The 55,702-nt window shown below is 67.8% G+C and carries 59 protein-coding genes (1 of these 59 cut by a window edge); 42 read left to right on the top strand and 17 right to left on the bottom strand.

What is annotated here, in order from left to right:
• Positions 1-251 precede the first annotated feature (251 nt).
• On the top strand, positions 252-923 hold the full coding sequence (locus ACT9TC_RS01635; protein ID WP_458042981.1) for an NUDIX hydrolase: 672 nt from the start codon (positions 252-254) through the stop codon (positions 921-923).
• 325 nt (positions 924-1,248) lie between these two features.
• Here ACT9TC_RS01635 and ACT9TC_RS01630 read toward each other — a convergent pair whose 3' ends face one another.
• Positions 1,249-1,647: a DUF3054 domain-containing protein gene (locus tag ACT9TC_RS01630; protein ID WP_458041722.1), complete on the bottom strand. Its 399-nt coding sequence runs from the start codon at positions 1,645-1,647 to the stop codon at positions 1,249-1,251.
• Between the two features lie 93 nt (positions 1,648-1,740).
• Here ACT9TC_RS01630 and ACT9TC_RS01625 point away from each other — a divergent pair, with 93 nt between their 5' ends.
• The 6 genes from ACT9TC_RS01625 to ACT9TC_RS01600 all read left to right on the top strand — a co-directional run bounded on the left by ACT9TC_RS01625 (position 1,741) and on the right by ACT9TC_RS01600 (position 6,000).
• Positions 1,741-2,700 (top strand): NAD-dependent epimerase/dehydratase family protein, encoded by a 960-nt coding sequence (locus ACT9TC_RS01625; RefSeq protein WP_458041721.1) that lies wholly within the window; start codon positions 1,741-1,743, stop codon positions 2,698-2,700.
• A 157-nt stretch (positions 2,701-2,857) separates the two neighbouring features.
• Positions 2,858-3,754, top strand: coding sequence for an SDR family oxidoreductase (locus ACT9TC_RS01620; RefSeq protein ID WP_458041720.1), 897 nt, complete (start codon positions 2,858-2,860; stop codon positions 3,752-3,754).
• Positions 3,755-3,942: 188 nt separating this feature from the next.
• Positions 3,943-4,506, top strand: coding sequence for an NYN domain-containing protein (locus ACT9TC_RS01615; protein ID WP_458041719.1), 564 nt, complete (start codon positions 3,943-3,945; stop codon positions 4,504-4,506).
• Positions 4,507-4,580: 74 nt separating this feature from the next.
• A complete protein-coding gene (locus tag ACT9TC_RS01610; RefSeq protein WP_458041718.1) occupies positions 4,581-4,799 on the top strand; it encodes a DUF6325 family protein in 219 nt (72 codons plus the stop codon).
• 22 nt (positions 4,800-4,821) lie between these two features.
• Positions 4,822-5,211 carry an SHOCT domain-containing protein gene (locus tag ACT9TC_RS01605; protein ID WP_458041717.1) on the top strand — a complete coding sequence of 130 codons (390 nt, stop codon included), beginning with the start codon at positions 4,822-4,824 and terminating at the stop codon, positions 5,209-5,211.
• Positions 5,212-5,298: 87 nt separating this feature from the next.
• The gene (locus ACT9TC_RS01600; protein WP_458041716.1) at positions 5,299-6,000 is read left to right on the top strand and encodes a DUF2510 domain-containing protein; all 702 of its coding nucleotides are present in this window, start codon (positions 5,299-5,301) and stop codon (positions 5,998-6,000) included.
• 49 nt (positions 6,001-6,049) lie between these two features.
• On the opposite strand, the gene ACT9TC_RS01595 is transcribed toward ACT9TC_RS01600, so the two are convergent.
• A complete protein-coding gene (locus ACT9TC_RS01595) occupies positions 6,050-7,216 on the bottom strand; it encodes a DUF4349 domain-containing protein (RefSeq protein WP_458041715.1) in 1,167 nt (388 codons plus the stop codon).
• Complete coding sequence (locus ACT9TC_RS01590) at positions 7,213-7,761, bottom strand: RNA polymerase sigma factor (protein WP_458041714.1); 549 nt, start codon at positions 7,759-7,761, stop codon at positions 7,213-7,215. Before ACT9TC_RS01590 ends, ACT9TC_RS01595 begins: the two co-directional genes overlap by 4 nt.
• Positions 7,762-8,051: 290 nt before the next feature.
• Between ACT9TC_RS01590 and ACT9TC_RS01585 the strand changes: the two genes are divergently transcribed.
• The 7 genes from ACT9TC_RS01585 (at position 8,052) to ACT9TC_RS01555 (ending at position 15,871) form a co-directional block, all read left to right on the top strand.
• Entirely contained in the window at positions 8,052-9,179 is a 1,128-nt protein-coding gene (locus ACT9TC_RS01585; protein ID WP_458041713.1) for a TerC family protein, read from the top strand.
• A 317-nt stretch (positions 9,180-9,496) separates the two neighbouring features.
• Entirely contained in the window at positions 9,497-10,984 is a 1,488-nt protein-coding gene (gene leuC / locus ACT9TC_RS01580) for a 3-isopropylmalate dehydratase large subunit (RefSeq protein WP_458042980.1), read from the top strand.
• A 1-nt stretch (position 10,985) separates the two neighbouring features.
• Positions 10,986-11,597: a 3-isopropylmalate dehydratase small subunit gene (gene leuD / locus ACT9TC_RS01575; RefSeq protein ID WP_458041712.1), complete on the top strand. Its 612-nt coding sequence runs from the start codon at positions 10,986-10,988 to the stop codon at positions 11,595-11,597.
• 11 nt (positions 11,598-11,608) lie between these two features.
• Positions 11,609-12,991, top strand: a complete 1,383-nt coding sequence (gene murA, locus ACT9TC_RS01570) for a UDP-N-acetylglucosamine 1-carboxyvinyltransferase (RefSeq protein WP_458041711.1) — start codon at positions 11,609-11,611, stop codon at positions 12,989-12,991.
• Positions 12,992-12,995: 4 nt separating this feature from the next.
• Positions 12,996-13,760 carry a lysophospholipid acyltransferase family protein gene (locus tag ACT9TC_RS01565; protein ID WP_458041710.1) on the top strand — a complete coding sequence of 255 codons (765 nt, stop codon included), beginning with the start codon at positions 12,996-12,998 and terminating at the stop codon, positions 13,758-13,760.
• A 19-nt stretch (positions 13,761-13,779) separates the two neighbouring features.
• Entirely contained in the window at positions 13,780-14,877 is a 1,098-nt protein-coding gene (locus ACT9TC_RS01560; RefSeq protein ID WP_458041709.1) for an NAD(P)H-dependent glycerol-3-phosphate dehydrogenase, read from the top strand.
• Positions 14,783-15,871 (top strand): D-alanine--D-alanine ligase family protein, encoded by a 1,089-nt coding sequence (locus tag ACT9TC_RS01555; RefSeq protein WP_458041708.1) that lies wholly within the window; start codon positions 14,783-14,785, stop codon positions 15,869-15,871. The genes ACT9TC_RS01560 and ACT9TC_RS01555 overlap by 95 nt, the downstream gene beginning before the upstream one ends.
• A gap of 30 nt (positions 15,872-15,901) precedes the next feature.
• Here the strand turns inward: ACT9TC_RS01555 and ACT9TC_RS01550 are convergent, their stop codons facing one another.
• Positions 15,902-16,378, bottom strand: a complete 477-nt coding sequence (locus tag ACT9TC_RS01550) for a DUF3515 family protein (RefSeq protein ID WP_458041707.1) — start codon at positions 16,376-16,378, stop codon at positions 15,902-15,904.
• A 22-nt stretch (positions 16,379-16,400) separates the two neighbouring features.
• Between ACT9TC_RS01550 and thiL the strand changes: the two genes are divergently transcribed.
• Positions 16,401-17,390 (top strand): thiamine-phosphate kinase, encoded by a 990-nt coding sequence (gene thiL / locus ACT9TC_RS01545; RefSeq protein ID WP_458041706.1) that lies wholly within the window; start codon positions 16,401-16,403, stop codon positions 17,388-17,390.
• A 137-nt stretch (positions 17,391-17,527) separates the two neighbouring features.
• Here thiL and rsmD read toward each other — a convergent pair whose 3' ends face one another.
• On the bottom strand, positions 17,528-18,082 hold the full coding sequence (rsmD, locus tag ACT9TC_RS01540) for a 16S rRNA (guanine(966)-N(2))-methyltransferase RsmD (RefSeq protein ID WP_458041705.1): 555 nt from the start codon (positions 18,080-18,082) through the stop codon (positions 17,528-17,530).
• A 60-nt stretch (positions 18,083-18,142) separates the two neighbouring features.
• Between rsmD and ACT9TC_RS01535 the strand changes: the two genes are divergently transcribed.
• The 6 genes from ACT9TC_RS01535 (at position 18,143) to mutM (ending at position 23,413) form a co-directional block, all read left to right on the top strand.
• Complete coding sequence (locus tag ACT9TC_RS01535; protein WP_458041704.1) at positions 18,143-20,314, top strand: ATP-dependent DNA helicase RecG; 2,172 nt, start codon at positions 18,143-18,145, stop codon at positions 20,312-20,314.
• A 76-nt stretch (positions 20,315-20,390) separates the two neighbouring features.
• Complete coding sequence (gene coaD / locus ACT9TC_RS01530; protein WP_458041703.1) at positions 20,391-20,888, top strand: pantetheine-phosphate adenylyltransferase; 498 nt, start codon at positions 20,391-20,393, stop codon at positions 20,886-20,888.
• A 150-nt stretch (positions 20,889-21,038) separates the two neighbouring features.
• Positions 21,039-21,530 (top strand): YceD family protein, encoded by a 492-nt coding sequence (locus ACT9TC_RS01525; RefSeq protein ID WP_458042979.1) that lies wholly within the window; start codon positions 21,039-21,041, stop codon positions 21,528-21,530.
• Between the two features lie 24 nt (positions 21,531-21,554).
• On the top strand, positions 21,555-21,764 hold the full coding sequence (rpmF, locus tag ACT9TC_RS01520; RefSeq protein ID WP_458041702.1) for a 50S ribosomal protein L32: 210 nt from the start codon (positions 21,555-21,557) through the stop codon (positions 21,762-21,764).
• A gap of 16 nt (positions 21,765-21,780) precedes the next feature.
• Positions 21,781-22,503, top strand: coding sequence for a ribonuclease III (gene rnc / locus ACT9TC_RS01515; RefSeq protein WP_458041701.1), 723 nt, complete (start codon positions 21,781-21,783; stop codon positions 22,501-22,503).
• Positions 22,496-23,413: a bifunctional DNA-formamidopyrimidine glycosylase/DNA-(apurinic or apyrimidinic site) lyase gene (gene mutM, locus ACT9TC_RS01510; protein WP_458041700.1), complete on the top strand. Its 918-nt coding sequence runs from the start codon at positions 22,496-22,498 to the stop codon at positions 23,411-23,413. Before rnc ends, mutM begins: the two co-directional genes overlap by 8 nt.
• 102 nt (positions 23,414-23,515) lie before the next feature.
• Here the strand turns inward: mutM and ACT9TC_RS01505 are convergent, their stop codons facing one another.
• Entirely contained in the window at positions 23,516-24,589 is a 1,074-nt protein-coding gene (locus ACT9TC_RS01505; protein WP_458041699.1) for a GNAT family N-acetyltransferase, read from the bottom strand.
• A gap of 76 nt (positions 24,590-24,665) precedes the next feature.
• A complete protein-coding gene (locus ACT9TC_RS01500) occupies positions 24,666-24,935 on the bottom strand; it encodes a hypothetical protein (protein ID WP_458041698.1) in 270 nt (89 codons plus the stop codon).
• Between the two features lie 497 nt (positions 24,936-25,432).
• Here ACT9TC_RS01500 and smc point away from each other — a divergent pair, with 497 nt between their 5' ends.
• The 3 genes from smc (at position 25,433) to ACT9TC_RS01485 (ending at position 30,455) form a co-directional block, all read left to right on the top strand.
• Positions 25,433-28,963 (top strand): chromosome segregation protein SMC, encoded by a 3,531-nt coding sequence (gene smc, locus ACT9TC_RS01495; protein ID WP_458041697.1) that lies wholly within the window; start codon positions 25,433-25,435, stop codon positions 28,961-28,963.
• Between the two features lie 9 nt (positions 28,964-28,972).
• Positions 28,973-29,845: a signal recognition particle-docking protein FtsY gene (ftsY, locus tag ACT9TC_RS01490; RefSeq protein WP_458041696.1), complete on the top strand. Its 873-nt coding sequence runs from the start codon at positions 28,973-28,975 to the stop codon at positions 29,843-29,845.
• A 109-nt stretch (positions 29,846-29,954) separates the two neighbouring features.
• Positions 29,955-30,455, top strand: a complete 501-nt coding sequence (locus ACT9TC_RS01485; protein WP_036296915.1) for a DUF2004 domain-containing protein — start codon at positions 29,955-29,957, stop codon at positions 30,453-30,455.
• 5 nt (positions 30,456-30,460) lie between these two features.
• Here ACT9TC_RS01485 and lipA read toward each other — a convergent pair whose 3' ends face one another.
• Together lipA and lipB are read right to left on the bottom strand one after the other, a co-directional pair.
• Entirely contained in the window at positions 30,461-31,423 is a 963-nt protein-coding gene (gene lipA / locus ACT9TC_RS01480) for a lipoyl synthase (protein WP_458041695.1), read from the bottom strand.
• An 83-nt stretch (positions 31,424-31,506) separates the two neighbouring features.
• Positions 31,507-32,289, bottom strand: coding sequence for a lipoyl(octanoyl) transferase LipB (lipB, locus tag ACT9TC_RS01475; protein ID WP_458041694.1), 783 nt, complete (start codon positions 32,287-32,289; stop codon positions 31,507-31,509).
• Between the two features lie 45 nt (positions 32,290-32,334).
• Between lipB and ACT9TC_RS01470 the strand changes: the two genes are divergently transcribed.
• The 4 genes from ACT9TC_RS01470 (at position 32,335) to ffh (ending at position 35,879) form a co-directional block, all read left to right on the top strand.
• A complete protein-coding gene (locus ACT9TC_RS01470; RefSeq protein WP_458041693.1) occupies positions 32,335-32,916 on the top strand; it encodes a TetR/AcrR family transcriptional regulator in 582 nt (193 codons plus the stop codon).
• A 72-nt stretch (positions 32,917-32,988) separates the two neighbouring features.
• Positions 32,989-33,669: a hypothetical protein gene (locus ACT9TC_RS01465; RefSeq protein WP_458041692.1), complete on the top strand. Its 681-nt coding sequence runs from the start codon at positions 32,989-32,991 to the stop codon at positions 33,667-33,669.
• Positions 33,666-34,163, top strand: coding sequence for an RNA polymerase sigma factor (locus ACT9TC_RS01460; protein ID WP_458041691.1), 498 nt, complete (start codon positions 33,666-33,668; stop codon positions 34,161-34,163). Before ACT9TC_RS01465 ends, ACT9TC_RS01460 begins: the two co-directional genes overlap by 4 nt.
• 159 nt (positions 34,164-34,322) lie before the next feature.
• Positions 34,323-35,879, top strand: a complete 1,557-nt coding sequence (gene ffh, locus ACT9TC_RS01455; protein ID WP_458041690.1) for a signal recognition particle protein — start codon at positions 34,323-34,325, stop codon at positions 35,877-35,879.
• Positions 35,880-35,938: 59 nt separating this feature from the next.
• On the opposite strand, the gene ACT9TC_RS01450 is transcribed toward ffh, so the two are convergent.
• Positions 35,939-37,114, bottom strand: coding sequence for a glutamate--cysteine ligase (locus tag ACT9TC_RS01450; protein ID WP_458041689.1), 1,176 nt, complete (start codon positions 37,112-37,114; stop codon positions 35,939-35,941).
• A gap of 206 nt (positions 37,115-37,320) precedes the next feature.
• Here ACT9TC_RS01450 and rpsP point away from each other — a divergent pair, with 206 nt between their 5' ends.
• The 5 genes from rpsP (at position 37,321) to trmD (ending at position 40,801) form a co-directional block, all read left to right on the top strand.
• Positions 37,321-37,746: a 30S ribosomal protein S16 gene (gene rpsP / locus ACT9TC_RS01445; RefSeq protein WP_458041688.1), complete on the top strand. Its 426-nt coding sequence runs from the start codon at positions 37,321-37,323 to the stop codon at positions 37,744-37,746.
• Between the two features lie 4 nt (positions 37,747-37,750).
• Positions 37,751-37,981: an RNA-binding protein gene (locus ACT9TC_RS01440; protein WP_036296939.1), complete on the top strand. Its 231-nt coding sequence runs from the start codon at positions 37,751-37,753 to the stop codon at positions 37,979-37,981.
• Entirely contained in the window at positions 37,965-38,615 is a 651-nt protein-coding gene (gene rimM / locus ACT9TC_RS01435) for a ribosome maturation factor RimM (RefSeq protein WP_370651837.1), read from the top strand. Before ACT9TC_RS01440 ends, rimM begins: the two co-directional genes overlap by 17 nt.
• A 172-nt stretch (positions 38,616-38,787) precedes the next feature.
• Entirely contained in the window at positions 38,788-39,987 is a 1,200-nt protein-coding gene (locus tag ACT9TC_RS01430) for an NADH:flavin oxidoreductase/NADH oxidase (RefSeq protein ID WP_304689010.1), read from the top strand.
• A gap of 124 nt (positions 39,988-40,111) precedes the next feature.
• Positions 40,112-40,801 carry a tRNA (guanosine(37)-N1)-methyltransferase TrmD gene (gene trmD, locus ACT9TC_RS01425; RefSeq protein WP_304689011.1) on the top strand — a complete coding sequence of 230 codons (690 nt, stop codon included), beginning with the start codon at positions 40,112-40,114 and terminating at the stop codon, positions 40,799-40,801.
• Positions 40,802-40,850: 49 nt separating this feature from the next.
• Here the strand turns inward: trmD and ACT9TC_RS01420 are convergent, their stop codons facing one another.
• From ACT9TC_RS01420 to ACT9TC_RS01395, 6 genes are all read right to left on the bottom strand, one after another.
• On the bottom strand, positions 40,851-41,588 hold the full coding sequence (locus tag ACT9TC_RS01420; protein ID WP_304689012.1) for a sirohydrochlorin chelatase: 738 nt from the start codon (positions 41,586-41,588) through the stop codon (positions 40,851-40,853).
• Entirely contained in the window at positions 41,585-42,727 is a 1,143-nt protein-coding gene (locus ACT9TC_RS01415; RefSeq protein WP_396641246.1) for a uroporphyrinogen-III synthase, read from the bottom strand. Before ACT9TC_RS01415 ends, ACT9TC_RS01420 begins: the two co-directional genes overlap by 4 nt.
• Complete coding sequence (gene cobA, locus ACT9TC_RS01410; protein ID WP_304689014.1) at positions 42,724-43,956, bottom strand: uroporphyrinogen-III C-methyltransferase; 1,233 nt, start codon at positions 43,954-43,956, stop codon at positions 42,724-42,726. The genes ACT9TC_RS01415 and cobA overlap by 4 nt, the downstream gene beginning before the upstream one ends.
• The gene (gene nirD / locus ACT9TC_RS01405) at positions 43,953-44,384 is read right to left on the bottom strand and encodes a nitrite reductase small subunit NirD (protein WP_304689015.1); all 432 of its coding nucleotides are present in this window, start codon (positions 44,382-44,384) and stop codon (positions 43,953-43,955) included. The genes cobA and nirD overlap by 4 nt, the downstream gene beginning before the upstream one ends.
• Entirely contained in the window at positions 44,381-46,957 is a 2,577-nt protein-coding gene (gene nirB, locus ACT9TC_RS01400; protein ID WP_304689017.1) for a nitrite reductase large subunit NirB, read from the bottom strand. The genes nirD and nirB overlap by 4 nt, the downstream gene beginning before the upstream one ends.
• Before the next feature lie 292 nt (positions 46,958-47,249).
• Positions 47,250-47,915, bottom strand: a complete 666-nt coding sequence (locus tag ACT9TC_RS01395) for a GAP family protein (protein ID WP_304689018.1) — start codon at positions 47,913-47,915, stop codon at positions 47,250-47,252.
• A 135-nt stretch (positions 47,916-48,050) separates the two neighbouring features.
• Between ACT9TC_RS01395 and pyk the strand changes: the two genes are divergently transcribed.
• On the top strand, positions 48,051-49,514 hold the full coding sequence (gene pyk, locus ACT9TC_RS01390; protein ID WP_458042978.1) for a pyruvate kinase: 1,464 nt from the start codon (positions 48,051-48,053) through the stop codon (positions 49,512-49,514).
• A gap of 28 nt (positions 49,515-49,542) precedes the next feature.
• Here pyk and map read toward each other — a convergent pair whose 3' ends face one another.
• Positions 49,543-50,325: a type I methionyl aminopeptidase gene (gene map, locus ACT9TC_RS01385; protein WP_458041687.1), complete on the bottom strand. Its 783-nt coding sequence runs from the start codon at positions 50,323-50,325 to the stop codon at positions 49,543-49,545.
• A gap of 131 nt (positions 50,326-50,456) precedes the next feature.
• On the opposite strand from map, the gene ACT9TC_RS01380 reads away from it, so the two are divergent.
• The 8 genes from ACT9TC_RS01380 to dprA form a co-directional block, all read left to right on the top strand.
• Complete coding sequence (locus ACT9TC_RS01380) at positions 50,457-51,008, top strand: MFS transporter permease (protein ID WP_232711612.1); 552 nt, start codon at positions 50,457-50,459, stop codon at positions 51,006-51,008.
• A 165-nt stretch (positions 51,009-51,173) separates the two neighbouring features.
• On the top strand, positions 51,174-51,521 hold the full coding sequence (gene rplS, locus ACT9TC_RS01375) for a 50S ribosomal protein L19 (protein ID WP_036296357.1): 348 nt from the start codon (positions 51,174-51,176) through the stop codon (positions 51,519-51,521).
• A gap of 166 nt (positions 51,522-51,687) precedes the next feature.
• A complete protein-coding gene (gene lepB, locus ACT9TC_RS01370; RefSeq protein WP_051513090.1) occupies positions 51,688-52,452 on the top strand; it encodes a signal peptidase I in 765 nt (254 codons plus the stop codon).
• Positions 52,449-53,105, top strand: a complete 657-nt coding sequence (locus ACT9TC_RS01365; protein WP_036296355.1) for a ribonuclease HII — start codon at positions 52,449-52,451, stop codon at positions 53,103-53,105. The genes lepB and ACT9TC_RS01365 overlap by 4 nt, the downstream gene beginning before the upstream one ends.
• A 76-nt stretch (positions 53,106-53,181) precedes the next feature.
• Positions 53,182-53,508: a DUF2469 family protein gene (locus tag ACT9TC_RS01360; protein ID WP_036296353.1), complete on the top strand. Its 327-nt coding sequence runs from the start codon at positions 53,182-53,184 to the stop codon at positions 53,506-53,508.
• 127 nt (positions 53,509-53,635) lie between these two features.
• On the top strand, positions 53,636-53,998 hold the full coding sequence (locus tag ACT9TC_RS01355; protein WP_458041686.1) for a YraN family protein: 363 nt from the start codon (positions 53,636-53,638) through the stop codon (positions 53,996-53,998).
• Entirely contained in the window at positions 53,995-55,521 is a 1,527-nt protein-coding gene (locus ACT9TC_RS01350; protein WP_458041685.1) for a YifB family Mg chelatase-like AAA ATPase, read from the top strand. Before ACT9TC_RS01355 ends, ACT9TC_RS01350 begins: the two co-directional genes overlap by 4 nt.
• Positions 55,518-55,702: the 5' portion of a DNA-processing protein DprA gene (gene dprA / locus ACT9TC_RS01345; protein ID WP_458041684.1), read on the top strand. Its footprint extends 1,102 nt past the window's final position; the window shows 185 of its 1,287 coding nt (coding positions 1-185); it begins with the start codon at positions 55,518-55,520; its stop codon lies beyond the right edge, outside the window. Before ACT9TC_RS01350 ends, dprA begins: the two co-directional genes overlap by 4 nt.

The following is a 55,702-nucleotide window of genomic DNA, read 5'->3' as shown; positions in this document are numbered from 1 at the left end:
CCTCGGGAGCCGGCGCTGGGCACTCGGTCCGGTCGTCGGGCGGAGAAAGCCCTGACTAGCGGATGCGATCGGGGAACGACTCCCGAATTCGACGCCCCGCCCGCTGCCACAATCGGCGCATGCACGGACCTCGAATCAAACGAAGTGACCGTGCCAGACATTCGCGGCCTCGGCGGGGGAGCGCGACGTACGCTGGGCGGGTGTCTGCACCATCCACGCCGTCCACACCGCAGAACGCGCGATCGCAGCTGATGGCGTTGACCGAGGTCATCGCGGCCGGCCGGTTCGATCCGCACATCGCCGCCCGCTTCGGGCCTCCCGTCGATGACGCTCGGGCCGCGGCCGTCCTTATCTTGTTCGGTGTTCTCGATTCGCTGCCCAGCGATCACCGGGCTCACGCGACAGCGGTCTCGCGCGACCTCGACGTTCTGCTCCTCGCCCGCGCGCTCACGCTGCGGGCGCATCCGGGCCAGGTCGCTTTTCCGGGCGGGAGGGTCGATCCGGGCGACGACGGACCCGTCGCGGCGGCCCTGCGCGAGGCTCAAGAAGAGACAGGACTGGACCCGGCGGGGGTCGAGGTGCTCGGATCGCTCGGCACCATCCCGCTCGCCTTCTCGCGGCACGCGGTGACTCCCGTGCTGGCTTGGTGGAAACATCCGTCGCCCGTGCGGGCCGTCGATCAGGCCGAGTCCGCGGACGTCTTCCGAGCTCCCGTGGCGGACCTCCTGAACCCCGCGAATCGGGGCACGACGGTGATCCGCCGCGATGGGCAGGAGTGGCGCGGACCCGGATTCCTCGTGCAGCACGCAACCGGAAACCACCTGGTCTGGGGCTTCACCGGGATGTTGCTCGACGGGCTGTTCGACCTTCTCGGCTGGACCGAACCGTGGGATGACTCCCACGAACTGCGGCTGGTCCTCTGACGAGGAAGGGGCTGGTGGTGTCGGCGCGACAGCCGCGACGAGGTGCGCGTTCCGATGCCGGATGAGTCGTCGCAGGTACGGCACCAGAATCAGCCTCTCGACGAGTGTCCCGAAGGCGGGAACCCCGAAGGTGGGGGAACCGACCGTGAGCGTGTCGAGCATCACCGTGCGGGAACCTCCGAGCGAAAAACATGCTCGTGACGAAACGACCGAAACGGGCCACGTGTCTGCTCGTCCATGAAGCGGTCCGGGTCGCCACGGTGAAGCTGCTGGGCACGGTTCGATCCTCGCAGAGGCCGGAACATCGGACGTCGAACGACGGTGGTCAGTCGACGAGCCGCCGGGTTTGCGCCCGGGCCAGGACCCACGCGACCACCCACCCCATCATGCGCCAGCCGACGAGCAGCACCAGCAGAGTGACCGCCGCGACGATGATGAACGCGAGCGCAGTGCCCTGCCCGCTGACGGCGCGGAGCACCATCCCGCCGATGACCGTGATGATCCACATGCCCAGCCCTGTCCGGACGGGCGCGAACGGCCGGCGCCATGCCAGCGTGATGAGCCAGCCCGCCACCAGGGCAACGAGGAACGGCCACGACGTCTCGAGCAGGCCGCCTCCTCCCGGACCGAACACCCCCTCATCGTGACTCGCCCGACCGATGGCGGCGAACACGACGACGAGAAGAACATCGGCGATGAACGCCAGTACGACGTGACGATTCATGTGGCACTCCTGTGACTGCTGAGAAAGTTCCACACCCAGCATCCCACTCGAAGACGCTGGCCTTGATGGCGCGACGCATGCCAGGATGGGCATGTGGCCGCTGAGCTGCATGTCGTCATTGGAGCCGGCCCCGTCGGTGTAGCCGTCGCGCACAGACTCGCCCGTGACGGCCGCCGCGTTCGTCTCATCACGCGCTCCGGCTCCGGGCCCGAGCATCCGCTCATTCAGCGGATCGCGGCAGACGCTTCCGACGCGGTCGCCCTGGCGATCGTCGCGAAACGGGCAACCGTCATCTACAACTGCGCGAACCCCGACTTGTGTCCGCAGTGGAAGCGTGTCTGGCCGCCCCTGGCCGCATCCATCCTGCGCGCCGCGGAATCGTCCGGTGCCGTGCTGGTCATCCTTGGAAACCTCTACGGCTACGGCCCCGTGACCGTGCCGATGACCCGCGACATGCCGCTCAGACCCACTGACCCCAAAGGAACTCTGCGGGCGCGCATGTGGGAAGAGGTGCTCGCGTCCCACGAAGCCGGTCGGGTGAGGGCGACCGAGGCCCGCGCGTCGGATTACATCGGCCCGACCGCCCGGGCCCGTAGCTCGGTGCTCGCCTTCTATGCGAACGCGGCCCTCGCCGACCGCATGGCCTGGGTCTTCGCAGACCCTGATCAGCCGCACGCCTGGACGGCCGTCGACGACATCGCAGCGACTCTCATCACGCTCGGCGCAGACCGTCGCGCGTGGGGCTCACCGTGGCTCGTGCCATCGAGCGTCCCGCTTTCGACGCGGGAGGTCTTGAGTCAACTCGCCCGAGTCGCCGGTGCCGACGAACCGCGATTGCGACGCGTCCCGCGCGGCCTCCTGCATACCGCGGGCGTTGTCTCGCCGACCTTGCGAGAACTCGCGGGCGTCCTTTACCAATTCGATGCACCCTTCGCCGTGGACGCGAGCGCGACGACCGAGACCCTCGGCCTGACCGCGTCCCCGTGGCGGAAGGTCCTGGCCCGTACCGCGCCCATCTGGCGCGAGCGGGCGCTCGTCTCCCGCACCGCCTGACGCGCAGCCCGCTCTACTAGCGGGGCGAGTCGTGTTCCGCAACCCCGGAACAGATGCGGCTAGGCGTCCGTACCGTGGCTGACGCCGGACACAACCGGTCGTGGCGGACGTCCTGTTCCGCCGACCGCATCGCCGCAATCGAGACGACGGAGAACCCATGTCACGAGACCAGTACACCCTGACCGATCCCGCGAAGCTGTACGCGGGCATCGAGCCCGAAAAGCAGAAGATGTCGGAGCCCGGATTGGATGCCGAGCTCACCGACAAAGCCGACCTTGGCGAAGAGACCTACCGTGGCACCGGGCGACTGGCCGGTCGTAAGGCTCTCATCACGGGCGCGGACTCGGGAATCGGGGCCGCCACCGCGATCGCGTTCGCGCGCGAGGGAGCGGATGTCGCCATGTCGTACCTGCCCGAAGAGAATCAGGATGCCGACCGCATCGCCGCAATCCTCACCGAGGCCGGCGCGAATGTCGTGCAGTTGCCCGGCGACCTCCGTGACCCGGCTTACTGCCGTGATCTTGTCGCGCAGTCGGTCGAGAAGCTCGGAGGCCTCGACATCCTCGTGAACAACGGCGGCAAGCAAGTCGCCGTCGAAGACCTCGCGGACGTCACCGACGAGCAGTTCGACGACACCTTCAAGACGAACGTCTACGCAATGTTCTGGATCACGAAGGCCGCGCTGCAGCACCTGAAGCCGGGCGCGACCATCATCAACACGACGTCGATCCAGGCGTACTCTCCGTCCGAGAAGCTCGTCGACTATGCCTCGACGAAGGCGACGATCAACAACTTCACCAAGGGCCTGTCGCAGCAGCTTGCACCGAAGGGCATCCGCGTGAACGCGGTCGCACCAGGCCCGATCTGGACGCCGCTGCAGCCGAGCGGCGGCCAGCCGCAGGAGGCGCTCCCGACGTTCGGCGAGCAGACGCCGCTCGGACGCATGGGCCAGCCGGCCGAGCTGGCACCCGCGTACGTATTCCTGGCGTCGGCCGAATCGAGCTACGTCATCGGCGAGACCCTCAACGTCAACGGTGGCATGCCGACGCCGTAAGGTCCGCCCCGCGCTGAACGGACGCGACACGCCGCACCCTCTCCGGGTGACGCGGCGTGTCGCGTCCGTTCGTGTGAGGGGGCGAGCGCCGTCGCTCCGGGAGCGTGCCTCTAGGATCGGGACGAGGCGCTCCGGCGCCTGCGCCCAGTCCCGATCACTTCGGGTGGGCCGTCGCACTGAGGAGCCACGTGAACGACACCGACGCCCGCACGACCTGGGTGCTCGTCGATGGCGAGAACATCGACGCGACGCTCGGCGGGTCCATCCTCGGACGCCGCCCACAGCCGGACGAGCGCCCTCGCTGGGACCGCCTCCTCGACTTCGCCGAGCGCCAGTGGGCACAGTCGGCCCGCGGGGTGTTCTTCCTGAACGCCTCGATGGGCATCCCGATGCCTTTCGTCCAGGCGCTGAAAGCCATGGACTACATCGTCGTGCCGTTGTCGGGTTCGCCCGACGAGAAGGTCGTCGACATCGCCATCCAACGCACCTTGCAGGCGCTGCTCGCTCGCCCGGAAGACGTGATGCTCGTCAGCCACGACGGCGACTTCTTGCACGACCTCGGAGCTCTGCTCGCGGCCGATCGCCGCGTCGGTGTCGCCGCGTTCTCGGAGTTCCGCAACGCCGGCTTCGGCACCCTCGCGAGTCTCGAGAAGTTCGATCTCGAATACGACGCACACGTCTTCGACGCGCCGCTCCCGCGCATCCGGGTCATCCCGATCGACGAATTCGACCCCACCGACTTCCTGCGCTGAGCCCGCGACGACAGCGGGTGGCGGCGAGCCTCGACGCAGTGTCAGGATGAGCAGCACACCCATACCCGGAAGGCGTGCCATGGTTGCGTTCGCATACGGTCGTCGAGCTGTATCTCGTCGGCCTGGAGAATGAACGTCCCTCACCGGGCGTTGTCGACGCGCTCGCGGAGGTCCTCGACGCGGGGCTCGTTCGCTTGCTCGATCTGGTGCTGATCTCGCGTGACGAGCACGGCACTCTCACGGTTGTCGAGATCGTGGACGAGGCGGACGACTACGGGTTCGAGGGAGTCTAGCTCGCCGTGGTCGGCATCGTCGGTGAAGAAGACATCGCCGAGCTCTCGGAACTCGTCGAACCCGGAACGTCCGCGGTTCTGCTTGCGCTCGAGGTTGCTCGGGCTCGCCGCCCGCACCTCGGTCGCCGCCGGCACTGCCTCGGCCGTCAGCGGTGCGATGTCCGGCCGCCAGCAGCACCGCGCGCAAGACCAATACGAGCAGGAGCAGCACCGCGCCGCGCAGCAGCAGGCCCACATTGACACGGCCGCGCAGGCCGCCGCCGCGCAAGCTGCAACTCAAGCGCCCGCCGCGCCGGCGCCCGCTCCCGCCTTCGATCTCGTCGGCGAGGTGCAGAAGCTCGCCGCGCTGAAGGATGCCGGAGTCCTGAGCGACGACGAGTTCCGGGCCGCGAAGGCGAAACTCCTCGCGTGAGCCCTGGGTAAACTCTTCGGTTCCCACTGTCGATGCGCTCGGCGCATCCGAGGACCACGAACTCGAGAAGAACGACGAGAGGCGACGATGTCGGACACCACACCAACGAACGTTCCCGCAGGCTGGTACCCCGACCCGACGGATGCGTCGTGGCAGCGGTGGTGGGACGGCACCGGGTGGACGGAGCACGCGGCACCCGCGGCATCCGCATCTGTTCCGCAGACCGCGGGCGCCCCGTACACCGCTGCGTACCCGCAGGCTCCCGCCGTACCGACCGCGCCGCTTCGCACCGACATCCAGACCAACACCGTCTGGATCTGGCTCGTCGTGCTCCTCCCGCTCGTGACGCTGCCGACGATCTTCCTGATCGACTGGCGCGGATATCTCGAGTCGAGCATGGATATGTCGTCGCTCGACACCGCCAACCCGATGCTGCCGTCCATCGGCATGACTCTCGCGTCGCTCGCCCTCAGCGTCGTCGGCTACGTCGTGGTCGGTATCGGCATCCTGTGCGCCTGGCTCGACTGGCGCGAACTGAAGCGTCGCGGCATCCAGAAGCCGTTCCACTGGGCGTGGGCGTTCCTGGCACTGGTCATCACGAACGGTGTGTACGTGATCGGACGGGGCGTGATCCTGCGCCGTCAGACCGGCAAAGGATTGGTGCCGGTCTGGGTTTGGATCGCGGTCACGCTTCTGAGCCTGATCGTCGGGGTCGTCTACGCCAGCATGATCATGGGCGAGGTATTCGACCTGATCTTCGAGCAGGCAGGGGAGATGCAGTTCTCGTAACGCCGGTCACTCGACCCGCGCGTGCGCGACGATCAGTCGCGCCGCGGGGTCAGCCTTCGCCGTCGCGACCCGTTGACGACGCGACGGTCTCGCGTGCGCGCACCTCCGCCCGTCGAGTCCGCCCGCGCCGGATCGCCCGGCCAATGGCCCAGACGATCGTGCCCGCAACCGCGATGACGACGATCCAGGGGAGGAGGAAGCCGAGTCCGATCACGATGCCGTTGAGGGTCGCGATCAGCCCGTTCCATCCCGCGACCAGACCGTCGCCGAAACCGGCGGGGTCCGCCTCGACGTTTTCTTGCGCGAGCGTCAGATCGACGCTCAAGCTCGACATCTCGACCTGGCTCTCGAGCATCTCGAGCTGCTGCTGCAGGGACTCCAAGGTCGCCTGCCGCTCGGCGAGCGCCGACTCGGCGGCGATCAGGTCGGCCACAGACGCGCTTTGCGACATCAGCTCGGTCAGACGGGCGACGGATGTCTCGGCTGACGTGATTCGGGCGCGCAGGTCCACCGCCTGCTCGGTCACGTCCTGCCGGGAGATGTTCGACGCCGTCACCTCACCGAGGGATGAGAGTTCGTCCATCATCTCGGTCAGCTGATCGGCGGGCACGCGCACCAGAACCCACGCTCCGTTGGGAGCCGCGGGCATCGTCGTCATGCCGTCGATATCCATCACCATGCCGTTGGTGCCGACGTTCAGGCTCTCGACATATCCGCCGCGTGCCTCCGCAGCATCCGCAACTGCCGCCGCGGAGGTGCCGATGTCGTCTACGCGCATGCTGAGCGACCCCGACGCGATCAGTTCACGAACACCGGATGCATCGGACTCGGCCGGTGCGCCGCCGCCCTCGATCGTGGCGCCGTCCACGGCGCTGCCGGCGATCATGCTGCCGTCTGCTCGCGCGCCGTCCACGTACTCGGGTACGAGGGCCATATCGCCGTCCTGAACCTGGCCGATGGCGGGCTGGCCGGCTTCGTCCGCCGCGCCAGAGAATCCGCCCGATCCGCCGCCAAGTGAGGGGCCGACGATCGCGGCGGCGGCGACGACGACGGTAGCGGCCGCTCCGACACCGGCCCACACCCGTCCGCGCCGGGCGCGGCGTCGTTGCCGGTCTGCGGCGATGTCTGCGAATACCGCAGTCTCGATCCGCTTGAGCGTCTCGTTGCTGATCTCGGGCAGCGCGTCGGCGCCCGAAGCATCCTGCGTGGTGTTCATGTCGTCTCTCCGATGGCCGTCCGCATGCGCGTGCGGATTCGCGAGAGACGATTGCGGACCACACCGTGTGCAACACCGAGCTCGTCGGCGGCGGCCTGGTAGGCGTATCCACCCGATGCGCACAGAACGAAGATCTCGCGATCGAGCGGTGACAACCCTTCGACCTCACGCATGATGCGCTCGGCCACCTCGGCGTCGATGATCTGCTGCTCGACATCGATCGTGTCGGGCAGGTTCTCATCGGCCACGGCGCCCGAGTGCTCACGCTCGCGCCTGCGGGCACGCATCCGATTCGCCGCCTGGAAGCGGCAGATCGTGCTGAGCCACGGCAGTAGCGAATCACTCGCCAGCTCGAGCGAGGGCAGCTTCCGCCATGCCACCACGAACGTCTCCTGGGTTACGTCCTCGGCGTCGGAAGCATCCTGCAGCAGCCGATGCGCGATCCAGTACACGGGCTTCGCGTACGCCGCGTAGAGGGCGCGAAAAGCGTGCTCGCTGCCCGCGGCGGCCTGTGCCACCAGCATCCTGTCGCTCACGTCCACCATCCCGCCACTCGGCCCGCGCTGTACGGTGTCTTCGGCGCACCGCCCCACCCCAGGGTGGTGCGGTTGCCGCTCATTGTCTCTCACCCTGCAGGTGTCGACATCGGACCGATCGTCTCAGACCAGTTTGGCGCGCAGTAGGCTTGCCGATGCGAGAGGGAGTATCCCGACAGCGCACATCCGTCATCACGGGTCCCGACGACGCGGCCCCGGGTGTGTGCCGCCCGGCACGATCCGGACGAGGGAGAGACTTTCGTCTTCGACTGACCTTCCCTCCCTTTTGAAAGGCCCTCATGGACCTGGAACTTCCCCTGTGGTTCGAGATCGGCTCGCTCGTCGTGCTGACGCTGATCTTGGCCGCTGACCTGCTGCTGATTCTCAAGCGCCCGCACATCCCCTCGACACGCGAATCGACGCTCTGGGTCGTCTTCTACGTCACTCTCGCGCTGATCTTCGCGGGGTTGATGTGGATCTTCGCGGGGGGCGAGTTCGCGGGGCAGTTCGTGGCCGGATGGCTGACCGAATACAGCCTGTCGATCGATAACCTGTTCGTGTTCGTGCTGATCATGAGCCAATTCTCGGTGCCACGCCGCTACCAGCAGGAAGTGCTGATGGTGGGCATCATCATCGCGCTCGTGCTGCGCGGCGCGTTCATCCTGGTCGGCGCCGCCGTGATCGAGAACTTCAGCCCGATCTTCTACATCTTCGGCGCGTTCCTCGTCTGGACCGCGATTCGCCAGGCATTCCCGGGCGACCATGGCGAAGAGGTCAAGCGTGAGAACTTCATCGTGCGGATGCTCCGCCGCACGATCGACATCAGCGACGAGTACGACGGCAAGAAGGTCCGCACCGTGATCAACGGTAAGAAGATGTGGACGCCGATGATCATCGTGTTCGCAGCGATTGGCGTGACTGATCTGCTGTTCGCGATCGACTCGATCCCCGCGATTTTTGGTATCACGACGAGTCCGTTCATCGTGTTCACCGCGAACATTTTCGCGCTGATGGGCCTTCGCCAGCTCTACTTCCTGCTCGGCGACCTGCTCGACCGCCTGCGCTACCTGCACTACGGCATCGCGTTCATCCTCGCGTTCATCGGCGTGAAGCTTGTTCTGCAAGCGATGCACGTCAACGAACTGCCCTTCATCAACGGAGGCGAGCCCATCGAGTGGGCGCCGGAAATCTCGACGTGGACGTCGCTCGGAGTGATCGTGGCATCCATGGTTGTCGCGACCGTGGCGAGCCTCATCGCCTCCGCACGCAACCGCAACGCGGCCGGTGCAGGGGAATCGCCGGATGCCGCGGAAACCGCTGTCGCCGACGCCCCCGCCGGTACGCCGACCGCGGCGGCCGCCGTCGTCGCGGACGAAAAGGGCACACCGCCGACCGTCGAGCAGCCACCGGCGCCCGACGCGCGCTGATCCTCGAACCGGCACATTCGTCGCTAACCGGCACAGGATCCGTAGCGGTTGGCGACGGATGTGCCGGTTCGGAGGTGCACGGGCATCACGCGCGCGACGCCGAGCGTCGGCCGCGCGGTGGTAGCCTGGCCGGATGCTGATCGCTCGCCTTCTCCTTAGCGGCCGCGACGAGTCCTAGTTCCAGGCCTCACTCGTCGCGGAGTCTGTCGCGGGCTTGATCACCCTCACAGGAGAGAACGACTGATATGAGCACCCCCGAATCCACGTTCACCGCGTCCAGCACGGCGGAACCATCCGCAGCGCAGATCGCCGCACGCATGCCCGATGCCCCGCGCACCCTGGCCGAGAAGGTCTGGGACGACCATCTCGTCGTCAAGGGCGACAACGGCGAACCCGACCTGATCTACATCGACCTGCACCTGGTGCACGAGGTCACGAGCCCCCAGGCCTTCGACGGCCTGCGCGCGGAGGGCCGCCCGCTGCGCCGCCTCGATCTGACGATCGCGACCGAGGATCACAACACGCCGACGCTGGACATCGACAAACCGATCGCGGACCTCACCAGCCGCACGCAGATCGAGACCCTGCGCCGCAACGCCGAGGAGTTCGGCGTGCGTCTGCACTCGCTCGGCGACAAGGAACAGGGCATCGTGCACGTCGTCGGTCCGCAGCTGGGCCTGACGATGCCGGGCATCACGGTCGTCTGCGGTGACTCGCACACGAGCACCCACGGCGCGTTCGGTGCGATGGCCTTCGGTATCGGCACGAGCGAGGTCGAGCACGTCATGGCGACCCAGACGCTGCCGCTGAAGCCCTTCAAGACGATGGCGATCACGGTCGAGGGTGACCTGAAGCCCGGTGTGACCGCGAAGGACATCATCCTCGCGATCATCGCGAAGATCGGTGCCAACGGAGGCCAGGGCTATGTGCTCGAGTACCGGGGCAGCGCCATCCGTTCCCTCTCCATGGAGGGCCGGATGACGATCTGCAACATGTCGATCGAAGCCGGCGCGCGCGCGGGCATGGTCGCGCCCGACGAGACGACCTTCGCGTACGTCCAGGGTCGCGACCACGCGCCGCAGGGTCAGGACTGGGAGGATGCCGTCGCTTACTGGCGCACGCTTCCGTCCGACGAGGGCGCCGTCTACGACGCAGAGGTCTTCCTCGACGCGAACGAACTCGAACCCTTCGTGACGTGGGGCACCAACCCCGGTCAGGGCGTCTCGCTGAGCGACGTCGTGCCCACGCCCGCAGACATCGCTGACCCCAACGAGCGTGCCGCCGCCGAGCGGGCGCTGGAGTACATGGATCTGAAGGCCGGAACGCGGATGAAGGATGTCCCGGTCGACGCCGTCTTCATGGGCTCCTGCACGAACAGCCGCATCGAGGACCTGCGCGCCTTCGCATCCATCATCGAGGGACGCAAGAAGGCCGAAGGCGTCCGCGTCATGGTCGTGCCCGGCTCCGCGCGCGTGCGGCTCGAGGCCGAGGCCGAGGGCCTCGACAAGATCATCACGGACTTCGGCGCCGAGTGGCGGTTCGCCGGGTGCTCGATGTGCCTCGGCATGAACCCCGACCAGCTCGCGCCGGGGGAGCGGTGCGCCTCGACGAGCAACCGCAACTTCGAGGGACGTCAGGGCAAGGGCGGACGCACGCACCTCGTTTCGCCCCTCGTCGCGGCGGCCACCGCCATTCGCGGCACGCTGTCGAGCCCGAGCGATCTTGTTGACGAAGTGCGCGAAGCCGACGTGATCGCCGACGAAGACACACCGATTTACGCGCGCGTCGAGGCGGGGGAGATCTGACATGGACAAGTTCGCAACCCACACGGGCATCGCCGCGCCGCTGCGCCGTTCCGCCGTCGACACCGACCAGATCATCCCGGCCGTGTATCTGAAGCGCGTCACCAAGACCGGCTTCGAGGACGCACTGTTCGCGTCCTGGCGCCAGGACCCCGAGTTCGTGCTCAACCAGCCCGCGTATCTGGGAGCATCCGTCCTCGTCACAGGACCCGACTTCGGTACCGGATCGAGCCGCGAGCACGCCGTCTGGGCGCTCCGCGACTTCGGCTTCACGGTTGTTCTGAGCCCCCGTTTCGCCGACATCTTCCGCGGCAACGCCGGAAAACAAGGCCTCCTCACAGGTGTGGTCTCCGAGGCCGACGTCGAGCGGATCTGGGCGGTTATCGAAGCCAATCCCGGTGTGCAGATGACGGTGGATCTCGAGGCGCGCGAGGTCGTGATCGCCGATATCCGGGTTCCGTTCGAGATCGATGATTACACTAGGTGGCGTCTCATGGAGGGGCTCGATGACATCGGGCTGACCCTTCGGAACGAAGACAAGATCGCCGCCTACGAAGCGCGACGCGAATCCTGGAGGCCACGCACTTTACCGGTGCCGCCGCTTCCCGCACAGTAAGGCTGCACCGCATGACGACACTCCTGAACGACACGGCGGGCAACAAGAAGTCGGGGCCAGGACGGAGCGCGAAAGTGAGTGCAGAGGTCCTGGCGATCCGCGGTGGTCGTCCACTACGGGGAACGATCGAGGTCAAGGGCGCGAAGAACCTCGTCACCAAGGCGATGGTGGCGGCGCTTCTCGGCGAGACCCCCAGCATCCTGCGGGACGTTCCCGAACTGAGCGACGTCGCGGTGGTCCGCTCGCTTCTCGAGGTGCACGGCGTCACGGTGACGGATGGCGAAGAGCCCGGCAGCCTCGTTTTCGACCCCAGCGGCGCGGCATCGGCTCACTTCGAAGAGATCGACGCGCACGCCGGTGCCTCACGCATCCCGATCCTGTTCTGTGGGCCGCTGCTGCACCTGCTCGGCGAGGCGCTGATTCCGGACCTCGGCGGATGCCGCATCGGTGACCGACCGATCAACTTCCACATGGATGCACTTCGCGCGTTCGGGGCGATCGTCGACAAGAGCTACGAGGGCATCCGCATCACGGCGCCGAACGGGCTGCACGGTGCGAACATCGAGCTCCCGTACCCGAGCGTCGGCGCGACGGAGCAGGTGCTGCTCACCGCTGTCAAGGCCAAGGGCATCACCGAGCTCAAGAACGCTGCCATCGAGCCCGAGATCATGGATCTGATCGCGGTGCTGCAGAAGATGGGCGCGATCATCTCGTACGAACCCAACCGCGTGATCCTGATCGAGGGTGTCGAGTCGCTGCGCGGCTACGACCACCGCTCGATCTTCGACCGCAACGAGGCCGTCTCGTGGGCCTGTGCCGCTCTCGCAACAGATGGCGAGATCTTCGTCGCGGGCGCGAAGCAGCAGGACCTGCTCACGTTCCTCAACGTCTTCCGCAAGGCCGGCGGATGGTTCGACATCCGCGAAGACGGCATCCTGTTCCGCCGTGACGGATCGATCAAGCCGGTCATCGTCGAGACGGACGTGCACCCCGGATACATGACCGACTGGCAGCAGCCTCTGATCGTGGCGCTGACCCAGGCCGAGGGAGAGTCGACGGTGCACGAGACGGTGTATGAGAACCGTCTCGGCTTCACGCAGGCGCTGGTCAAGATGGGCGCCGACATCGTCGTGCACCCCCACGGTCTTGAAGGCGGCGCGCGTCGCGTGCCCCGTCGTGAGCTCGAGCAGGCCGCCGTGATCAACGGTCCCACGCCGCTGACCGGCGCCGAGATCGAAGTGCCCGACCTGCGCGGAGGGTTCTCATACGTTGTCGCTGCGCTGGCAGCCCAGGGCGAATCCCGCGTGTCGGGCGTCGGCATCATCAGTCGGGGTTACGAGAAGTTCTTCGACAAGCTCACCGCGCTCGGCGCCGACTTCGACATCGTCGGGTGACCCGGTGAGCCGGACCCGCCGCATCTCTCCCGAGAAGTCCCGACCGAGCGTCTTCTGGCTGCTCGGCGGAATACTCGTGCCGGTGACCAAGTACTTCGCGCGCATCCGGATCCGCGGCGCGGAGAAGATCCCCACCGAGGGGTCGTTCGTCCTCGCCCCCAACCACTACAGCGAGTTCGATCCGGTTATCGTGTCCGTCTCTGTCTGGATGATCGGCCGTGCGCCCCGGTTCCTGGTCAAAGAGAGTCTGTTCCGCGTTCCCGTCCTCGGCTGGGCGCTGACCGCTACCGGCATGGTTCCCGTGCAGCGCCAGTCCACGTCCACCTCGGCCCGTGACACGCTCTCGGGTGCGGAGCGGCTCGCGACGACGGGCAGCAGCGTGGTCGTCTATCCCGAGGGCACACTCACGCGCGATCCCGACCTCTGGCCGATGCGCGGCAAGACGGGTGCGGTGCGTCTGGCGCTCGATTCCGGCGCCCCGCTCATCCCGATGGCGCACTGGGGAGCGCAGGAGATCATGCCGCGTTACGGCAAGAAGCTGAGCTTTTGGCCGCCGCGTAAGCCCGTGGACGTGCTCGTCGGCGATCCGATCGATCTCTCCGACTTCGCGGGCCGCGAGCACCATCCGGCGGCTCTCGTGGAAGCGACCGATCGCCTGATGAACGCGATCGCGTCGCTGCTGGAAGAGTTGCGCGACGAGAAAGCGCCGCCCGTTCGCTGGAACCCGGCCACGCACGCGCAGAAAGAGACGGGTCGCTTTGAGTCGTAAAGCTCCGGATGGTCCCCAGGTGGCTGTCATCGGCGCGGGCAGCTGGGGCACGACCTTCGGCAAGATCCTGGCCGACGGTGGCGCCTCGGTCACGATGTGGGCGCGTCGCCCCGAGCTCGCGCACGAGATCGCCGAGGGTAAGCGCAACAGCGAGTACCTGCCCGGCGTCAATCTGCCGCGATCTATGACCGCCACGCCGCATCTCTCCGAGGCCCTCGACGGTGCGACGCAGATCTACCTCTCGGTGCCGAGCCAGGCGCTCCGTGAGAGCCTCAAGGCCGTCCGTCCCCTCGTCGCCGACAACGACGCCCTGCTCATCAGCCTGATGAAAGGCGTCGAGCGGCGTTCGGGTATGCGGATGAGTCAGGTCATCGAGCAAGAGCTCGCCTGCAACCCCGATCGCATCGCCGTGGCATCCGGACCGAATCTGGCCCTCGAGATCGCCCGCGAGCAGCCCACGGCCGCTGTCATCTCGTCGACGAGCCAAGAAACCGCCGACGCCGTGGCGCGTCGGGCCCGCAATACCTACTTCCGCTCGTTCGTGAACACGGATGTCATCGGCACCGAGTTCGGCGGCGTGCTGAAGAACCTCATCGCCGTCGCGATCGGCATCGTCGACGGCGTCGGCTACGGCGAGAACACAAAGGCATCGATCATCACGCGCGGGCTGGTCGAGATGACCGACTTCGCCGTCGCGTACGGCGCGCAACCCGAGACGCTCCAGGGCCTAGCGGGCCTCGGCGACCTGATCGCCACGTGCCAGTCTCCGCTGTCGCGGAACAACACGGCGGGCCGACTGCTCGGTCAGGGATACTCGTTCCAGGACGTCGTGAAGCAGATGCAGCAGACGGCCGAGGGACTCGCATCCGTTGCTCCCGTGCTCCAGCTCGCGAAAGAGGTCGGCGTCGAGATGCCGATCGTCGAGCAGGTCAAGCGCGTGCTCGATGGAACGATGAAGCCGCAACAGATCGCGCCACACCTGACCACCGACGATGACACCCCCCGGGGCGAGAGGACGCAGAATGCACAAACCGGCGGTGGCGGTGCTCTTTGGCGGTCGCTCCAGCGAGCACTCGATCAGCTCCGCAACGGCGGGCGGGGTACTGCGGGCGATTGATCGCGAGCGGTATCGCGTGATCCCGATCGGCATCACCCGCGATGGTGTGTTCGTTCTCGAAGACGACGATCCCGACAAGTTCGCCCTCGACGCCGAGAAGCTGCCGGAGGTCGTCGACAACGGCACCCGCATCGTCTGGCCCGAGGGCGGTTCGGCTCGCGAGCTGCGGGTGCGCCGCGCCGACGGTGCGGTCGAGGATCTCGGTGCGATCGACGTCGTCCTGCCGATCCTGCACGGGCTGCACGGCGAAGACGGCACGATCCAGGGGTTCCTGGATACCCTTCAGCTGCCCTATGCCGGTGGCGGGGTGCTCGATTCTGCGCTGTGCATGGACAAGCACTTCATGAAGATCGCGCTGCAGGCCGAGGGCGTGCCGGTGGCTCCCTGGGTGACCGTGCGGCGCGCCCGCTGGGACAGCGACCCCGAAGCGGTACGGACGGATGCCGCGGCGCTCGGAGACGTTCTGTTCGTCAAGCCCGCGCGTGCCGGGTCGAGTGTCGGTGTGTCGAAGGTCCATCATCCGGGGGAATTCGATGACGCCCTCGCCCTGGCCTTTGCCGAGGACGACAAAGTGCTGATCGAGTCGGCTCTCGTCGGGCGTGAGATCGAGGTCGCGGTGCTGGAGGGACGTCGAGGAGCGCCCGCTCGGTCGTCGCTGCCTGGTGAGGTCGTGCTGACGACCCGCGAGTTCTACGACTTCGAGGGCAAGTACCTCGGCGGCGACGGGGTCGACGTGCGCTGCCCGGCCGAGCTCGACGCATCCGAGATCGAGGTGATCCAGGCGCTCGGCGCACGGGCTTTCGAGGCTGTCGATGGGCGAGGCCTTGCCCGCGTGGACTTCTTCCTGACGTCAGACGGACTCGTCGTGAACGAACTGAACACGATGCCGGGGTTCACGCCGATCTCGATGTTCCCGAAGTGCTGGATCGCGTCGGGCATGTCGTACGCGGAGCTCATCACAGAACTCGTCGACACGGCTCTCGAGCGCGCCTGACCGGCGTTCTGTGGGCTCGCGGCACGGCGGTTACGGAACGGGTGCGTCGGTGCAGGCCCCATCGGTGGGCAGCCGCCCGACGGCCGAGGCGAGCGACTCGAGCACGACGGCGCTCGAAACGCCCGTGTCGACGTTCGTGTCGAGATAGAGCTCGACCGCTGGCGTACGCCCGAACGTGGTGACACGGAATCGGAAGTCGCCGAGGTCCTCGATGATCCAGTCGACGCCATCGACCGTGCTGCAGGGGAGGGTCGTCGGACCCGGCGGCTCGAGCCCGCACGTCAGCAGCACGGCGGCCGGGTCGCCCCACGCGCCCGTGGCCTGGGCATCCGTCTGACGCCGCTCCTTGCCGTCGAGAGTGTCCGGCAGTCGCACCGACACCTCGGCGCAGAGCGGATCGTTCGCGCTCGGCGCGGGCTGCATCGCGACGGGTGAGGTGCACCCGCTGAGCAGTCCCGCCGACACGACCACCGCGGTCGAGAGGACGAGCAGGCGACGCAGAGACACCCCTCCAGGCTAGCGTGGAGGGATGACCGAGCCCGACGATCCGCGCGTGGGCGACCTCGCCGAATCCGCCATCCTGCACACGATCCTCGCGAGCATCGGCACGGCTGAGGGATCCGAGGTGGGGCCCGGCGACGACGCTGCGGTCCTGCGGGCGCCGGACGGTCGGGTCGTCGCGACGACCGACACGCTCGTCCACGGCCCGGACTTTAGGCTGGCGTGGTCGTCGGGCACGGATCTGGGGTGGAAGGCGGCCGCGGTGAATCTCGCCGACATCGCCGCGATGGGGGCACGCCCGACCGGCCTACTCGTCGCGCTGGCGATGCCCGCCGATACTCGGCTGTCGTTCGTCCGCGGTCTCGCGGAGGGACTCGCGGCGTGTTGCGCGTCGCTTGCGCCCGGTTGCGCCGTGATCGGCGGCGACCTGACCATCTCGTCCACCCTCACGATCGCCGTGACGGCCCTCGGGTCGCTCGAGGGCCGCGCGCCGGTGCTGCGCTCGGGCGCGCGCCCGGGCGACATCGTGGCACTCGCGGGCGAGGCCGGCGTGGCGGCACGCGGGATCGATCTGCTGTTCTCCCGATTCACGGATGCCTCGGGCCCGATCGCGGTCGACCGGACGACGCTGAACGCGCTCGAGCTCGAGGCGCTCGACGCTCAGCTGCGCCCGTCACCGCCGATCGAACAGGGGGTCGCGGCGGCGGGTGCCGGGGCCACCGCCATGATGGACGTGTCGGACGGTCTCGCCCTGGACGCGACGCGCCTGGCGGAGGCATCCGGGGTGACGCTCGCGCTTCGCACCACCGAGGTCGGCGGCGATTCGCGCTGGGCCATCGATGGCGGCGAGGACCATGCGTTGCTGGCGACCTTCCCCCGCGGCTCGGACGTGCCGGAGGGATTCCGCGTGATCGGCGGTGTCACCGCGGCTGGGGCGTATCCGTTGCTGCTCGACGGCGAGCCCCGGGCGCCCCAGGGGTGGGATCCCTACCGGGACTGGGACGCCGGAATCGGCTGAGCCGGGGCACGAGCGGCCTCGGGACAGTTCGCCCGCCGGAACTCCGCGCGCCTGCTCGCGCTCAGTGCGCCGATGAGAACTCAGTGCACCGATGAGAACTCAGTGCGCCGATGAGAACTCAGTGCGCCCGCAAACGTTCAGTGCGCCTGCCAGATGACCGTGTCGCCGTAGGCGCGCTCGCGCGCGAGTTCGAGGCCGGGCGGCCATCCCGGCTCGGGGGAGTGTCGCGAACGTTCGACGATGACCGCACCGTCTTCCGCCATGCGCGGCGCGAGGAGGGAGAGCGTCGTGGTCAGCTCGGATTCGCCCAGCTCGTATGGCGGGTCGAGGAAGGCCAGATCGAACGGGCCGACAGGACCGCGCAGGTACGTATCCGCGGCGGCCGTGTGCACGCGTCCACGTCCCGTGCGGCCGAGGGATCGCTCGACCCGGCCGATGTTGTCGCGCGCGATCGCCGCGGCCGGGCGCGACAACTCCACGAGATCGACGGATGCCGCACCGCGGGAAAGCGCCTCGAGGCCCAGTGCGCCCGACCCCGCGTACAGGTCGAGGATGCGCGCGTCATCCAACGCGCCCGCTGCCTCGATGGCAGCGAAGAGCGACTCGCGCACACGATCACTCGTCGGGCGTGTGCCGCGGGCGGGGACGGCGAGCCGGATACCGCGGGCTCCGCCTGCGATGATCCGGGTCATCCTCACACCCTACAAACTGTCGGGCACGGCGATGTCGCACCCGCGAACTAGAGTCGGGGGATGTCGTCGGTGCTTCTCGAAACTCGGCTCGAGGGCGTCGTGGGAGGCAAGACCGCCACAGCGCTCGCGCGCGCATTCGGCATGCGCACGGTCGGTGACCTGCTGGCGCACTACCCCCGCCGATACGCCCATCGCGGTGAGCTGACGCCCATCCGTGATCTACCGGTGGGGGAGCAGGTCACGATCGTCGCCGAGGTCGTCAGCGCGGGCGAGCGCCGAATGCAGGCTCGCAAGGGTTCGATACTCGAGGTCGTCATCAGTGATGGACCGGGGCGTCTCACGCTGACGTTCTTCAACCAAACGTGGCGATTGAAAGACCTTCACGCGGGTCGCCGTGGAATCTTCGCGGGCAAGGTCGGCGAGTATCGCAATACCAAACAGCTGGCGCATCCGGATTACGAGCTCTTCGACGACGAAGAGACCGCACGGCGCAGCGCGCAGGAGTACGCAAAGCTCCCGATTCCGATTTATCCCGCGACGTCAACGACCACGAGCTGGCAGCTCGGCAAGATCATCGAGCTCGTCCTGAGCGCCCTCGGCGAGGTGGACGACCCGATTCCCGATCCGCTCCGTGTCCGAAAGGGTTTGGTCCCCGCCCGAGAAGCACTCACGAAGATCCACCGCCCGGCATCCGACTCCGACGTTCACATCGCCCACGAAACGCTCCGGATGCACGAGGCGCTGGTCCTGCAGACGGCGCTTCTCCAGCAGCGTGCCGCGGTCCGTGCCCTGTCGGCGCGGCCGCGCCCCGCACAGGGCGGCGGCTACCTCGAACGCTTCGACGCGGCGCTGCCGTTCACGCGGACGCCCGACCAGGACGACGTCGGCGAGCAGATCGCGGGGGACCTGGTCGGTGCGTGGCCGATGAACCGGCTCGTTCAGGGTGAGGTGGGGTCGGGTAAGACACTCGTCGCTTTGCGGGCGATGCTCCAGGTCGCCGAGTCCGGTGGACAGTCCGCCCTCATCGCCCCGACCGAAGTCCTCGCCGGGCAGCATCTGCGATCGATCGCACGGATGCTCGGGCCCGATCTCGCGCCCGAGCTCATGCCGACGCTGCTCACCGGTCAGCAGGGGGCGGCGGATCGTCGCCGCGCAGCGCTCCGCGTTGCCTCGGGGCAGGCGCTGATCGTGATCGGTACGCACGCCCTCTTGAGCGACACGACGACCTTCGCCGACCTCGGCCTCGTGGTGGTGGATGAGCAGCACCGCTTCGGCGTGGAGCAGCGGGAGACGTTGCGGGCAAAGGGTTCGAGCCCCCACGCGCTGGTGCTGACCGCGACGCCCATCCCGCGCACGGTCGCGATGACGGTGTTCGGCGATCTCGATGTGTCGACGATCCGCACCATGCCCGTCGGTCGCGCCGGCATCGAAACGTTCGTGGCCCCGGTGGACGAGAAGCCAGCGTGGTTCGAGCGCGTGTGGCAGCGCGCGGCGGAAGAGGTCGGCAAGGGACACCAGGTCTTCGTCGTCTGCCCCGCGATCGATGTCGAGGCCACAGGCAAGGCGGCGACCGACGAAACGGTCGAAGCGCCACCCGTCAAGGGCGAGACAGCGCGCGTGCGCTGGGGAGTCGTGCAGGTCGAACGCATGCTCGCGACCCGGGCCGACTTCGCCGACCTGCGCGTTTCTATCCTGCACGGGCGCATGCCGGGGGACGAGAAGGATACGACGATGCGGGCCTTTGCTGACGGCCAGATCGACGTGCTCGTCGCGACGACCGTAATCGAGGTGGGTGTCGATGTGCCCAACGCCTCGACCATGGTCATTCTCGAGGCCGATCGCTTCGGCGTGTCGCAGCTGCATCAGCTGCGGGGACGCGTGGGCCGAGGCGGCGTCCCCGGCCTGTGCCTGCTCGTGACCGAGGCGCCGGGAGGAACGCCCGCCCGCGCGCGCGTCGAGGCGGTGGCGCGTACGCTCGACGGCTTCGAACTCGCCGAGGTCGACCTCGAACTGCGGGGCGAAGGCGATGTGCTGGGGGACATCCAATCGGGTGCTCGCTCGTCGCTGCGGTTGCTGCGCGTTGTGACGGATGCTCCGCTCATCGCCGAGGCACGCGCTGAGGCCGAGGGGATTCTTCGCGACGATCCGGACCTCAGCGCTCATACGGGGCTCGCTCGTGCCATCGATCGTCGTCTGGACGTCGAGGACCGCGCGGCGATGGCGCGTAACTGACCGAAAAGTGCGCCGAGAAGGCCGTCCGACGTAACGCTGCTCGGTCACGTGCGGTGAGCGCGGATAGGCTGGCCGAGTGAACAACAGGATCGCGGTCGTTCCGGGTTCGTTCGACCCGCCGACCCTCGGCCATCTCGATGTCATCCGTCGCGCCGCGTCGCTGTACGACTCGCTGCACGTCCTCGTCGTGCACAACCCCGACAAAGAGGCGATGCTCCCCATCGCCCACCGTCTGGAGCTGCTCGAGCAGTCGATCGCAGAGAGCGGGATCGAGGGTGAGATCATCGTCGCATCGTGGAGCATGGGGCTTCTGGTCGACTACGCCACCGATGTGGGGGCGGGAGTGCTCGTAAAAGGCATCCGCTCGCAGATCGACGTCGTCTACGAAACGCCCATGGCGATCGTGAATCGCCACCTCGCGCACGTCGAAACCGTCTTTCTCCTGCCTGACCCGTCACACGCTCTCGTCTCGAGTTCGCTCGTTCGTCAGGTAGCGGGGCTGGGCGGAGATGTCTCGCCGTACGTTCCGGGGCCCGTCGCGAGGTTCCTCGCCACGGGAACCAGCGCACGCTAGAGCACACTCGCGACCTGACGAATCGAGCGCGCGTCGCGAGCCGCCTGACCCCGACGCAGCGCACCGCGGGTAGCATGGTCCCCCGTGAGAAACCGCAGGCCAGGACCATTCGCCATCAACGTCCGCGACATCGAGCGCCGTCCGGGCGAGATGCGCGAGCACGACTTCGAGGTGTCCCTCGCCGAGCGATGGGGCGAAGGCCTCGTTCACCTCGACCAGGGCGGCACCGTTGATGTCGACGTGAGGCTCGAGTCGGTTCACGAGGGCATTATGGCCAGCGGAGAGGCGCACGGAGAGTACGTCGGGATCTGCGGACGCTGCCTGATCGATATCGCCGCACCCCTCGAAGTCGAATTCCAGGAGCTTTTCGCGTATCCTGGACAGGAAACATCTGACTTCGAGGTTCAAGACGATCACGTGGATCTTGAAACTCTTGTCAGGGATGCGGTTATCCTGTCGCTTCCGTTTCAGCCGGTATGCCAGCCGGATTGCCCCGGGTTGGACCCGGTAACGGGCGAGCGACTGGCCGATATGGATAGTAATTCTCTGAGTTCCGACCTCGATCCACGCTGGTCGGCGCTCAGGCAACTGGCCCAGGACGACGCTTCAGCGAGCGCCCGCGAGCCGGACCAGAACCCCTAAGACTCGAACGAAAGAGATAGAGCCATGGCAGGTAACCCCCCGAAGCGCAAGGTTTCGCGCTCCAACACCCGTTCGCGCCGCGCGCAGTGGAAGGCCGATCCCATCGCGCTCGTCAAGACCGTCGAGAACGGCAAGGTCGTCTACAGCCGTCCCCACCAGGCCAAGGTGGTCACCGACTCGCAGGGAACCGAACTGTTCCTCGAGTACAAGGGCCGCAAAGTCGCCGACGTCTGACCGGCTCGCTGTAGCCGTGGCAGTGCTTCCGGGGGGGAGACGCGCTCTCGTACAGCGCCTCGGGGTCGTCATTGACCCCGGTTTGCTGACGCTTGCGCTCACCCACCGCTCGTATGCGTACGAGAACGGTGGCACGCCACACAACGAGCGTCTCGAGTTCCTCGGGGACTCGATCCTCGGCCAAGCCGTGACGGTCATGCTGTTCACCAGGCATCCGGAACTGGATGAGGGGTCGTTGGCCAAGCGCCGGGCGAGCCTTGTTTCGACGGTGGCTCTCGCCGAGGCGGCGCGCCACATCGACTTGGGACGTCATGTTCTTCTCGGTCGCGGCGAAGAGCAGACCGGTGGCCGTGACAAGGACTCGATCCTTGCCGACACGACCGAGGCGATCCTCGGGGCGACGTACCTGTCGGCCGGCGCGGAGGCCGCGACAGATCTCGTGCTGCGGTTGATCGAGCCGCTCTTGGGTGACCCCGAGCGCTACGGCGCCGCGATGGACCCGAAGACGAGCCTGCAGGAACTGGCTGCCCGCCGTCAGGAGTCTCCGCCGGCGTATTCGGTTCAGGCCGCGGGTCCCGATCACAACCGCATCTTCACCGCCACCGTGCGTGTTGGTGCCACGGCCGCGCAGGGCGTCGGCTCGAGCAAGAAGTCCGCCGAGATGGCCGCCGCACTCGCGGCCTGGCGGGACATCACGACGCGAGACGTCGAGAGCGACGACATCTCCGCGAGTGCCTGAGCTTCCCGAGGTCGAGGTCGTTCGCGCCGGCCTTTCTCCCGCCGTAACGGGCGCGCGCATCGTCGCTGTCGACGCACGCGACCGCCGTGCCCTGACGCGGCACACGGGAGGGCCGCTCGATTTCGAGGCCCGGCTGCGCGGGCGTCGCATCACCGGCGCGGCGCGACGCGGCAAGTTTCTGTGGTTGCCTCTCGAGGCCGACGGTACCGACGCGGCCGAGGCGATCCTCGTCCACCTCGGGATGAGCGGGCAGATGCTGTTGCGGCCGGGCGGCGCATCGATCGAACGTCATGAACGCATCCGTCTGTCGATCGAACACGCCGAGCACGGCCCCCTCGATATTGTCTTTGCCGATCAGCGCACTTTCGGGTCGCTCGCTATCGACCCGCTCGTGCCGACCGCGGATGGAGAGGCGGCCGGATGGGGCACGCCGGATCCGTTCCTACCGGGTCAGGTCTCGCACATCGGGCGAGACCCGCTCGACGCCGCATTCCGTGACCGAGCGTTCGTGCACGCGCTTGCCCGGAAGGACTCGGCGATCAAGCGCGTGCTGCTCGATCAGACCCTGGCGAGCGGCATCGGTAACATCTACGCCGACGAAGCGCTCTGGGCGGCACGCATCCATCCCGAGACCCCGGCTCGTACACTCGCGTCGCGCGCAGCTGGGCGATTGTTGACAGAGGTGCGGGCGGTGCTGAACCGAGCGCTGGCCGAGGGCGGTACGAGTTTCGACGCGCAGTACGTCAACGTCAACGGCCAGGCCGGCTACTTTGCTCACAGCCTGCGGGCTTACGGCCGCACGGGCCAGCCGTGTGAGAGGTGCGGGCGCCCGATCGTGCGTGCATCCTTCATGAATCGTTCGAGTCACTTCTGCCCGCGCTGCCAGCGCGTCCCGCCGCCGCGCGCCTGACTTCCGGGCCGAAACACCCTTTGTGTGGCGAAACACCACGTGACGTGGGGTGTCTCGTCGCACGCGGGGTGTCTCGGTGATGTGGCGGACGGATTCCGGGGGTCACACGTCGAGCACCTTCTTCCATGCCCCCTCGTATGCGATCGGGACGAAGCCGATCGCCTCGTTGATGTCGAGCATCGGCCGATTCTCTTCGGCGTTGTACGTGATCACGCGCGGCGACTCCGGCGCGAGGTCCCGCCACGCCCGAAGGCCCGCACACTTCACGAGCATCCCGAGGCGATGGTCGCGGTGCTCGCTCAGCACGAGCGTGTCCTCCTGATGGGATGCGGCGGTGCGGTCGGGACCGATCGCCAGCTCGTTGAACGCGCACAGCTCACCTGTCTCGATATGCTGCGCCGCCGTGACGTGGAGGAGTCGCCCGGCATCGATTGCTCGCGCGTCGTTCAGCGCGACGCGGGCCGCGTCCCACGTCTCTTCGTCGAACTCGATCGCGGCGGACGGGGCATCCGTGACCATCCGCGACTTCATCCAGGCGTAGCCGTCGGCGAACTCCGGGGGAGTGGGGGCGTTCCACGACACGATTCGATATCCCTCGGCCGCCACCGTGGCCTCCGCGAGAAGACGGTCCACATTGTCGCGCGTGTCCCGCAGATCGAGTGCACTGTTGCGCTCGATCTGCTCGAGCGTGAATCCGTGGCGAACGAAGAATCGTGCTCCGGGGTCCACGGCGGGGATGCTGCCGAAGCCGGTCGGAGGCTCGAGCCTCGGACCGGGGCGGTCGGGGTGCTCCACCCACGACTGCAGGACCGTGCGTCGGTTCTCGCGAGCGACTCGTTCGATCAGCTCGAGCGCGCCGGTACCGATGCCGCGGCCCCAGACATCCGGAAGCAGCTCGATGAACATGTACGCGACGCGCGAGTCGGTCTCGATGGGCAGGTCGAGACCGACCCGGCCGACCGGTCGCCCGTCGTCGAGAACCAACCACATCATGCGGATCTCGTAGGGCTCGGGGCGGTAGCTGGGCAGCAGTGCCTGGTCATCGTGTCCCGAGATGTGACGGTAGACGGCATTCCGGACCGCGGTCATCGCGTGAAAGTCCGTGGCGTCAGCCGCATCGATGGATTCGGGGATGACGAGAGGCCGGTATTCGACGCCGGCAGGGGTGGTGCTCATCAGATTCTCTTTCGTGGGTCGGTGCGTCCGGTCACCGAACTGTTCCGGATGGTTGAGGTGGATGCACTGCGCCGGATCAGGCGCCGTGCATCCACAGGCGTGTCGCATAGGCGGCGTCCGCCTCGTACTTCTCGCGCTGCTGGGCATGGAAGACGCGACGGCGGTGACGCTCGAGCGCGTCGGTGGGGCTCACGGGGCGAGAGCCCCACAGAACAAGCCAGAGCCCGACGCGCATTGCCGCTCGGTCGAGCAATGAGGTTCGGGCGACGCGGTCCGGGGCGGGGGCGAGAAGCGCGAGCGGTTCGGGCGGATGGGACAGGTGCGGCTGAGTCAGCTGCGTGTTCATGGTGGTTCCTCGAGAGATGTGTTGCAAAAGGGGTAAAGGGGATGCCGAAGGTGGGGCATCCGGGAGCCGTGATCCGACGGGCCGCGAGAGTGCGCCCGAGATGCCGGTCTTGCGGAGGGGATGCGGGTGAGCCGCGGGCGGCCGCCGCACGCGTGAGGTCATCAGCCCGAATACGGGCAGAGTTCTCCTACGGGCGGGTCAGCTGCCGGTGTGGGCGTGGTGTCCCGAGAAGGCGCCGCGGGAAACGGTCACCAGGGGGAACGCAACGACCCCGCCGAGAGCGGAGCGAGTGGCGGAAATGCGGGTGCGTGTGCGGTTCATCAACATGGTGACCTCCTTTCAAACCTCTGACGCGAGACGCGACGCTAGCGCGCACCGGACGGTGACGTCAAGCTGATTCACAGAATTCGTGGCCGCGCGGGCGTTGCCTGACGGGCGGCGCACCTCGGCTCGGGTAGCCTGAACCGCACTGTAATGCTGGGTCGGAGGCTGAATTCATGCACCTGAAGAGCGTGACGCTCAAGGGGTTCAAGTCGTTCGCCCAACCCACGACGTTCGCGTTCGAAACGGGTGTGACGGCGATCGTCGGGCCCAATGGATCCGGAAAATCGAACGTCGTCGACGCCCTGGCATGGGTGATGGGCGAGCAGGGCGCCAAGACTCTCCGCGGCGGCAAGATGGACGACGTCATTTTCGCCGGCACCTCGACGCGCGGCCCGCTCGGTCGCGCCGAGGTTCAGCTCACGATCGACAACGCGGATGGTGCGCTACCGATCGAGTACTCCGAGGTCACGATCAGCCGCACGCTGTTCCGCAACGGCGCGAGCGAGTACGCGATCAACGGCGACACCTGCCGACTGCTCGACGTCCAAGAGCTTCTGAGCGATTCCGGCCTGGGCCGCGAGATGCACGTGATCGTCGGACAGGGACGCCTCGACACGGTTCTGCAGGCGAGTCCCGAAGACAGGCGTGGCTTCATCGAGGAGGCCGCCGGCATTCTGAAGCATCGCCGCCGCAAAGAGAAGACCCTGCGCAAACTCGAGGCGATGGAGGCGAATCTCACGCGTCTGAGCGATCTCGCGGGAGAGATCCGTCGGCAGCTCAAGCCGCTCGGTCGCCAGGCCGAGATCGCGCGCGAGGCTCAGACCATCGCCGCTGTCGTGCGCGACGCCAAGGCCCGCCTGGTCGCCGATGAGCTCGTCGGATTGCGCAATGAACTCGCGGCACACGTGCGCAGCGAGCATGAACGCCACTCGGAGCGTCTCGTTTTGCAGGAGCGCGCGGACGATATCCGCAAGCGGGTCGAGGTGCTCGAGTCCGAACGTCGCGGGTCGGATGCGGTCGACACGGCCCGCAGCGTGCTGTTCGAGCTGGAGCGAGTGCGTGAGAGGCTGCGTGGGCTCTTCACGCTCGCGAATCAGCGCATCGCGCTGCTCGGCTCGGCGGACGAGCAGACCGAGATCGGATCGAGCGTCTCGCAATCCGACATCGACGAGGCGCGAGCCGAGATCATCGAGCTGCGCGACGCGGTCGACGCGGCGGCCGAGATCGCGACGGACGCCGGGCGCGCGGTGGTGCATGCGCGGGCCGAGCTGGACGCGCTCGACACCGACATCGCCGCGCAGAGTGCCCTCGTCTCCGAGCACGAGATGCGCATCACGGCACTTCGCGGGTCGGCCGATGCCGCAGCATCCGCTCTGGCGGCGGTCCGGGGTGCCGTCCTCCGCCAGCAGAACGCACTCGATGCGGCGCTCGCCCGGCGCGCGGCCGCTGCCGAGGCGCTGGACGGACTGGAACCCTTGCCGCAGCCTGCCGGAGACGTGGACCATCCCGCGGCCTACGACCGCGCCCAGCGTGCCGTCGCCGACGCGGATGCCGAGCTCACGGGCATCCGCGACCGCCTGCACGAGGCCGAACGCGAGGCAGGTGCCCTGACGGCGCAGACGGTCGCGCTCACCCGTGCGCTCGACGTGCGCAATGGTGCTTCGGCCCTCATCGAACGGGGCCTAGCGGGTGTCCGAGGGCTTGTGGCTGACGGCATGCAGGTGCGCCCCGGATACGAGCCCGCGGTCGCCGCGATTCTCGGTTCGGTGGCTGAGGGGCTGCTCGTGGATTCGCGCGACGCGGCGTTCGACGCCCTGGCCGAGGCTGAGCGCGCTCAGCTCGGGTCTGTGGAGGTCGTCGTGGGTGACGCGGATGCATCGGGATCCACGACGTTCCCGAGCCTCGAGGGCATCGTTCCCGCGCTCGACGTTGTGACCGCACCGAGCGGAGTCCAGGGCCTGCTCGCTCATGTCGCCATTGCCGATGACCTCGAGGCTGCGCGCGCAGCCTGGCCGCAGCTGCAGGGCGCCGCAGGCTCCATACCCGTCACGGTCGTCACGCTCGCGGGGGAGGTCGCAACCGCGTACCTTCTGCGCGGAGGAAGTGGCGGGTCGCCGTCGCGCCTCGCGTTGGTAGCCGAAAGGGATGCGGCGGCCGACCGTTTGAGCGAGCTGACCGTTATCGTCGATTCGCTCCGTGAGACGTCGGCCGACGCCAAGGCCGTCCTGGCCGAAGCGCGGCAGAAGGCCGCGGCGGCGCTTCACGATATGCGCGCCTACGATGCCGCCCTCGCTGCCCGCGCCGAGCATGTCAACCGCGTGACCGTCCAGCATGAGGCGGCGGTCGCCGAGTGTGAGCGTCTGGAAGCGGGACTAGCGCAGGCTGAGTCCGCCGTCAGCGATGCGGAGGCCGCGGCTCGTCGCACCGCGAATGAGCGCGACACAGCGCTCGAGGCACCTCGGCCGATTCTCGACGCGTCGGCGCGAGAGGGCGTACTCGCCGGGGTCGAAGCGGCGCGCGAGTCCGAGATGCGCGCGCGGCTCGAGGTAGAGACACTCCGTGAACGCGTCCGCGCACAAGAGGCTCGGGTCGTCTCGCTCGAGCGCCGGCGTGAGAGCGAGCGTGCGGCTGCCGAAGAAGCAGCGCGTCGGGCAGTCATCCGTCGCGCTCAGCGCCAGGCCGCGGCGGGCGTGCTCGCCCGCGTGCCGCAGGTGCTCGATGCGGTCGATCGGTCAGTCGCGCAGGCGGGGGTGGATCTGGCGAACGCCGAGCGAGAGCGCACGGAGCAGAACGTCGAGCTCGCGACCCTTCGAGAGCAGGACATCGGGCTGCGCGAGCGTCTCGCGGCGTTGACCGAGGGGGTTCATTCGCTGGAATTGAGAATCCACGAGAAGCGTCTGCACGTGTCCGGCCTCTTGGACCGGGCTCGCTCGGAGCTCGGCCTCGAGGAAGATATTCTTGTCGAGGAATATGGTCCGGACCGCGAGGTTCCGACGCCCGAGGCGGGCGAAGACACATCCGAGCCGTTCGATCGCGCACGCCAGCAGCGTCGTCTGCAGCAGGCCGAACGCACGCTTGCTCAGCTCGGCCGGGTGAACCCGCTCGCTCTCGAGGAGTTCGCCGCGCTCGAACAGCGGCACGCGTTCCTGGTCGAGCAACTAGGCGATCTGACGCAGACGCGCAAGGACCTGATGACGATCATCGGCGACCTGGACGAGCGGATGCAGACGATCTTCGCCGCGGCCTTCGACGATACGAAGGCGGCTTTCGCCGAGGTCTTCCCCGTGTTGTTCCCGGGCGGAACGGGAAGCATCTCGCTGACGGATCCCGACAACATGCTCACCACGGGCATCGAGGTGTCGGTGCGCCCGGCAGGCAAGAAGATCGAGCGCCTCTCCCTGCTGTCCGGCGGCGAGCGCTCACTCGCGGCCGTCGCACTGCTGGTCGCGATCTTCACGGCCCGCCCGAGCCCGTTCTACATCCTCGACGAGGTCGAGGCGGCGCTCGACGACGCCAACCTCGGTCGTCTGTTGAGCGTTTTCGAGCAACTGCGCGAGAGCAGCCAGCTGATCGTGATCACGCACCAGAAGCGGACGATGGAGATCGCGGACGCCCTCTACGGCGTGTCGATGCGCCAGGACGGGGTCTCGGCCGTCGTCGGTCAGCGCGTGGGTGATCGAACGACCGAGCGCGCCTCCGCGTAGGCTATTCGGATGGCAGAAAGTTCCTGGTCACTCGGTCGTGCCCTGCGCGGCATGTTCGTCAAACCCACGATCGACGAGACCACGTGGGATGACCTCGAGACGGCGTTGATCCAGGCCGACTTCGGCCCCGACATCACCGAACGCATCGTCGACGAACTGCGCGATAAGGTCGAGCGATACCGCACGACCGACCCGAAAGACCTGCAGCGGATGCTGCGCGAAACGCTCGAGGAGCACTTCGCCAAGTTCGACACGACCCTGAAGCTGACCGAGCGTCCCGCTGTCGTCCTCGTCGTGGGGGTCAACGGAGTGGGCAAGACGACCACGATCGGCAAGTTCGCGAAGTTCCTGCAGCGCTATGGCCGCTCGGTCGTCGTCGGTGCGGCCGACACCTTTCGTGCGGCGGCCGTCGACCAGCTGGCGACGTGGGCCGAGCGCGGGGGAGCCGCCATCGTGCGTCCGCAGCAAGAGGGTCAGGATCCCGCATCCGTCGCGTATCAGACGGTCGAATACGCGCAGCGAACCGGCACCGAGATCGTCCTGATCGATACCGCGGGTCGCCTGCACACCAAGGGCGGGCTCATGGACGAGCTTGGCAAGATCAAGCGCGTCATCGAGAAGCAGGCCCCCATCAGCGAGGTGCTGCTCGTCCTCGACGCGACGACCGGCCAGAACGGCGTCATGCAGGCGCAGGCGTTCCTGGAGCACGCGGGGGTCACCGGACTCGTTCTCACCAAACTCGACGGTTCTGCGCGCGGAGGCTTCGTGCTCGCCGTGCAGGAGCGCACGGGTATCCCCGTCAAGTTGCTCGGTCAGGGCGAGAGCATCGGTGACCTGACGGGGTTCACCCCGCACGTCTTCGCGTCCGCGCTCGTCGACTGAGCGCCGTAACGCGCGTCGGCAGCTGCCGCACAGCTCTCGGTTCGCCTCGTAAACGGCGCCGCGCCGCGTCGGGCTACCGTGTGCGCCATCCTGCTGGTTACATGGAGGAATGGCGATCGAGCACGACTTCTTCGGGGTACTCGAGTCCGGACCGGACGGATCCATTTTCTGGTCCGAGAACATCGAACTGGGTGACCAGTCTGTGACGGTCGATCTCACCGCGCCCGATCAGGACGATGTCTCGTCCGCGGCGCTCGACATGGCCGCGACGCTGGTGTCGTCGATCGAAGAAGTCGACCGTCGGGCCCGCGATGCGATGCTGTCGCTCTTCGATGACCGCACGAGCGAGGTGACCGAGTACATCATTCAGCAGCAGGAGACCCTCGGTGACGACATCGAGGGGATGCTGACCGACATCTCGGGCGACATCGCCGTGGACGTCATCCGGTCCCTTCAGCTGATGAGCATGACGATCCTCGCCGACGAGATGGGCAGCGGCGATCCGTTCGCCGTTCTCGAATACGCGCTCGACCCGGATGCGACCGACGACGTGCTGCTCGTCAACATGAGCAGCGACGGTGACGTCCAGTCGGTCACCAGCGCGGAGTAGATCTCTTAGACGGCCTGGGCGAACCCGAGGTCGGCGGCCTCGGCGATATGCGACAGGTGCGCCGGGATCTCGCGCCCCTTCGACCGCATCGACTGAGCCCAGAGTCGCCCGGCCCGGTACGACGAGCGCACGAGGGGTCCCGCCAGCACGCCGAGGAATCCGATCCGCTCCGCCTCTTCCTTGAACGCCACGAACTCGTCCGGCTTGACCCAGCGGGCCACCGGGAGGTGACGCGGTGTGGGCCGCAGGTACTGCGTGATCGTGATGATGTCGGTTCCGGCGTCGTGCAGATCCTGGAGCGCCTGGACGACCTCTTCGGGCTCTTCGCCCATCCCGAGGATCAGGTTCGACTTGGTGATGAGGCCGGCATCGTGTGCCTGCGTCAGCACATCGAGCGAGCGCTCGTACCGGAACGCCGGCCGGATGCGCTTGAAGATGCGTGGCACGGTCTCGACGTTGTGGGCGAACACCTCGGGGCGCGCGTCGAAGACGACCTTCAACAGGTCCGAGCGACCCGAGAAGTCCACCGCGAGAATCTCGACCCCCGTGTTGGGGTTGGTGGCATGGATGCGCCGCACCGTCTCGGCGTGCAGCCAGGCGCCTTCGTCGGGTAGGTCGTCGCGAGCGACTGCCGTGACGGTCGCGTAGCGGAGCTGCATCTGCGTGACGCTCTCGGCGACGCGCCGAGGCTCGTCCATGTCGTAGTCGGCGGGCTTGCCCGTGTCGATCTGACAGAAGTCGCAGCGCCGCGTGCACTGCGAACCGCCGATCAGGAAGGTGGCCTCGCGGTCTTCCCAACATTCGAAGATGTTGGGGCAGCCCGCCTCCTGGCAGACCGTATGCAGGCCCTCGTCTTTCACGAGCGAGTGCAGTGCCGTGTATTCGGGGCCCATTCTCGCCTTGGTCTTGATCCATTCCGGCTTGCGCTCGATGGGAGTCTCGGCGTTGCGGATCTCGAGGCGCAGCATCTTGCGCCCGTTGGGCGCGGTCGCGGGCGTCGAGGTCCCGCCGTGCGAGTGGGAGCCCGATCCGCACGCCGGTCCGCAGCCGCTCACGCGGGGAGTCCGATCGCGGTCGCCGCGTGCGCGCTGACTCCTGTGTACTCGTGTTGGAACGCTCTGCTGACGGTGTCGAGGATGTCGCGGGGCGAGACATCCGCTCCCACTACCTCGCTGACCGTCGTGACTCCCGCATCCGTGATCCCGCACGGGACGATCGCGCGGAACGCCGCGAGGGAGTTGTTGCAGTTGATCGCGAAGCCGTGCATGGTGACACCGCGCTGGACGCGAACGCCGATTGCCGCGACCTTGTCTTCGGAGAGAGGGCGACGGACCCACACGCCGCTCCGGCCCTCGACCCGGTAGCCGTCGACGCCGTGGGTCCGGAGGGCTTCGATGAGGATGCCCTCGAGACGGCGGACGTGCGCGACGACGTCGATGGGCTCGTGCAGGCGCACGATCGGGTAGCCGACGAGCTGGCCGGGTCCGTGCCAGGTGATCTTGCCGCCGCGATCCACATCGATCACGGGCGTGCCATCGTTCGGCCGCTCGTGCGACTCGGTGCGCTTGCCTGCTGTGTATACGGCCTCGTGTTCGAGCAACAGCATCGTGTCGGGGCGGGTGCCGGCGAATACGTCGGCGTGGACGCGTCGCTGCAACTCCCATCCCTCGAGATAGGGGACGTAGTCGGGTGCAAGCCCGACCTCCTGCACTGCAAGCACGCGCTCTCCCTCTTTCACCCTGGCATTGCTAGACCGCGTCCAACAATACCCCCGCCCGCGGCTTGGGCTGCTCCCCTGGCAGTAGATGGGCCTATTTCTGCGGGAAGAGCCCATCTACTGCCAGGGGAGTGGGTCGCGATGGGCGGATAGCCTGGGGGGATGTCGTCGGAACCTCGAGGTCGGCCGCGCGCGTCGTCGCGCGAGGTGTTGGCGGAGGCGGCTTGCGAGCTCTTTCTCGAGCAGGGATACGCCGCGACGTCCGTGTCAGACATCACGCGGCGCGCCGGTGTGAGCCGGTCGAGCTTCTTCAACTACTTCCCGTCGAAGGCCGATGTGCTGTGGGGCGGTTTCGACGAGCGGATCGCCGAGCTTGCGGTGCGTCTCGGTGGGCAGGACTCTTCGGCAGACGTTGACACGGAGGTACGCGCTGCTCTCCGGATGCTTGCGGACGGGTTCGCTCCGGACAGCCTCGCGCTCGCGCTCGTGAACGCCCGCCAGATGGAACTCGACGATGAACTCGAGCGCGAGGCATCCGTCCGCGGGTCGCGCATCGCACGAGTCGTGGCGGATCGGATGCGACGGGCCGGTGTCGACGAGCTGCGTGACACCGTCGTCGGTGCGGCGTATGGGGGAGCGGTCATGGCGGCCGTAGAGGAGTGGGCGCGGCAGGGCGCCGGGCGTGTGCACCTCGGCGAGGTCGTTGATCGCGCGCTCGCGATGATGGAGTTTCCCGCGGGGTGATGGACGTTCGGCGCGGAGCCGGACACGTATGGAGTGAAGGCACCCTCCGGCACCCTGATCGAAAGAGGCACCATGACCCCCGACCCTCTTGACGATCTGCTCGATCACTCGAGCCCGCGAACGGCGCCGGCTCCGAAGGTCGAGATCGACGCGATGATCGCCGATGCCCATGGCGTGGGTCCGTCGCCTCGGCGCATCCCGCGCGTTGCGCTCGGAGTCGGTCTCGCCGCGCTGCTCGTGGGTGGGGCGGGTGTCGCTGTAGCAACGGACGGTTTCGAATGGGCGCCGTGGGCACAGGATCCCGTCGGTGCCGTGAGCTTCACGATGGCGAATGGTTTCGACTGCGAGTTGCGCTTTTCCGAGTACACGGCAGGCGTGGACTCGCGCTTCCTCGCGGACGTCAACCGGACCCTCAGAAAGTGGTACGAGTCGACGGACATCGTTGGCCAGGCGTCGGCGCTGCTCCCAGCTCAGCGGGAGCGTTTTGCCGCGATGGAGGCAGCGCAGGGGGAGGACCCCGGCGCGGACATGTCGCAGCTTTCGTCCGAGGAGCGGGCGGATGAAATCGAGCATCGCACGTGGTTCCGTGAATGGCTGGCTTGGGATCTGGCCGTCTCCGAGCTCGAGACAGAGGCGCTGCGGGACGCCGGAATCTCTGTGCCCGATGATCGCTTCGTCGGGAGTGAGCGCAGCGGACAGATTCAGTGCTTCGACGAGAATCACGAACTCTATGTGCCGGGAGCGGGTTCTTGACGAAGGTCGATGACAAGCGCCTGACCGCGGCGCTGCGCGACGCATCCGCTGATCTTCTCGCCTACCTGCAACGCCGGGCCGGAATCGACGACGCACCGGATCTGCTCGGCGAGACGATGGTCGTCGCGTGGCGGCGGAACGCGGAGATTCCGGGCGATCCGGAACGCGCGCGCATGTGGCTGTTCGGCATCGCTCGAGGGACGTTGCTCAATCACGCTCGTGGCGAGCGGCGGCGGTGGGCCCTCGCCGATCGCATCCGGGGCATTCACGCGCCGGACGTCGTGGCCCCGGCATCTGATGACGGCGCGGAGGTGCGTGACGCGATCGACCGGCTCGACCCCGACCTCGCAGAGCTCGTGCGACTCGTGCACTGGGAGCGCCTGAGCCTGGTCGACGCGGCGGAGCTTCTCGGCATCCCGGCTTCGACGGCTCGCGGACGGTATCAGCGTGCGAAGGAGGAGTTGCGCGCGGCTCTCGGGGTCGAGGTCGGGTGACCCGCGTCGGTTCGTCTCGCTGCGCTCGCTCAACGACCGGGGCGCAGCGAACGGACGCAACACGCCGCTGGTCTCAGGCGCACACGGCGTGTCGCGTCCGTTCGCGAAGGGCATAGTGCGGGATCGCGGGCGCATCGGCTCGCGTAAACTCGACCCATCATGGCTACCTTCGGCACCCTCTCCGATCGGCTCACCGATACGTTCCGCAACCTTCGGAAGAAGGGGCAACTGACACCGGCGGATGTCGATGGCACCGTTCGCGAGATCCGCCGCGCCCTGCTCGACGCCGACGTCGCGCTCGTCGTCGTCAAGGAGTTCACCGCCAAGGTGCGCGAGCGGGCGCTCGGTGACGAGGTCAACAAGGCGCTGAACCCCGCCCAGCAGGTCGTGCAGATCGTCAACGAAGAGCTGATCGCGATCCTCGGCGGCCAGCAGCGTCGCCTGCAGTTCGCCAAGACCGCGCCGACGGTCATCATGCTCGCGGGCCTTCAGGGGTCGGGCAAGACGACCTTCGCGGGCAAGCTCGCGAAGATGCTCGAGAAGGATGGCCACACGCCCCTCCTCGTCGCCGCCGACCTGCAGCGACCGAACGCCGTCAACCAGCTCCAGGTCGTCGCTTCCCAAGCTGGCGCCGCGATCTACGCGCCCGAGCCCGGCAACGGCGTCGGCGACCCCGTGCGCGTCGCCCGTGACGGCGTCGAGACCGCGCGGCGGCAGCAGCACGACGTGGTCATCATCGACACGGCCGGACGCCTCGGTGTCGACGCCGAAATGATGAAGCAGGCCGCCGACATCCGACGTGGCACGAACCCCGACGAAGTCCTGTTCGTCATCGACGCGATGAGCGGTCAGGACGCCGTCAACACGGCCAAGGCCTTCCAGGAGGGCGTCGACTTCACCGGCGTCGTGCTCTCCAAGCTCGACGGCGACTCACGCGGTGGTGCCGCCCTGTCCGTCGCATCGGTGACCGGTCGCCCGATCATCTTCGCGTCGACGGGCGAAGGACTCGACGATCTCGAGGCCTTCCACCCCGACCGGATGGCCTCGCGCATCCTCGACCTGGGTGACATCCTCACCCTCATCGAGCAGGCACAGGGCGCCTTCGATGAGGAGGAAGCCCGCAAGGTCGCCGAGAAGATCGCGACCGACAGCTTCACCCTCGAAGACTTCCTTCAGCAGATGCAGCAGCTGAAGAAGATGGGTTCGATGAAGAAGATGCTCGGCATGCTCCCGGGCATGGGTGGGATGAAGGATCAGCTCGAGAACTTCGACGAGCGCGAGATCGACCGCACCGAGGCCATCATCCGTTCCATGACGCCGGGCGAGCGACGAAACCCCAAGGTTCTGAATGGCTCACGGCGCCTGCGCATCGCGCGCGGATCCGGGATGACCGTGACCGACGTCAATCAGCTCGTGCAGCGCTTCGACCAGGCCGCGAAGATGATGAAAACCGTCGCACGCGGCGGCACCCCGCAGATTCCCGGCATGGGTCCCATGCCGGGGGCGCGGCCCGGTGCGTCGTCGAAGCGCGGCAAGCAGGCGAAGGCGAAGGGTGGGTCGCGGTCGGGTAACCCGGCGAAGCGTGCGGCCGAGTCATCCGGTGTCGTCGCGAAAGCCCCGACCGGTTCGGGCTTCGGCCTCGGCGCGGGCGGCGCGGCGAAGGAGCCGACCGAGGCGGACCTCGCCGAGATCCAGAAGTTGTTCGGCCGAGGCTGAGCCGTATTCGATCGCCCGGGCGATCGCTTCGACAGGCTCAGCTCAGCGACAGGCGCAGCTCAGAGACTGGGAGTGCCGCCCAGTCTCGCCAGGTGCTCGCGCAGCGTCGGGCCGGCACGGAACTCGCGGATGAGGTGCTTGACGACCTCACGCAGGTCTCCACCGGCGGCATCCGCCACCAGCAACTGCCGTGAGTAGCTCGCCCCGCTCGCCAGAATGTCGCCCACACCCGCGAACTCGCGCGAGCAGTGGAGTTCTTCGGCGATGGTCTCGAGCCGTTCCATCGTTTCGCGGATGTGGTCGGCCACCGGAACTTGAGTGCCCTGCCGGTCTACGATCACGCGAGCGTCCAGTCCGTAGCGAGCGGCGCGCCACTTGTTCTCGCGCACGAACCACGGCTGGATGATCGTCAGGTCCCGGCCCGCGTCGAGCTCGCGCGAGAAGTGCTCCACGAGCGTCTGAACGAGGGCGGCCACCGCGGCGAGTTCGGGCAACGTCGACATCCCGTCGCACGCGCGCACCTCGATCGTGCCCCACTTCGGTGCCGGACGGATGTCCCACCGCACCTCGCTGGCGTCTTCCATCACTCCGGTGCCGACCATGTCCGCGAGGTAGGCCTCGTACTCGGCCCAATCCGTCAGGGGCCAAGGGAGCCCCGCTGTCGGTAGCTGCTGGAAGACCAGGGAGCGGTTGGATGCATAGCCCGTGCGCTCGCCCGCCCAGAACGGACTCGACGCCGAGAGTGCTTGCAGGTGCGGCAGATAGACGGCCAGGGCGTTGACGATCGGGAGCACCTTGTCGACGTCGTCGACGCCGACGTGCACGTGGATGCCCCAGATCATCATGTTGCGTCCCCACCACTGGGTGCGCTCGATCAGGGTGTTGTACCGGGTCTTGTCGGTCACGCTCTGTTCGTACCACTGCGCGAACGGATGGCTGCCCGCGCACAGCAACTCGACGCCGAGAGGGTTCGTGATCTCGCGCACCGCCGCGATGGCGTCGGCTATGTCGTCCACGGCAGCTTCGACGGTGTCACCGATGCCGCTCGTCACCTCGACGGTGTTGGTGAGCAGCTCCTCGGTGACGGTGTAGCGCTCGTGCTTCGTCGCCTCACCGACCGGTTCCGTGACCTCACCGGCCCGTCCGACGAGATCGCCCGAGTCGCCGTCGGCGAGCATGATCTCCCACTCGAGTCCGACCGTCGACCGGCCGGAGGACGCGAAGGTCACAGTCATGCGCTCAGTCTGACACGCACCGCGAACAGCACCCGTGACATCCGGATGGTTCGCGACGCACCCCGTCATCTGGCAGAATGGTGGGTCGGGTGGGCGCTCGACCCTCTATCCAGCGCCCGGGCCCTTTCATTTGAGCTTCCGCCGGGTGTGCACCCCACTCTCCAGGCGATCGGTTCGTCTTTCCGTAATTCACATTCAGGAGAATCGTGGCTGTCAAAATTCGTCTCAAGCGCATGGGCAAGATCCGCGCGCCGTACTACCGCATCGTTGTCGCCGACTCGCGCACCAAGCGTGATGGCCGTGTCATCGAAGAGATCGGCAAGTACCACCCGACCGAGGAGCCCTCGTTCATCGAGGTCGACTCCGACCGTGCGCAGTACTGGCTGAGCGTCGGCGCCCAGCCGACCGAGCAGGTCGCCGCGCTCCTGAAGCTCACGGGCGACTGGGGCAAGTTCAAGGGTGATAAGGACGCGGTTTCGACCGTGCGTGTCGCCGAGCCCAAGAAGCCGTTCGAAGCGGATGCCGCCAAGAAGGCCGTTCTCGTGCCGAAGGCCGAGAAGAAGGCTCCGAAGGCGGACGAGTCGGCCGAGGCCGACGCCCCCGCAGACGCCGACGCGAACGCAGCTGAGTAGTCCGTTGCTGTCCGCCGCTCTCGAACACCTGGTGAAGGGCATCGTCGATCACCCCGACGAGGTCCGGATCACGTCCGCAACCTCCCCTCGCGGGGAGGTTCTCGAGGTGCGCGTGCACCCCGACGATCGCGGGCGGGTGATCGGGCGCGGCGGACGCAACGCCAAGGCCCTGCGCACCCTCATCGGCGCTCTCGCGGGAAGCCGACGCGTTCGCGTTGATGTCGCGGACGACTGACGTGGCCGAGAAGGCCACGCCGCCCGAGGGCGCGAAGACGCAACTCCGAGTCGGACGCCTGGTGAAGGCGCACGGCTTGAAGGGTGCGCTCAAGCTCGAGCTGTACACCGACGACCCGCAAGGGCGATTCACCACCGGCGCAATGTTCACGCTGCAGGTTCCCGAATCCTCCGCGTGGCATGGCAAGTCGCTCACGGTCCGCGAGTTCCGTCTGATGAACGGCCACCCGGTCGCCTTCTTCGAGGGCGTCGATGACCGTGATGCCGCCGAGGGTCTGGTCAAAGCGATCCTCTGGATCGACGCGGATGCCACGGCTCAGCCGACCGAAGAAGACGCCTGGTACGACCACCAGCTCGTGGGCCTCGATGTCGTCCGTGATGGCGTGAGCGTCGGCACGATCGTGCGCGTGGATCACATGCCCGCGCAGGACCTGCTGATCATCAAGGCGGGCGAGAACGAGGTCATGGTGCCGTTCGTCGCCGCGATCGTTCCCGAGGTGGATGTCGCGGCGGGTCGCGTCACGGTGACGCCGCCCCCGGGGCTGTTCGAGGACCTCGCCGACGACGCGGACGAGGCTCCGTCGGACGACGCTGGTGCAGCTGAGCCGTCGGCACCGGACGCACAGACCGACTGAGTTCGGGCGCGGCGTCCTTCGGGCCGGATCAGACCCGGTCACGCCACCCGGCGCAACCTCACAATCCCCAAGGCACGGGGGTGAGGACATTGTTACGGCCGTGCAACTGCGCCGACACTCGAGCGTGTAGGTGGCCCTGCTGGAATATCGACACCCCCGACAAAGGAGTGTCATGTCCAAACTGTTTTCGCCCTTCACGCTGAAGGATGTCACGCTGCGCAATCGCATCGCGATGTCCCCGATGACGATGTATCGCTCCACCGACGGCAAGATGGATGACTTCCATGTCATGTATCTGGGAGCTCGCGCGGCCGGCGGCTTCGGGATGGTTTTCCCCGAGCAGGTCGCGATCACGCCTGATGGACGCACAACGACCAGCTGCGCTGGAATCTACGACGACGACCAGATCGAAGGGCACGCGCGCGTGACCCGAATCATCCGCGACATGGGCGCCGTCGCGGCCATTCAGCTGGGTCACACCGGTCGGAAGGGATCGCTCGTGAAGCCCTGGGAGGGCGGACACATGCTCCCGCCCGAGCACGAGCTGGGCTGGCAGACGCGTGGACCGTCGGCCATTCCCTACGGCGACGACATGCCGTACGCTCCGACCGAGCTTTCCCGGGAAGAGATCGCGCAGCTGATGGTGGACTACGCCTCTGCCGCTCGCCGCGCGGTAGACGCCGGATACCAGTGGATCGAGATGCACTACGCCCACGGCTACCTGGGTTCGAGTTTCTTTTCGCCGCTGGCCAACCAGCGGACCGATGAGTACGGCGGCTCGCTCGAGAATCGCGCGCGCTTCCACCTGGAGGCGCTGGACGCGGTGCGCGCCGTCATCCCCGAAGGGATGCCCCTCACCATGCGGCTCGGCGTGGACGACCTCAATGCCGACGGGGTCCAGCTCGAAGAGGCCATCACGGCCGTCGGATGGATGAAGGAACACGGCCTGGATCTCGCCGATCTCAGCCTCGGAATCAACTCCAACCAGATGAGCGAGAACCCCTTCAACCAGCAGGGGTACATGGTCGGTCGGGCAAACCGTGTCCGCGAGGAGGTGGGTATCCCCGTCGCGACGAGCTGGAACCTGGGTGATCCCGCTTTCGCCAACGAGATGATCTCGCGTGAACTGATCGACCTGGTCTATGTCGGACGTCCCGCGCTCGCCAACGCGCACTACCCCGTCTGGGCTGCACGCGAACTCGGACACGAGGACCCCTTCGGGCTCGTTCCCGAGGACTGGGCCTGGTGGCTGCGCAATCTCCGTGCCCACCCCGCATCCATCGGGTGGCCGGAGGTCGCCGAGGGTGACGTCGCCACGCCCTCCCTCTTGAGCGCTATCGCGGATCCCGAACCTGAGCGGCTGATCGCCTGATCGTCGAACCTCGCGTCGGTGGGTAGGCGAACGGGAGCGAGACGATCGTCCCCGCTCCCGCTCCCGTTCGCGTTCGCGTCGTGAGCGATGGGTGAGGCGGCCGATCGTCCCTAGACTCGTCCCTGTGCGCATCGACATCGTGACGATCTTTCCGGCGTTCTTCGAGGTGCTGGACGTCTCGTTGATCGGCAAGGCTCGTGACCGCGGCATCCTGGATCTGCGGGTGCACGACCTGCGGGACTGGACGTCGGACCGGCACCGCACGGTCGACGACACCCCGTACGGGGGCGGCGCGGGCATGGTCATGAAGCCCGAGCCGTGGGGCGATGCGCTGGATGCGACCCTCGCGGAGGATTCGGTTCTGATCGTGCCGTCCCCCGCGGGAGAGCTGTTCTCGCAGGCGCTGGCGAGAGAGCTGGCGGGAGAGGCGCGCCTGGTGTTCGCCTGCGGACGGTATGAGGGCATCGATCAGCGCGTCGTCGACCACTACGCCGAGCGTGGCCGCGTGCGCCTGGTGAGCCTCGGCGACTATGTGCTCAACGGGGGAGAGGTCGCGACGATGGCGATGATCGAGGCGATCTCGCGTCTCGTGCCGGGAGTCGTCGGCAACCCCGAGAGCCTGGTCGAAGAATCCCACGAGGACGGCCTGCTCGAATACCCGAGCTACACCAAGCCTCCGGTCTGGCGGGGCCTGGAGGTGCCGCCCATCCTGTTGAGCGGCAATCATGGCGCGATTGCGGCATGGCGGCGTGAGCAGAGTATCGAACGAACCCGCGAGCACCGGCCGGACCTGCTGCCCGACCTGCCGGCCTGAGCTGCCAGTCCGAGTCGCCGGCGCGAGCCGCGCGCCTGAGCCGCCTCGTTCAGCCGACGGTCGCGACGCTGTCGGCCCGCAGCTGCTCGGCCGCGGCGCGGTAGCGCTCGACGATCAGAGCGGCGATGCGCACATCCGGCGCAAGCGGAGCGGTCACGACATCCGCGCCCGTCCGCCCGATCACGTCGTGGAAGTGGCCGGGCGCGAGGACGTAGCTCGCCGCGATAACCCGTTCCGCTCCCGCCGCGCGGGCTGCCGCGATCGCAGCGGGGATGCGCGGTTCCGCCCCCGCCGCGAACCCGACCGTGACGGGTGTCAGGATGCAGCGCTGCAGGAGCGCCGCCATGCGAGACACGGCCACCGCGGCGGCGGGGTCGCTCGAGCCGGCCGCCGCGAGGACGACCGCGTCACCGCCCTGCAGCGCGGCTTCGGCGAGACGGGACTCCAGGACGAGCGCGAGCAGGTCGTGGGGTCCGAGGGCGGGCGCGGGGATCGCGCGACCCGGATGTGCGGCGACGGCACGCGCGATGTCCACCCGCGTGTGGAACCCGGCCGAGAGGAGGACGGGCACCACCACAGCGGCGCGGTCACCTGTCCTCTCGGCGGTCCCGTCCGAGATAACTCGCGCCACGACGTCGTCGATCGCGGGCTCCTGGACGTCGACGAACGCCTCTTCGACGCGCACGTCCGGCAGCAGGGCGCGGACCTGGTCGAGCTGTGCGGAGATCGCGGCTCGCCCCTCGATGGATCGGGTGCCGTGCGAGCAGGCGATGAGGGTGGGGGTCATGGTCGCTCCTCCACGCTTTCGATCGTGTTGAGGCGGTAGCCGCGCTTCACGACGGTTTTGATCAGGTCCGGTTGCGCGAGAGACTCGCGAACGCGCGCGACGGCCATCTCGACGGCATGGGTGTTGTCGCCCGAGCGGGGCAGCGCGCCCTGCAGGCTCGTCCGAGAGACCACCCCGCCTCTCGCATCAAAAAGCGCCGCGAGGATGGCGATGCCAGCGCGGGAGAGCGGGATCAGGCGTCCGCCCAGCACGGCGCCCGTGCTACGGATCTCGAGGCGGCCGGCGACGGTGTCCAGCCCGACTGAGTGACCACCGCCGAAGTGCGTCACGACAGCGCGGACGAGTGAGCCGAGGCGGCCGCGTTCCGCGACGAGCGGATCGAGGAAGGCGGCCTCGAGCGGTCCCGCGGTGATCGGCCCGACGGCCGCCACGAGCACGCGGCCGCGCCCGACTCGCTCCCGGATGTCATCAAGAACGTCCGCACGCCGCGCGGCCGCCACCCACTCCTGCGCTCCCGGCGCCGAGGTGAAGAGCACCGCGTCGACCTCGCCCACACTCGTCGCGATCACCGACCGCCGGACGACCTCGGGGTCGGGTGGCGGCCCCCACCGGTACATGGTCAGGCTCACGACATCCGCGCCGTGTTCGCCGAAGAGCTCATCGAGGCCGTCCGCGCCCGATCCGTGGTGTTGAACCGCGATCCGCTTGCCGGCCACGCCCTCGGCGAGCAAGAATTCGCCGAGTTCCGTCGAGGTCTCGGACTCGGCCACCCAGTCCGCGGTGAATCCGGCCTGCTGGATCGCCCCGCGTGCCTTGGGCCCGCGCGCGACGATCTGCGCGCCGGCGAGTGCGGGCTGGAGCGCGTCGAGCAAGCCGGCCTCGTCGGCGGCCTCCATCCATCCGCGGAACCCGACGCCCGTCGTGACGACCACGATGTCGGGTGGGCTCTCGACGAGTTCCCGGGTGCGGGCGATGAGTGCTTCGTCGTCGATGTGCGGCACGATCGTCAGTGCCGGCGCGTGACGAACGGTCGCGCCGTGCCGCTCCAGGGCCGCCGCGAGTTCGCCGGAGCGACGATCGACGGCGATGACGATCGTGCAACCGGCGAGCGCGGCGGACAGGGTGGGGCGTTCGGTCACCGGCGTGCGTCACCCGCCAGCACGTGTTCGGGCAGCAACAGGTTCGCGTCGGCGACCCGGCCGATCACGATGACGGCGGGGTTCTGGACTCCGGCGGCCGCGGCATCCTCGACGGCGCTCCCGAGCGTGGTGCGCGTCGTACGCTGGCGCGGGGTGTGACCGCTCTCGATGATCGCGATCGGGCGGTCTGCCGGGGCGCCCGCCTCGAGGGCCGCAGTGACGAGCCGGGGCAGGGCGGCGACGCCCATCAGCACCACCGTCGTGACGGCGGCGTCCCCGATCGCCGCGAGGGTCGCCGAGCTGATCTCGGCCTGCCCGTTCACGACGTGCACCGACGCGGCCGTGCCGCGATGCGTGACCGGGATGCCGGCTGCCGCCGGAACCGAGACGATGCTGGTGAGCCCCGGAACCACCTCGACGGGGACGCCGGCCGCGAGGCACGCCGTGACCTCTTCGCCGCCTCGACCGTAGACGAACGGGTCGCCGCCCTTGAGGCGTACGACGCGCTTGCCCGCGAGCGCGTGCGTCACGAGCAGCGCATTGATCTCGTGCTGTGGCACCGGATGGTGGCCCGGCTGCTTTCCGACGTCGAAGATCTCGACCTCGGGGTCGAGTTCGGAGAGGACATCCGTGGGACCGAGGCGGTCGGCCACGACGACATCCGCTTCCGCCAGCAGGCGGCGGCCGCGGACCGTCATCAGGTCCGCGGGGCCGGGTCCGCCACCGATGAGATCGACGCGACCGGCCGCGCCCGCGCGCCGACGACGGAGCGGGAGGCGACCCTCGCGCAACTGCACGCCGATCGCGTCGCGCAGTTGCGCGGCACGGCGGGGGTCCACGCCGGCATCCGAGACGACTCCGACGACGACGTCCCCGGACCGTGTTTCGGCGGTGAGGCGGGCCGTCCCGTGCGCGCCGTCGGATGCGTTGACGCACAGCACGCGGCGACTCTCGCACGCCGCGGCCAGGTCCGCATCCGCTCTCGGGTCTCCCGTCGCGGTGTGCACGAGCCAAGCCTCGCCGATGTCGGCGACTTTTGCACGCCGGGACGTCCACGAGAGTCCGTGCTCGTCCACCAGCGCCCGCACGTCCTCGCACAGCTCGGGCGCGACGATCCGCACGCGTGCTCCGTCCTCGAGAAGACGACGCAGGCGCCGGGCGGTCACCGCGCCCCCGCCCACCATCAGCACATCGCGTCCGGCCAACGAGACACCGAGCATCGTGGTCATGCGTTTCCCTCCAGACGGATGAAGACATCGCCGTCACGAACGGCGGCGGGCCAGACCTGTAGCGACGCCGGCTCCTTGCCCTGCGTGTCGAGGCAGACGCCGGTGCGGAGGTCGAAGACCTGCTTGTACATCGGCGAGGCCACGGTCGGTGCTGCCTGGCGGGTGCCGACGATGCCGCGCGACATGACGTGGGCGCCGCTGTACGGGTCGCGGTTCGACACGGCATACACGCGACCCTCGTGGGTGAGGAACAGGGCGAATTGGACGCCGTCGACGAGGGCCGCTCGACCGCGTTCGGTCTCCAGCGCGTCGAGCGGGCAGATCCGGACCCACGTCGTCTCGGGGGAGCCGGGCTCGGTCGATGGGACATCGGCCCCGCTGAACTCGGTCGTCCGGGCTGGGGTGATCCCGGTTTCGCCGATGGTCATCGGCGCACCTCCAGCGTCGTTCCGGCGATCAGCACGCGCCCGCCATCCTTCTCTTCGGCCGTCGCGGGCCGCGGCTGTCGGCGTTCCACGGTGTAGGCGAGGGACGGATCCGGGGTGGTCGGCGCATTCACGAACGACGCGAAGCGGCTGAGCTTCTCGGGATCTTCGAGCGTGGCTTTCCACTCGTCCGCGTAGTTCGCGACGTGGGCGGCCATCGCCGCATCCAGGTCAGCGCAGATGCCCAGGCTGTCATCGAAGATCACGCGACGGAGCTCGTCGATTCCGCCCTCGAGGTCCTGGAACCACGGCGCGGTTCTCTGCAGACGGTCGGCCGTGAAGATGTAGTACATCAAGAACCGGTCGATCGCGGTGAGCAGCTCGTCGTCGCTGAGCCCCTCGGCGAACAGCACGGCGTGCCGCGGCGTGAAGCCCCCGTTGCCACCCACGTACATGTTCCACCCGGCCTCGGTCGCGATCACCCCCACGTCCTTACCGCGGGCCTCGGCACACTCGCGCGCGCAGCCCGACACACCGAGCTTGATCTTGTGGGGGGAACGCAGCCCGCGATAGCGCAGTTCGAGGTGCACGGCCATCCCGACGGCATCCTGGACGCCGTATCGGCACCAGGTGGATCCGACGCACGACTTGACCGTGCGCAGCGACTTGCCGTACGCGTGACCCGATTCGAAACCCGCGTCGACGAGACGCCGCCAGATGTCGGGGAGCTGCTCGAGCCGTGCCCCGAACATATCTATGCGTTGCCCGCCGGTGATCTTCGTGTAGAGGCCGAAGTCCTGGGCGACCTGGCCGATCACGAGAAGGCCTTCGGGCGTGATCTCGCCGCCGGGGATACGGGGAACGACCGAGTAGCTGCCGTCCTTCTGCAGGTTGGCCATGACGTGGTCGTTGGTGTCCTGCAGCGTCGCGTTCTCGCCGTCGAGGACGTGCGCTCCGACGAGGGTCGACAGGATGCTCGCGAGTGCCGGCTTGCAGATGTCGCATCCGCGTCCCGACCCGAAGCGCTCGATGACGGCGCTGAACGTGCGAAGCCCCGAGACCCGTACGGCGTCGAACAGCTGCCGCCGCGACAGCTCGAAGTGCTCGCACAGGGCGGTGCTGAGTGTTGCGCCCGTCTTGATCAGCTCGGCGCCGACGATCTTCTTGATCATCGAGACGCACGATCCGCACGCGGCTCCCGCCTTGGTGCAGGCCTTGACGGCGGCAACATCCTGGCATCCCTCTTCGCCGACGGCGTGACGGATGGCGCCTGCCGTGACGCTGTTGCACGAGCACACGAGCGCGCCGTCCGGCAGCTCGGCCGTCGGCGCGGCGACCCCGTCGGCCGGCATCAGGTACGCGGCGGGGTCGCCGCCGAGCGGGCCACCGACGAGGGGACGAAGCGAGCCATAGGCCGACGCGTCACCGACGAGGATGCCGCCGAGCAGGGTCTTCGCGTCGTCCGACAGCACGAGCTTCTTGTAGACACCGGTGATGGGATCGGCGTAGACGACATCGAGGGCACCGGGCGTCGTGGCGAACGCGTCGCCGAAGCTCGCGACATCCACCCCGCTCAGCTTCAACTTGGTCGACAGGTCGTAGCCGGGGAAGGATGCTTCGCCGCCGAGCAGTCGGCTCGCGGCGACCTCCGCCATCGCGTAGCCGGGGGCGACCAGGCCGACGCACGCGCCGTCGTAGTTGGCGACCTCGCCGATCGCGAGGATACGCGGGTCGCTGGTCGCGCATCCGTCGTCGATCACTACGCCGCCGCGCTCGTGCACCTGCAGGCCGGCCGCGTGCGCCAGCTCGTCGCGCGGGCGCACACCGACGGTGAAGATCACGACGTCGGTGCTCTCGCCGGTGCCGTCGCGGAACGCGATCGCGTTCACGTGGCCGTCGGAACCGCTGTCGATCCGCATCGTGAGGGAATCGGTTCGGACCCGGATGCCGCGGGCCTCGATGAGTCGGCGCAGGGCGTTGCCACCGCTGAGGTCGAGCTGGGCCGACATCAAGCGGTCCGAGGACTGCACAACGGTGCACTCGACGCCGAGTTCCTGCAGGGCGCCGGCGGCCTCGAGACCGAGCAGCCCACCGCCGATCACCGTGCCGGTGAGCGCGCGGCCGAGTTCGGCGCTGCGACGCTCCACGAAGGCGCGTAGCCCTGAGACGTCGTCGAGCGTCCGGTACACGAAGCATCCCTCGGTCTCGCCACCGTCGACGGCGGGGCGCGCGGCGAACGAACCGGTAGCGAGCACCAGACGGTCCCAGCCGATGTCCTCGCCGCTGGCGGCGGTGACGTTCGCCCTCTCGAGATCGATGCGCGCCACCCTGTCGCCCGCGACGAACCGGACGCGTTCATCGGCGAGCACCGATCGTTCCAGGCTCAGGGCATCCGCGTCCGCTCCAGAGAAGTACCCCGTCAGCCCGACCCGGTCATACGGATGCCGTCCCTCGTCGCCGACGACCGTCACGCGCCACTCGGCGCCGGCTCGGCTCAAGAGACTCTCGACGAATCGGTGCGCCACCATCCCCGCACCCACGACGACGACGTGTTGACCCGTCGTCGCGTTGCTCATGTCGTCACGGTACGTCGGTGATGTTGCCGCGTCATCAGCGGAGTGTTTCGTGGCGTCGACAGTATGCGACAACCGGGCGGATGGCGTCCGATCGCTGGCCGGGCGTTCTGCGTCCTGGGTCATGACGTCTCCTGCGGTCGGCGGGTGCGGCTGTCCGTCGAGGCTAAAGGCGCGGTGTTTCGACCCGTCGCGGGCTTCGATTACCCGCAGCGAACGTTTCGCTCACTCGCGGTGCACGCGGATTGTGAGATCGATGTGGGTGACCGTGCGAACGATGTCGGACTGGTGCCGATCAGAGCCCTTCGATGCCTCTCCCGATGAGGAGGAACCCGAACACGACCAGGAGCAGCGTCATGATCGCGGAGTTGTGGAGTGTGAGCCAGTCGCGCAGGCGGACCAGCACCGCCGCCATGCGCTTCGGTGCGACGGTCGACGCGAGAACAATGGCGAGGACCGCCGCCGCGGCGAGAACCACGTAGACGAGGCCCGCCGCCACGGCCGGGCCGCCGATCAGTCCCGCGGCGCCGATCGAGATACCGGCCGCGACACCGAGCAGGGCGTTCTTCGGGTTCGCCGCCGAGAGGAGCAGGCCGAGCCCCACGGCGCGCGCGGGCGAGGCGGACATCAAACCCGACATCCAAGCGGGGAGCTCAGGCTCCGCTCGGCGATTCTTGACGAACTTTCGCACGGCCATGAGCAGCAGGACGATGCCGAAGACGAGGCGCGCCCACGAGGCGATCGCCGTTGTGCCCTCGGCATCCGCGCTTCTCAGAAAACCCGCCGCGAAAGCACCGATCGCGACGACGAGCCCGCACCCGAGGATCCACCCCGCGGCGAAGGCCGATCCGCTCGCGCGTGGGCGCGGAGACATCATGATGAGGACGACGGCGATCAGGGGAATCGGGCTGAGCCCCGCGGCGACCGCGAGAGGCAGGATGTCGCCGATGACCTCGTTCATGACCCGATCCTGGCAGATCGGAGCATCCGGGTGTCGCCGCCGCCGTTCGTTACGTGCCGTTCATCTGCAGCGCCATCGATCGCGCAAGAATCGAGCGGGGCCCGAGGTGCGGGCGCGAAGGGACACGTGACACGTATGCGCCGCGCGAAGATCGTCGCCACTCTGGGTCCAGCCTCGTCGTCGTATGAGGTGATCGAGGGGCTCGTTCGAGCAGGGATGGACGTTGCCCGCCTGAACCTCAGCCACGGCGCGTACGCGCAGCACGAACAGACGTACGCGAACGTGCGCCGTGCGGCGGACAGCACGGGCCGAGCGGTCGGGATCCTGGTCGATCTGCAGGGCCCGAAGATTCGCCTCGGCCGGTTTGCGGATGGACCCCACTTGCTCGGGGCCGGCGACATCTTCACGATCACGACGGAGGATGTCGTGGGTACCCGCGAGGTCGTGGGCACGACATTCGCGCCTCTCGCCCGGGACGTGAAGGTCGGCGATTCGATCCTGATCGATGACGGCAAAGTGCGGCTCCGGGTGCTCGAAACCGACGGCGTGAGCGTCCGCACCGAGGTCGTGGTCGGCGGAGCGGTCTCCAACAACAAAGGCCTGAACCTACCCGGGGTCGACGTGAAAGTTCCGGCGCTCAGCGAAAAGGACGAGGCCGATCTGCGCTGGGCGCTGGCGCTCGGCGCCGACATGATCGCGCTGTCGTTCGTGCGGTCAGCCAAGGACGCGCATCCCGTTCGCCGGGTGATGGCAGAAGAGGGCCGGTTCGTGCCCGTCATCGCGAAGATCGAGAAGCCGGAAGCCGTCGCCGTCTTGCATGAGATCGTCGACGCGTTCGATGGCGTGATGGTCGCGCGTGGCGACCTGGGCGTCGAGCTGCCACTCGAGCAGGTGCCGATCGTCCAGAAGCGGGCGGTCGAGGATGCGCGACGCTGGGCGAAGCCCGTGATCGTCGCCACGCAGATGCTCGAGTCGATGATCGAGAACCCCGTGCCGACGCGGGCCGAGACGTCCGATGTCGCGAATGCGATTCTGGATGGCGCGGATGCCGTCATGCTCTCGGGTGAGACGGGCGTCGGGGCACATCCGATCACCGTGGTCGAGACGATGGCGCGCATCATCGCCTCGACCGAAGAGCAGGGGCTCGATCGGATCGTGCCACTCGGAACCAAACCGCGCACGCAGGGCGGTGCGCTGACGTTGGCCGCGGCGAGCATCGCGGACTTCGTCGACGCGAAGTACGTGTGCGTCTTCAGCCAGTCCGGGGACTCTGCGCGACGGATGGCTCGGCTGCGCTTTCGTCTGCCGACCCTGGCCTTCACGGATCTCGCGACCACGCGGTCGCGCCTCGCGCTGTCGTGGGGCGTCGAGACGTTCCTCGTGCCGCGGGTTCCGACGACGGATGAGCTGATGCGGCTCGTCGACGAGGTCCTGTTGCAGACGGGTCGTGCGGTGCCGGGAGACCGGGTGATCGTGACGGCGGGTGCCCCTCCGGGGATTGCCGGCTCGACGAACAACGTGCGGGTCCACCGCGTCGGAGACGGCGTGGGGGCGGACATCGCGAGCGAACTCGCCGCACGCGCCCCGGTCGGTCACTGAGCTTGTCGAAGTGACGAGCGGTGCACGATCACTTCACGCCGAGGAATGACCGGTCGGTGAGCACGATCGGTCCGTCCGCGGTGATCGCGATGGTGTGCTCGGCATGAGCGCCTCGCGAACCATCCGCACTGCGGAGCGTCCAACCATCCGGATCCGTGATCAGCTCGTCGGTCGTCTGCAAGAACCAGGGCTCCAGCGCCACCACCAGGCCCGCGCGCAGCGGGTAGCCGCGACCGGCTTTGCCGTCGTTCGGGATGTGCGGGTCGCCGTGCATGATGCGCCCGACGCCGTGGCCACCGAAGTCCGTATTGATCGAGTAGCCCTCGCCGTGCGCGACACCGGCGATGGCAGCGGAGATATCACCGATCTTGTGGCCGACGGTCGCGCTCGCGATTGCAGCATCCAGGGCGCGCTCCGCCGTGTCGATCAGGCGCAGGTCTTCGTCCCGCGGTGTGCCGACGACGAACGACACCGCCGAGTCCGCGACCCAGCCATCGACCGCCACCGCGAAATCCAGCGATACCAGGTCGCCGTCGCGAAGGACGTAATCGTGGGGGAGTCCGTGCAGCACGGCATCGTTGATCGACGTGCAGATCACTTTGCCGAACGGGCTCGCGCCGAACGACGGGTGGTAGTCGATGTAGCAGGACTCCGCTCCGGCGCGCTTGATCAAGTCGTGAGCACGACGATCGATCGCGAGCAGGTTGGTGCCGACTTTCGTCTCGTCGCGCAGCGTCGCGAGCGTTTCAGCGACGAAACGTCCGACGGGACGCATCGCTTCGATCTCGGCGGGGGTGCGCAGTTCGATCATCGTGTTCCTTTCCTGCTTACCCTCCATTGTGTCGGACTCCCGGCGGCGTCCCCTCCGACAGCGCTGAGAGGTTGCCCAGCGCATGCACTCCGGCGCCCGTTCCGGACGCGACGAGGCGTACCATCGTTCACATGTGGCTGCGGCGTGCTTTCTTCCACTGGTTGATTCCAGCCGCCTTCTTGCTGCCCATCTGGCTGCTCGTCGGCTGGGGAGTGTTTCAGGGCGGCGCCGGACCCTTCCTCTGGGTTCTGTTCATCGCGGTTCCGTCCGTCTTCCTCGGCCAACTGCTTCTGACCCTCCTGGTTCGCGCTCGTCCGACCGTGCGCGCGCAGCGCGCCGTCTCGTGGTGGGATGTCGCGGGTTTCGCGCTCTGGCATGCGCTGACGATCGCGGTCGGCTTCTTCGGCCCGTGGTTCGCGCCGCTGCTGGTCGGCGCGATCATCGTGGCCGTGGCGCTTTTCTGGTTGAGCCTCTGGCAGCTCTGGAGCGAGGCGCGCTCGGGCACAGGCCGAGTCGTGCTCCGTTACTCGACCGCTTCCGGCGGAGTCACGCCAGGCGGAGTCACTTCGGAGGGCAACACCTTCGATGGAGTGCGCGCGGCGCGCGAGTCGAACACCCGCGACGGGGACGTGATCGTCCTCTCGGAGACAGCCCAGCCCGGCGAAGGTCGCGTCTCGCACTGACGCGGTTTGGCGGCCCCGGGCATCCGTGGCAGAATAGGCGTTTGTGCCGCGACCGGCTCTGCCACAGGGGAGTCCAAGGGTCGAACTGATCCCGCATCGCACGACCTTCATCCTTTTCACACCTTCACCCGCGCCCGACCCGTGGCGGACGCAGAGAGATAGATCATGCAGATCCTCGACGCCGTTGATGCAGCATCGCTGCGCACAGACATTCCCGAGTTCGGCCCCGGTGACACCATCAAGGTGCACGTCAACATCACCGAAGGAACGCGCTCGCGTATCCAGGTCTTCCAGGGTTTCGTGCTCGGTCGCTCGGGCGATGGCGTGCGCGAGACCTTCACGGTCCGCAAGATCAGCTTCCAGGTCGGCGTGGAGCGTACCTTCCCGGTGCACAGCCCGGTGATCGACCACATCGAGGTCGTCACCCGCGGTGACGTCCGTCGCGCGAAGCTCTACTACATGCGGAACCTGCGCGGCAAGAAGGCCAAGATCAAGGAGAAGCGCGACAACTGAGTCGCCTTTTCCGACAAGACCCCGTGGTTCACGCCACGGGGTCTTGTCGTTTTCAGACCATCTGATCGATGTACGGATGTGCGCGTGCCCGGCGTCTGCGCGCGCCCGGATGTGCGACGCTTGATGAACGGGCGCACGACACTTGCGAGCCGTGAAGGACGAGACCGTGAGTAGCCCCGCAACAGATATCCCTGAGACCCCGCCGCGAGCGCGCAGCCGTCGCCGCGGAGCGCTGGCGCTGTTGCGCGACATCCTGGTGATCGTCCTCGTGGCGGTTCTCGTCTCGTTCCTCGTCAAGACCTTTCTCGTGCGGTCCTTCTACATCCCCTCGGGGTCGATGGAGAACACGCTTCTCGTGAACGACCGCATCCTGGTCGACGAGATCACCCCGCGCTTCGGGGGCTACGCCCGTGGTGACGTGGTCGTGTTCCGCGACCCGGGTGGGTGGCTGCCGCCTTCGACGCAGCCCGATCGCGCGCCGGTTGTCGAGGCGTGGGAGTGGGTGCTGTCGTTGGTGGGCTTGGCAGCTCCCGACAGTGAGGACCATCTGATCAAGCGGGTCATCGGTCTGCCCGGCGATCACGTCCAGTGCTGCAACGCCCTCGGACAGATCACGGTCAACGGTGTGCCGATCGACGAGTCGGCCTACCTGTCCCTTCCTCCCGGTGAGACCGCCGCATCCGCGGATGCGTTCGATGTCGTCGTGCCCGAGAACAGCCTGTGGGTCCTCGGCGACAACCGGTACCGCTCGAAAGACTCGCGCTACAACCAGGAACAGCCCGGGCGAGGCTTCGTGCCGCTCGACAACGTCGTGGGTCGGGCGTTCCTCGTCACATTCCCGTTCTCCCGGTTCGGCACGATCGACTTCCACCACGAAGTGTTCGGCGGCGTGCCGGAGCCCGAGGCGGCCGCGGGGGCCCTCGCGCAATGACCGTCATAGAGCCGCGCCTGACACTCGAGCGTCGACTGCTTCGCGAACGGCCGATCGTGATCGCGTGTGACGAGGTCGGGCGCGGAGCTCTCGCCGGTCCTGTCGCCGTGGGAGCGACGGCGGTCGACGCTGGTCGTGCACGCAAGCGGATCCCGCAGGGGCTACGCGACTCGAAGCTCGTCCCCGAGGCGCGGAGAGCGGATGTCGCGGCTCGGGCGGCCGACTGGGTCTCTGCGAGCGGGGTCGGGTGGGCCTCTGCCGCCGAAGTTGATGAGGTCGGGATCATGCGAGCCCTGGGGCTGGCGGCCATCCGCGCTCTCGCGGACCTGCGAGCCCACGGGATCGAGCTCGAAGAGGGGATCGTCATCCTCGACGGCAACTACGACTACATCACGGCGGCGGGGGCGACGGGCCTGACGGTGCAACCCGTCATCAAGGCCGACCGCGACTGCGCGAGTGCGGCCGCCGCATCCGTCATCGCGAAGGTCGCGCGTGACGCCGTGATGACGGGTCTGCACGATGATCTGCCGGAATACCAGTGGGCGCGAAACAAGGGCTACGCGAGTGCCGAGCATCGGCTCGCGATCGACGAGCACGGGCTCAGCCCTCACCACCGTGCGTCTTGGGCGATTGCGCCCGCCACGCTTTTCTGAACTCCACGCGTCTCGGGACTCCTGCTTTCTGCATGAGCCGGACGAGAGGTGCCGGGGTAACTAGGATGGAACCACCATGGATGACGATGTCTTCGAGGACTATGACCGCGAACTCGAGCTGGCGCTCTTTCGCGAATATCGCGACGTCGTTTCGCAGTTTCAGTATGTGATCGAGACCGAGCGACGCTTTTATCTCGCGAATGAGGTCAATGTCGTTCGCCGCGATACCGAGCACGACTTCTACTTCGAGATCACGATGAACGATGTGTGGGTGTGGGATATCTACCGCGCCGACCGATTCGTGAAGTCTGTGCGGGTGTTGACGTTCAAGGACGTCAACGTCGAAGAGCTTTCGCGCCGCGACTTCGAGTTGCCGCAGGAGCTGTCGCTCGACGGCGAGTAGCGCTCCGCCCTCCACATCGACCTGAATCTCGGCCGATCCCCGGAACGGTCGTTCACGCTCTGCTCGCTGTGTGCGCGCTGCGAGGGTTGACCCGCATCGACCAACGGTCGGGCGGGAGGAGCGGCCGATGGCGCAGAAAGACGAGCGCGGGCGAGCGGGCGAGCAGCGGGCGGCGGAGTATGTGGAGCGACTCGGCTACACCCTGATGGACCGCAATTGGCGGTGCGATCAGGGTGAGCTGGACATCGTCGCATCTCAGGGCGATGACCTCGTCTTCATCGAGGTCAAGACGCGGCGCGGCACGGGCTACGGGCATCCGTTCGAAGCGATCACGCCGGAGAAGTTCGCGCGCCTGCATCGTCTGGCGATTGCCTGGATCATCGCCCATCCGGGGTCCGGCTGGGGGCGCAGCATCCGCATCGATGCGATCGGCATCGTCGGCGACGACCCCACGACGGGAACTCTCGAACACCTCGAGGCGCTCCGATGACGATTGCGCGCACGTGGTGCGTCGCGTTGAGCGGCATCGATGGATCGCTTGTCGAGGTCGAGGCGGACCTGTCGAGTCAGTTGCCAGAGTTTCGTCTCATCGGTCTACCTGACAAGGCCCTCGGTGAAGCACAGCTGCGGGTTCGGAACGCCACGGCAAACTGCGGGATGCCTCTACCCGCCCGCCGCCTCACGGTCAATCTGTCGCCTGCCAGCCTTCCCAAACATGGTTCCGGTTTCGACGTCGCGATCGCCGTTGCCGCCCTCGCGACAGCCGGCGGTTTCGATGCAGCGTCGCTCGCCGAGACAGTACACCTCGGTGAGCTCGGGCTCGACGGTCGCCTCCGGCCCGTGCCCGGGATACTGCCGGCGGTGCTGGTGGCGGCGCGGGCAGGCATCCAGCGTGTGGTCGTTCCCCACGCGAACGCGGACGAGGCGCGGCTGGTCGACGGGATCGACGTGCTCGGGGCAGTCTCGCTCGTCGACGTGGTGCGACTGCACGGGGTCGATGCCCCCGACGTGGATCTCGAACCGGTGCCGCGCGCCGCGATGCCCGTGGCGTTGAATCGTCCTCCTGAGCTCGCCGACGTGGTCGGCCAACGCGAGGCTGTCGAGGCTCTGATCGCCGCCGCGGCCGGCGGCCACCACCTGTTGATGTCGGGTCCGCCGGGAGCCGGCAAGACGATGATCGCAGAGCGCCTGCCGGGCATCCTTCCTCCCCTCACCGACGACGAGGCTCTCGAGACCGCGGCGCTGCGGTCGCTGTCTGGCGAGGCGGTCGATGCGCTCAGCCGCACACCACCCCTCGAGGCGCCGCATCACAGCGCGTCGATGGCCGCTCTCGTCGGGGGTGGCAGCCGACTCGTGCGTCCCGGGGCCATCGCGCGGGCCTCGGGCGGCGTGTTGTTCTTGGACGAGGCCGGCGAGTTCCCGGCATCCGTCCTGGATGCGCTCCGCCTTCCGCTCGAGAAGGGCGAGATCACGATTCACCGCTCGGGTGTGGCCGCTACGTTCCCCGCCCGGTTTCAACTGGTACTGGCGACCAACCCCTGTCCGTGCGGAAATCACGGCGTTCCGGGCGGATCCTGCACGTGCCCGCCTCAGGCGATCCGACGGTATGTGGGACGGCTTTCCGGCCCCCTGCTGGATCGCGTCGACATCCGATTCGGGCTCATGCGCGTCTCGCGGGTTCCGGGGCTCGCCGAGGCCGACACAATCACGACCGCGGTGGCGCGAGAGCGAGTGGCCGGCGCCCGGGACCGCGCGAGGGTTCGTCTGACCGGTACGCCCTGGCAGACGAACGCGCAAGCATCCGGGGCCTGGCTGCGTCAGGGACCGCTCGCCCTCGCTCCGGAGCTGCGTCGCCCGCTCGACACGGCGCTCCAACGCGGAGCGCTGACTCTGCGCGGTTACGACCGCACGCTGCGCGTCGCGTGGACCCTGGCGGACCTCGGCGGGCGAGACCGGCCCGCACTCGAAGACATCGGGCGGGCCCTGTTTCTCCGCAAGGGAGTTCAGGCGTGAGCCTCGACCTGCCGGAGCGCGTTGACGACAGGCGCGCTCAGCTCGAGGGGATCGTGCCCGCGGGTGTGACCGACGAAGCGGTGTCGGATGCCTGGGCGCGGGCGATCTGGAGCCTCATTTCGGAACCCGGCGACGGCGTCGCGGGCCACCTGGTGGCTGCCCTCGGCGCTGAGGTGGCCTT

This window comes from Microbacterium sp. HM-570, from assembly GCF_054165885.1.
The sequence above is the reverse complement of the archived record's forward strand: the minus strand, read 5'-3'. Positions and strand labels throughout refer to the sequence as shown.

Bases quoted from the DNA above. Each gene is read 5' to 3' on its own strand.
- ACT9TC_RS01635 (WP_458042981.1), top strand. From the start codon at position 252: ATGGCGTTGACCGAGGTCATCGCGGCCGGCCGGTTCGATCCGCACATC.
- ACT9TC_RS01630 (WP_458041722.1), bottom strand. From the start codon at position 1,647: ATGAATCGTCACGTCGTACTGGCGTTCATCGCCGATGTTCTTCTCGTC.
- ACT9TC_RS01620 (WP_458041720.1), top strand. From the start codon at position 2,858: ATGTCACGAGACCAGTACACCCTGACCGATCCCGCGAAGCTGTACGCG.
- ACT9TC_RS01600 (WP_458041716.1), top strand. From the start codon at position 5,299: ATGTCGGACACCACACCAACGAACGTTCCCGCAGGCTGGTACCCCGAC.
- ACT9TC_RS01595 (WP_458041715.1), bottom strand. From the start codon at position 7,216: ATGAACACCACGCAGGATGCTTCGGGCGCCGACGCGCTGCCCGAGATC.
- ACT9TC_RS01590 (WP_458041714.1), bottom strand. From the start codon at position 7,761: ATGGTGGACGTGAGCGACAGGATGCTGGTGGCACAGGCCGCCGCGGGC.
- ACT9TC_RS01585 (WP_458041713.1), top strand. From the start codon at position 8,052: ATGGACCTGGAACTTCCCCTGTGGTTCGAGATCGGCTCGCTCGTCGTG.
- leuC (WP_458042980.1), top strand. From the start codon at position 9,497: ATGCCCGATGCCCCGCGCACCCTGGCCGAGAAGGTCTGGGACGACCAT.
- leuD (WP_458041712.1), top strand. From the start codon at position 10,986: ATGGACAAGTTCGCAACCCACACGGGCATCGCCGCGCCGCTGCGCCGT.
- murA (WP_458041711.1), top strand. From the start codon at position 11,609: ATGACGACACTCCTGAACGACACGGCGGGCAACAAGAAGTCGGGGCCA.
- ACT9TC_RS01555 (WP_458041708.1), top strand. From the start codon at position 14,783: ATGCACAAACCGGCGGTGGCGGTGCTCTTTGGCGGTCGCTCCAGCGAG.
- thiL (WP_458041706.1), top strand. From the start codon at position 16,401: ATGACCGAGCCCGACGATCCGCGCGTGGGCGACCTCGCCGAATCCGCC.
- rsmD (WP_458041705.1), bottom strand. From the start codon at position 18,082: ATGACCCGGATCATCGCAGGCGGAGCCCGCGGTATCCGGCTCGCCGTC.
- ACT9TC_RS01535 (WP_458041704.1), top strand. From the start codon at position 18,143: ATGTCGTCGGTGCTTCTCGAAACTCGGCTCGAGGGCGTCGTGGGAGGC.
- ACT9TC_RS01525 (WP_458042979.1), top strand. From the start codon at position 21,039: ATGCGCGAGCACGACTTCGAGGTGTCCCTCGCCGAGCGATGGGGCGAA.
- rpmF (WP_458041702.1), top strand. From the start codon at position 21,555: ATGGCAGGTAACCCCCCGAAGCGCAAGGTTTCGCGCTCCAACACCCGT.
- ACT9TC_RS01505 (WP_458041699.1), bottom strand. From the start codon at position 24,589: ATGAGCACCACCCCTGCCGGCGTCGAATACCGGCCTCTCGTCATCCCC.
- ACT9TC_RS01500 (WP_458041698.1), bottom strand. From the start codon at position 24,935: ATGAACACGCAGCTGACTCAGCCGCACCTGTCCCATCCGCCCGAACCG.
- smc (WP_458041697.1), top strand. From the start codon at position 25,433: ATGCACCTGAAGAGCGTGACGCTCAAGGGGTTCAAGTCGTTCGCCCAA.
- ftsY (WP_458041696.1), top strand. From the start codon at position 28,973: ATGGCAGAAAGTTCCTGGTCACTCGGTCGTGCCCTGCGCGGCATGTTC.
- ACT9TC_RS01485 (WP_036296915.1), top strand. From the start codon at position 29,955: ATGGCGATCGAGCACGACTTCTTCGGGGTACTCGAGTCCGGACCGGAC.
- lipA (WP_458041695.1), bottom strand. From the start codon at position 31,423: ATGCTGCGCCTCGAGATCCGCAACGCCGAGACTCCCATCGAGCGCAAG.
- lipB (WP_458041694.1), bottom strand. From the start codon at position 32,289: ATGGGCTCTTCCCGCAGAAATAGGCCCATCTACTGCCAGGGGAGCAGC.
- ACT9TC_RS01470 (WP_458041693.1), top strand. From the start codon at position 32,335: ATGTCGTCGGAACCTCGAGGTCGGCCGCGCGCGTCGTCGCGCGAGGTG.
- ACT9TC_RS01465 (WP_458041692.1), top strand. From the start codon at position 32,989: ATGACCCCCGACCCTCTTGACGATCTGCTCGATCACTCGAGCCCGCGA.
- ffh (WP_458041690.1), top strand. From the start codon at position 34,323: ATGGCTACCTTCGGCACCCTCTCCGATCGGCTCACCGATACGTTCCGC.
- ACT9TC_RS01450 (WP_458041689.1), bottom strand. From the start codon at position 37,114: ATGACTGTGACCTTCGCGTCCTCCGGCCGGTCGACGGTCGGACTCGAG.
- rimM (WP_370651837.1), top strand. From the start codon at position 37,965: ATGTCGCGGACGACTGACGTGGCCGAGAAGGCCACGCCGCCCGAGGGC.
- ACT9TC_RS01430 (WP_304689010.1), top strand. From the start codon at position 38,788: ATGTCCAAACTGTTTTCGCCCTTCACGCTGAAGGATGTCACGCTGCGC.
- ACT9TC_RS01420 (WP_304689012.1), bottom strand. From the start codon at position 41,588: ATGACCCCCACCCTCATCGCCTGCTCGCACGGCACCCGATCCATCGAG.
- cobA (WP_304689014.1), bottom strand. From the start codon at position 43,956: ATGACCACGATGCTCGGTGTCTCGTTGGCCGGACGCGATGTGCTGATG.
- nirD (WP_304689015.1), bottom strand. From the start codon at position 44,384: ATGACCATCGGCGAAACCGGGATCACCCCAGCCCGGACGACCGAGTTC.
- nirB (WP_304689017.1), bottom strand. From the start codon at position 46,957: ATGAGCAACGCGACGACGGGTCAACACGTCGTCGTCGTGGGTGCGGGG.
- ACT9TC_RS01395 (WP_304689018.1), bottom strand. From the start codon at position 47,915: ATGAACGAGGTCATCGGCGACATCCTGCCTCTCGCGGTCGCCGCGGGG.
- pyk (WP_458042978.1), top strand. From the start codon at position 48,051: ATGCGCCGCGCGAAGATCGTCGCCACTCTGGGTCCAGCCTCGTCGTCG.
- map (WP_458041687.1), bottom strand. From the start codon at position 50,325: ATGATCGAACTGCGCACCCCCGCCGAGATCGAAGCGATGCGTCCCGTC.
- ACT9TC_RS01380 (WP_232711612.1), top strand. From the start codon at position 50,457: ATGTGGCTGCGGCGTGCTTTCTTCCACTGGTTGATTCCAGCCGCCTTC.
- rplS (WP_036296357.1), top strand. From the start codon at position 51,174: ATGCAGATCCTCGACGCCGTTGATGCAGCATCGCTGCGCACAGACATT.
- ACT9TC_RS01365 (WP_036296355.1), top strand. From the start codon at position 52,449: ATGACCGTCATAGAGCCGCGCCTGACACTCGAGCGTCGACTGCTTCGC.
- ACT9TC_RS01360 (WP_036296353.1), top strand. From the start codon at position 53,182: ATGGATGACGATGTCTTCGAGGACTATGACCGCGAACTCGAGCTGGCG.
- ACT9TC_RS01355 (WP_458041686.1), top strand. From the start codon at position 53,636: ATGGCGCAGAAAGACGAGCGCGGGCGAGCGGGCGAGCAGCGGGCGGCG.
- ACT9TC_RS01350 (WP_458041685.1), top strand. From the start codon at position 53,995: ATGACGATTGCGCGCACGTGGTGCGTCGCGTTGAGCGGCATCGATGGA.